56 protein-coding genes, 14 tRNA genes and 4 rRNA genes (1 of these 74 only partly in view) are annotated in these 56,084 nt (G+C 51.4%); 4 read left to right on the top strand and 70 right to left on the bottom strand.

What is annotated here, in order from left to right; genetic code table 11:
- From NSU18_RS23665 to NSU18_RS23525, 29 genes are all read right to left on the bottom strand, one after another.
- Positions 1 to 136: the 5' end (the start) of a CdaR family protein gene (locus NSU18_RS23665; RefSeq protein WP_341016452.1), read on the bottom strand. Its footprint begins 1,322 nt before the window's first position; the window shows 136 of its 1,458 coding nt (coding positions 1-136); its start codon is at positions 134 to 136; its stop codon lies off the left edge, out of view.
- The gene (cdaA, locus tag NSU18_RS23660) at positions 129 to 962 is read right to left on the bottom strand and encodes a diadenylate cyclase CdaA (protein WP_341016450.1); all 834 of its coding nucleotides are present in this window, start codon (positions 960 to 962) and stop codon (positions 129 to 131) included. The genes NSU18_RS23665 and cdaA overlap by 8 nt, the downstream gene beginning before the upstream one ends.
- Before the next feature lie 211 nt (positions 963 to 1,173).
- Positions 1,174 to 1,788, bottom strand: a complete 615-nt coding sequence (locus tag NSU18_RS23655; RefSeq protein ID WP_341016448.1) for an anti-sigma factor family protein — start codon at positions 1,786 to 1,788, stop codon at positions 1,174 to 1,176.
- A 99-nt stretch (positions 1,789 to 1,887) separates the two neighbouring features.
- Positions 1,888 to 2,454, bottom strand: a complete 567-nt coding sequence (gene sigW / locus NSU18_RS23650) for an RNA polymerase sigma factor SigW (RefSeq protein WP_341016446.1) — start codon at positions 2,452 to 2,454, stop codon at positions 1,888 to 1,890.
- Between the two features lie 1,062 nt (positions 2,455 to 3,516).
- Positions 3,517 to 6,309, bottom strand: coding sequence for a phosphoenolpyruvate carboxylase (gene ppc / locus NSU18_RS23645; RefSeq protein WP_341150195.1), 2,793 nt, complete (start codon positions 6,307 to 6,309; stop codon positions 3,517 to 3,519).
- 300 nt (positions 6,310 to 6,609) lie between these two features.
- On the bottom strand, positions 6,610 to 6,888 hold the full coding sequence (locus NSU18_RS23640; RefSeq protein WP_341018570.1) for a holin: 279 nt from the start codon (positions 6,886 to 6,888) through the stop codon (positions 6,610 to 6,612).
- Positions 6,888 to 7,598: a M15 family metallopeptidase gene (locus NSU18_RS23635; protein ID WP_341016444.1), complete on the bottom strand. Its 711-nt coding sequence runs from the start codon at positions 7,596 to 7,598 to the stop codon at positions 6,888 to 6,890. Before NSU18_RS23635 ends, NSU18_RS23640 begins: the two co-directional genes overlap by 1 nt.
- Positions 7,570 to 7,962 (bottom strand): hypothetical protein, encoded by a 393-nt coding sequence (locus NSU18_RS23630; RefSeq protein WP_341150194.1) that lies wholly within the window; start codon positions 7,960 to 7,962, stop codon positions 7,570 to 7,572. Before NSU18_RS23630 ends, NSU18_RS23635 begins: the two co-directional genes overlap by 29 nt.
- Entirely contained in the window at positions 7,949 to 8,170 is a 222-nt protein-coding gene (locus tag NSU18_RS23625; RefSeq protein ID WP_341016441.1) for a hypothetical protein, read from the bottom strand. Before NSU18_RS23625 ends, NSU18_RS23630 begins: the two co-directional genes overlap by 14 nt.
- The gene (locus NSU18_RS23620; RefSeq protein WP_340751553.1) at positions 8,148 to 8,465 is read right to left on the bottom strand and encodes a hypothetical protein; all 318 of its coding nucleotides are present in this window, start codon (positions 8,463 to 8,465) and stop codon (positions 8,148 to 8,150) included. Before NSU18_RS23620 ends, NSU18_RS23625 begins: the two co-directional genes overlap by 23 nt.
- 142 nt (positions 8,466 to 8,607) lie before the next feature.
- A complete protein-coding gene (locus NSU18_RS23615) occupies positions 8,608 to 8,739 on the bottom strand; it encodes a hypothetical protein (RefSeq protein WP_341150193.1) in 132 nt (43 codons plus the stop codon).
- A gap of 55 nt (positions 8,740 to 8,794) precedes the next feature.
- The gene (locus NSU18_RS23610) at positions 8,795 to 9,268 is read right to left on the bottom strand and encodes an XkdW family protein (protein ID WP_341150192.1); all 474 of its coding nucleotides are present in this window, start codon (positions 9,266 to 9,268) and stop codon (positions 8,795 to 8,797) included.
- A 12-nt stretch (positions 9,269 to 9,280) separates the two neighbouring features.
- Complete coding sequence (locus NSU18_RS23605; RefSeq protein ID WP_341150191.1) at positions 9,281 to 11,119, bottom strand: hypothetical protein; 1,839 nt, start codon at positions 11,117 to 11,119, stop codon at positions 9,281 to 9,283.
- Between the two features lie 11 nt (positions 11,120 to 11,130).
- Complete coding sequence (locus NSU18_RS23600) at positions 11,131 to 11,742, bottom strand: putative phage tail protein (RefSeq protein ID WP_341016434.1); 612 nt, start codon at positions 11,740 to 11,742, stop codon at positions 11,131 to 11,133.
- Positions 11,743 to 11,744: 2 nt separating this feature from the next.
- Positions 11,745 to 12,080 carry a hyaluronate lyase N-terminal domain-containing protein gene (locus NSU18_RS23595; protein ID WP_081751111.1) on the bottom strand — a complete coding sequence of 112 codons (336 nt, stop codon included), beginning with the start codon at positions 12,078 to 12,080 and terminating at the stop codon, positions 11,745 to 11,747.
- A 12-nt stretch (positions 12,081 to 12,092) separates the two neighbouring features.
- Positions 12,093 to 13,115, bottom strand: a complete 1,023-nt coding sequence (locus tag NSU18_RS23590) for a DUF2793 domain-containing protein (protein ID WP_341016433.1) — start codon at positions 13,113 to 13,115, stop codon at positions 12,093 to 12,095.
- 1 nt (position 13,116) lies between these two features.
- A complete protein-coding gene (locus NSU18_RS23585) occupies positions 13,117 to 13,530 on the bottom strand; it encodes a phosphoglucomutase (RefSeq protein WP_209879667.1) in 414 nt (137 codons plus the stop codon).
- A gap of 1 nt (position 13,531) precedes the next feature.
- Positions 13,532 to 14,590: a baseplate J/gp47 family protein gene (locus tag NSU18_RS23580; protein WP_341150190.1), complete on the bottom strand. Its 1,059-nt coding sequence runs from the start codon at positions 14,588 to 14,590 to the stop codon at positions 13,532 to 13,534.
- Positions 14,583 to 15,047 carry a DUF2634 domain-containing protein gene (locus tag NSU18_RS23575; protein ID WP_341150189.1) on the bottom strand — a complete coding sequence of 155 codons (465 nt, stop codon included), beginning with the start codon at positions 15,045 to 15,047 and terminating at the stop codon, positions 14,583 to 14,585. The genes NSU18_RS23580 and NSU18_RS23575 overlap by 8 nt, the downstream gene beginning before the upstream one ends.
- Complete coding sequence (locus NSU18_RS23570; protein WP_341016428.1) at positions 15,044 to 15,337, bottom strand: DUF2577 domain-containing protein; 294 nt, start codon at positions 15,335 to 15,337, stop codon at positions 15,044 to 15,046. Before NSU18_RS23570 ends, NSU18_RS23575 begins: the two co-directional genes overlap by 4 nt.
- A gap of 5 nt (positions 15,338 to 15,342) precedes the next feature.
- Positions 15,343 to 16,305: an XkdQ/YqbQ family protein gene (locus NSU18_RS23565; RefSeq protein ID WP_341150188.1), complete on the bottom strand. Its 963-nt coding sequence runs from the start codon at positions 16,303 to 16,305 to the stop codon at positions 15,343 to 15,345.
- Between the two features lie 12 nt (positions 16,306 to 16,317).
- Positions 16,318 to 17,064 (bottom strand): LysM peptidoglycan-binding domain-containing protein, encoded by a 747-nt coding sequence (locus NSU18_RS23560; RefSeq protein ID WP_341150187.1) that lies wholly within the window; start codon positions 17,062 to 17,064, stop codon positions 16,318 to 16,320.
- Between the two features lies 1 nt (position 17,065).
- Positions 17,066 to 18,898 carry a hypothetical protein gene (locus NSU18_RS23555; protein WP_341150186.1) on the bottom strand — a complete coding sequence of 611 codons (1,833 nt, stop codon included), beginning with the start codon at positions 18,896 to 18,898 and terminating at the stop codon, positions 17,066 to 17,068.
- Positions 18,899 to 19,090: 192 nt separating this feature from the next.
- Positions 19,091 to 19,513: a phage tail assembly chaperone gene (locus tag NSU18_RS23550; protein WP_341016423.1), complete on the bottom strand. Its 423-nt coding sequence runs from the start codon at positions 19,511 to 19,513 to the stop codon at positions 19,091 to 19,093.
- A gap of 148 nt (positions 19,514 to 19,661) precedes the next feature.
- Positions 19,662 to 20,132: a phage tail tube protein gene (locus NSU18_RS23545; protein ID WP_340937760.1), complete on the bottom strand. Its 471-nt coding sequence runs from the start codon at positions 20,130 to 20,132 to the stop codon at positions 19,662 to 19,664.
- Position 20,133: 1 nt separating this feature from the next.
- The gene (locus NSU18_RS23540) at positions 20,134 to 21,456 is read right to left on the bottom strand and encodes a phage tail sheath family protein (RefSeq protein ID WP_341150185.1); all 1,323 of its coding nucleotides are present in this window, start codon (positions 21,454 to 21,456) and stop codon (positions 20,134 to 20,136) included.
- On the bottom strand, positions 21,456 to 21,662 hold the full coding sequence (locus NSU18_RS23535; RefSeq protein ID WP_341016421.1) for a hypothetical protein: 207 nt from the start codon (positions 21,660 to 21,662) through the stop codon (positions 21,456 to 21,458). The genes NSU18_RS23540 and NSU18_RS23535 overlap by 1 nt, the downstream gene beginning before the upstream one ends.
- Positions 21,659 to 22,081, bottom strand: coding sequence for a phage tail terminator family protein (locus tag NSU18_RS23530; protein WP_341150184.1), 423 nt, complete (start codon positions 22,079 to 22,081; stop codon positions 21,659 to 21,661). The genes NSU18_RS23535 and NSU18_RS23530 overlap by 4 nt, the downstream gene beginning before the upstream one ends.
- A gap of 467 nt (positions 22,082 to 22,548) precedes the next feature.
- Complete coding sequence (locus tag NSU18_RS23525; RefSeq protein ID WP_445321871.1) at positions 22,549 to 23,037, bottom strand: ArpU family phage packaging/lysis transcriptional regulator; 489 nt, start codon at positions 23,035 to 23,037, stop codon at positions 22,549 to 22,551.
- A 301-nt stretch (positions 23,038 to 23,338) separates the two neighbouring features.
- On the opposite strand from NSU18_RS23525, the gene NSU18_RS23520 reads away from it, so the two are divergent.
- Together NSU18_RS23520 and NSU18_RS23515 are read left to right on the top strand one after the other, a co-directional pair.
- Entirely contained in the window at positions 23,339 to 23,779 is a 441-nt protein-coding gene (locus NSU18_RS23520; RefSeq protein WP_341016418.1) for a helix-turn-helix domain-containing protein, read from the top strand.
- 45 nt (positions 23,780 to 23,824) lie between these two features.
- Positions 23,825 to 24,238, top strand: a complete 414-nt coding sequence (locus NSU18_RS23515) for an ImmA/IrrE family metallo-endopeptidase (protein ID WP_036696270.1) — start codon at positions 23,825 to 23,827, stop codon at positions 24,236 to 24,238.
- A gap of 79 nt (positions 24,239 to 24,317) precedes the next feature.
- Here the strand turns inward: NSU18_RS23515 and NSU18_RS23510 are convergent.
- The 20 genes from NSU18_RS23510 to NSU18_RS23415 all read right to left on the bottom strand — a co-directional run bounded on the left by NSU18_RS23510 (position 24,318) and on the right by NSU18_RS23415 (position 32,342).
- Positions 24,318 to 24,391, bottom strand: a tRNA-Pro gene (locus NSU18_RS23510).
- Positions 24,392 to 24,408: 17 nt separating this feature from the next.
- Positions 24,409 to 24,482: transfer RNA gene (locus NSU18_RS23505), tRNA-Gly, on the bottom strand.
- 17 nt (positions 24,483 to 24,499) lie between these two features.
- Positions 24,500 to 24,573 (bottom strand) — tRNA-Pro (locus NSU18_RS23500).
- A gap of 144 nt (positions 24,574 to 24,717) precedes the next feature.
- Positions 24,718 to 24,794, bottom strand: a tRNA-Arg gene (locus NSU18_RS23495).
- A 9-nt stretch (positions 24,795 to 24,803) separates the two neighbouring features.
- Positions 24,804 to 24,878 (bottom strand) — tRNA-Gly (locus NSU18_RS23490).
- Positions 24,879 to 24,885: 7 nt separating this feature from the next.
- A tRNA-Leu gene (locus NSU18_RS23485) sits at positions 24,886 to 24,969 on the bottom strand.
- 15 nt (positions 24,970 to 24,984) lie between these two features.
- Positions 24,985 to 25,057: transfer RNA gene (locus tag NSU18_RS23480), tRNA-Lys, on the bottom strand.
- 5 nt (positions 25,058 to 25,062) lie between these two features.
- Positions 25,063 to 25,136 (bottom strand) — tRNA-Gln (locus NSU18_RS23475).
- A 53-nt stretch (positions 25,137 to 25,189) separates the two neighbouring features.
- A tRNA-Val gene (locus NSU18_RS23470) sits at positions 25,190 to 25,265 on the bottom strand.
- A 36-nt stretch (positions 25,266 to 25,301) separates the two neighbouring features.
- A tRNA-Glu gene (locus NSU18_RS23465) sits at positions 25,302 to 25,376 on the bottom strand.
- A gap of 12 nt (positions 25,377 to 25,388) precedes the next feature.
- A tRNA-Thr gene (locus NSU18_RS23460) sits at positions 25,389 to 25,464 on the bottom strand.
- Position 25,465: 1 nt separating this feature from the next.
- Positions 25,466 to 25,541 (bottom strand) — tRNA-Asn (locus NSU18_RS23455).
- Positions 25,542 to 25,550: 9 nt separating this feature from the next.
- A 5S ribosomal RNA gene (gene rrf, locus NSU18_RS23450) occupies positions 25,551 to 25,667 on the bottom strand.
- Positions 25,668 to 25,744: 77 nt separating this feature from the next.
- Positions 25,745 to 28,673: ribosomal RNA gene (locus NSU18_RS23445) — 23S ribosomal RNA — on the bottom strand.
- 204 nt (positions 28,674 to 28,877) lie between these two features.
- Positions 28,878 to 28,953: transfer RNA gene (locus tag NSU18_RS23440), tRNA-Ala, on the bottom strand.
- 95 nt (positions 28,954 to 29,048) lie between these two features.
- A tRNA-Ile gene (locus NSU18_RS23435) sits at positions 29,049 to 29,125 on the bottom strand.
- 47 nt (positions 29,126 to 29,172) lie between these two features.
- Positions 29,173 to 29,289: ribosomal RNA gene (gene rrf / locus NSU18_RS23430) — 5S ribosomal RNA — on the bottom strand.
- Between the two features lie 124 nt (positions 29,290 to 29,413).
- Positions 29,414 to 30,974, bottom strand: a 16S ribosomal RNA gene (locus NSU18_RS23425).
- Together the 16S, 23S and 5S rRNA genes with 14 tRNA genes alongside form the textbook arrangement of a ribosomal RNA operon.
- Positions 30,975 to 31,320: 346 nt before the next feature.
- Positions 31,321 to 31,551 carry a hypothetical protein gene (locus NSU18_RS23420; protein ID WP_036692450.1) on the bottom strand — a complete coding sequence of 77 codons (231 nt, stop codon included), beginning with the start codon at positions 31,549 to 31,551 and terminating at the stop codon, positions 31,321 to 31,323.
- Between the two features lie 236 nt (positions 31,552 to 31,787).
- The gene (locus NSU18_RS23415) at positions 31,788 to 32,342 is read right to left on the bottom strand and encodes a stage II sporulation protein M (RefSeq protein ID WP_341150183.1); all 555 of its coding nucleotides are present in this window, start codon (positions 32,340 to 32,342) and stop codon (positions 31,788 to 31,790) included.
- A gap of 190 nt (positions 32,343 to 32,532) precedes the next feature.
- On the opposite strand from NSU18_RS23415, the gene pdaB reads away from it, so the two are divergent.
- Complete coding sequence (gene pdaB, locus NSU18_RS23410; protein ID WP_341150182.1) at positions 32,533 to 33,336, top strand: polysaccharide deacetylase family sporulation protein PdaB; 804 nt, start codon at positions 32,533 to 32,535, stop codon at positions 33,334 to 33,336.
- A gap of 21 nt (positions 33,337 to 33,357) precedes the next feature.
- On the opposite strand, the gene NSU18_RS23405 is transcribed toward pdaB, so the two are convergent.
- Positions 33,358 to 34,179 carry a PPK2 family polyphosphate kinase gene (locus NSU18_RS23405; RefSeq protein ID WP_341150181.1) on the bottom strand — a complete coding sequence of 274 codons (822 nt, stop codon included), beginning with the start codon at positions 34,177 to 34,179 and terminating at the stop codon, positions 33,358 to 33,360.
- 133 nt (positions 34,180 to 34,312) lie between these two features.
- Positions 34,313 to 34,903: a KinB-signaling pathway activation protein gene (locus NSU18_RS23400; RefSeq protein WP_341151089.1), complete on the bottom strand. Its 591-nt coding sequence runs from the start codon at positions 34,901 to 34,903 to the stop codon at positions 34,313 to 34,315.
- A gap of 127 nt (positions 34,904 to 35,030) precedes the next feature.
- Here NSU18_RS23400 and gerD point away from each other — a divergent pair, with 127 nt between their 5' ends.
- Complete coding sequence (gerD, locus tag NSU18_RS23395; RefSeq protein WP_341016409.1) at positions 35,031 to 35,738, top strand: spore germination lipoprotein GerD; 708 nt, start codon at positions 35,031 to 35,033, stop codon at positions 35,736 to 35,738.
- Positions 35,739 to 35,810: 72 nt separating this feature from the next.
- Here the strand turns inward: gerD and NSU18_RS23390 are convergent, their stop codons facing one another.
- The 19 genes from NSU18_RS23390 to NSU18_RS23300 form a co-directional block, all read right to left on the bottom strand.
- A complete protein-coding gene (locus NSU18_RS23390; RefSeq protein WP_341016408.1) occupies positions 35,811 to 36,920 on the bottom strand; it encodes an Mrp/NBP35 family ATP-binding protein in 1,110 nt (369 codons plus the stop codon).
- A 96-nt stretch (positions 36,921 to 37,016) separates the two neighbouring features.
- On the bottom strand, positions 37,017 to 37,763 hold the full coding sequence (cwlD, locus tag NSU18_RS23385) for an N-acetylmuramoyl-L-alanine amidase CwlD (protein WP_341150180.1): 747 nt from the start codon (positions 37,761 to 37,763) through the stop codon (positions 37,017 to 37,019).
- Between the two features lie 85 nt (positions 37,764 to 37,848).
- Positions 37,849 to 39,024 carry a sulfate adenylyltransferase gene (gene sat, locus NSU18_RS23380; protein WP_341150179.1) on the bottom strand — a complete coding sequence of 392 codons (1,176 nt, stop codon included), beginning with the start codon at positions 39,022 to 39,024 and terminating at the stop codon, positions 37,849 to 37,851.
- A 33-nt stretch (positions 39,025 to 39,057) separates the two neighbouring features.
- A complete protein-coding gene (locus NSU18_RS23375; protein WP_340937748.1) occupies positions 39,058 to 39,750 on the bottom strand; it encodes a phosphoadenylyl-sulfate reductase in 693 nt (230 codons plus the stop codon).
- A gap of 220 nt (positions 39,751 to 39,970) precedes the next feature.
- Positions 39,971 to 45,079, bottom strand: coding sequence for a phage tail-collar fiber domain-containing protein (locus tag NSU18_RS23370; protein ID WP_341150178.1), 5,109 nt, complete (start codon positions 45,077 to 45,079; stop codon positions 39,971 to 39,973).
- A 12-nt stretch (positions 45,080 to 45,091) separates the two neighbouring features.
- A complete protein-coding gene (locus tag NSU18_RS23365) occupies positions 45,092 to 45,643 on the bottom strand; it encodes a phage tail protein I (RefSeq protein WP_341150177.1) in 552 nt (183 codons plus the stop codon).
- On the bottom strand, positions 45,636 to 46,763 hold the full coding sequence (locus NSU18_RS23360) for a baseplate assembly protein (protein WP_341150176.1): 1,128 nt from the start codon (positions 46,761 to 46,763) through the stop codon (positions 45,636 to 45,638). Before NSU18_RS23360 ends, NSU18_RS23365 begins: the two co-directional genes overlap by 8 nt.
- 3 nt (positions 46,764 to 46,766) lie before the next feature.
- On the bottom strand, positions 46,767 to 47,096 hold the full coding sequence (locus tag NSU18_RS23355; RefSeq protein WP_341150175.1) for a GPW/gp25 family protein: 330 nt from the start codon (positions 47,094 to 47,096) through the stop codon (positions 46,767 to 46,769).
- Positions 47,093 to 47,533, bottom strand: coding sequence for a phage tail protein (locus NSU18_RS23350; RefSeq protein WP_341150174.1), 441 nt, complete (start codon positions 47,531 to 47,533; stop codon positions 47,093 to 47,095). Before NSU18_RS23350 ends, NSU18_RS23355 begins: the two co-directional genes overlap by 4 nt.
- Entirely contained in the window at positions 47,530 to 47,946 is a 417-nt protein-coding gene (locus NSU18_RS23345; RefSeq protein WP_341150173.1) for a phage baseplate assembly protein V, read from the bottom strand. The genes NSU18_RS23350 and NSU18_RS23345 overlap by 4 nt, the downstream gene beginning before the upstream one ends.
- Complete coding sequence (locus NSU18_RS23340; protein WP_341150172.1) at positions 47,947 to 48,978, bottom strand: phage late control D family protein; 1,032 nt, start codon at positions 48,976 to 48,978, stop codon at positions 47,947 to 47,949. It lies immediately after the preceding gene.
- A 5-nt stretch (positions 48,979 to 48,983) separates the two neighbouring features.
- Positions 48,984 to 49,184: a tail protein X gene (locus NSU18_RS23335; protein WP_341150171.1), complete on the bottom strand. Its 201-nt coding sequence runs from the start codon at positions 49,182 to 49,184 to the stop codon at positions 48,984 to 48,986.
- A complete protein-coding gene (locus tag NSU18_RS23330) occupies positions 49,181 to 52,174 on the bottom strand; it encodes a phage tail tape measure protein (protein WP_341150170.1) in 2,994 nt (997 codons plus the stop codon). The genes NSU18_RS23335 and NSU18_RS23330 overlap by 4 nt, the downstream gene beginning before the upstream one ends.
- Before the next feature lie 149 nt (positions 52,175 to 52,323).
- Positions 52,324 to 52,644, bottom strand: a complete 321-nt coding sequence (locus NSU18_RS23325) for a phage tail assembly protein (protein WP_341150169.1) — start codon at positions 52,642 to 52,644, stop codon at positions 52,324 to 52,326.
- 12 nt (positions 52,645 to 52,656) lie between these two features.
- A complete protein-coding gene (locus tag NSU18_RS23320; RefSeq protein ID WP_340751518.1) occupies positions 52,657 to 53,175 on the bottom strand; it encodes a phage major tail tube protein in 519 nt (172 codons plus the stop codon).
- A gap of 14 nt (positions 53,176 to 53,189) precedes the next feature.
- Positions 53,190 to 54,635 (bottom strand): phage tail sheath family protein, encoded by a 1,446-nt coding sequence (locus NSU18_RS23315; RefSeq protein WP_341150168.1) that lies wholly within the window; start codon positions 54,633 to 54,635, stop codon positions 53,190 to 53,192.
- A gap of 3 nt (positions 54,636 to 54,638) precedes the next feature.
- Positions 54,639 to 54,911 (bottom strand): hypothetical protein, encoded by a 273-nt coding sequence (locus NSU18_RS23310; protein WP_341150167.1) that lies wholly within the window; start codon positions 54,909 to 54,911, stop codon positions 54,639 to 54,641.
- Positions 54,908 to 55,330: a hypothetical protein gene (locus NSU18_RS23305; RefSeq protein ID WP_341150166.1), complete on the bottom strand. Its 423-nt coding sequence runs from the start codon at positions 55,328 to 55,330 to the stop codon at positions 54,908 to 54,910. Before NSU18_RS23305 ends, NSU18_RS23310 begins: the two co-directional genes overlap by 4 nt.
- Positions 55,331 to 55,470: 140 nt before the next feature.
- Positions 55,471 to 55,992, bottom strand: coding sequence for a sigma factor-like helix-turn-helix DNA-binding protein (locus NSU18_RS23300; protein ID WP_341150165.1), 522 nt, complete (start codon positions 55,990 to 55,992; stop codon positions 55,471 to 55,473).
- Positions 55,993 to 56,084: the final 92 nt, after the last annotated feature.

Raw genomic sequence — 56,084 nt, 5'->3', positions numbered from 1 at the left:
CAATCGTCTTCGATTCGGTATTAACCGTAGTCTGGTACGTTGGTGCGGTATCCACATGCACAATGGTCCACAGAATAATCCCCAGAGCCAGGGCAAGGATCTTGTTGAAGTTGTTATTCTTCATCCACTTATCCATTGTTTTTATTCCCCCTCCGTCTCCAGAAAGCGGAGCTCTTCTCCATCAGGGGCGAGCTGCTTGCACTCAGCTCTTCGTGCAGCTTCGAGATCAGGGACTCTTCCTTGATATCCCGGACAATTTGTCCATTAATGGCCAGTGAGATCTGCCCCGTCTCCTCTGAGACGACTACAGACACCGAGTCTGCCACCTCACTGATACCGATGGCGGCACGGTGCCGGGTTCCCAGTTCCTTGCTGATGAACGGATTCTCGGAGAGCGGCAGGTAACAGGCCGCCGCCGCAATCTGGCTTCCCTGCATAATCAGCGCCCCGTCATGCAGCGGTGTATTAGGGATGAAGATATTAATCAGCAGCTCCGAGCTGACCTCAGAACGCATAGCGATCCCGGATTCCGTATATTCATTAAGCCCCGTCGCCCGTTCGAATACGATCAATGCCCCGATTTTGCGGACAGCCAGATAATTCACGGCTTTAATCACTTCGCCGATTAATTTGCTGATCTCTTCATCGCTCTCCGCATTCCGTCCGAAGAATTTGCCCCGTCCCAGCTGTTCCAGTCCCCGCCGCAGCTCCGGCTGAAAAATAATAAAGATCGCAAACACCCCGAACGTAAACATCTGGTTCATCAGCCATTTCAGCGTGTATAAGTCGAGCAGCGTACTGCCGCCCCAGATCACGACCAGCACCAGAATCCCCTTCAGCAGCTGAACCGCCCGCGTCCCGCGCACCATATTGAGCACTTTATAGATAATGTAGCTGACAATTAGAATATCGATTATATCTTTAATGGATTCTTTCCATGTAAGGTCAGTAAAGTAGCTCATGGCCGAAAACCCCCGTCATATCAAATTAGCTGGGTTTATGTAAATTGTCTGTTAAGCTTGAATCTTATTCTAGGTTATAACGTTACGCCTCCGGTTGCAAGTTTGTCGGCTGGTAAATTGAAGAACCTGTCATTTCAGGCAACAAAAAAGCGCCATCTTTCCGGAAAAAGAGGCGCAAATGAGTTATCTGCTACAAGCGACCAACATATAGCTATCGGTAGGCAACTTCAGAGAACATGTTCGTCACTTTATACCAGATCCAGCTTACTGCTTGGTCTATACTTTTGACTTGCCCGGAGATATGGGCGGTTGAAGCCTGATACAGCGAACCGTCGATCACCGTTACGTTCCCGTTGACTTCCCCGTAGACTTGAGTCTTCCCGTTCTCCACCGTCAGATCACCGGAGATAATTTTGCCGGAGGGTACAATCACCGTATTCCCCTTGATCACAACCTGGTCGAGGTCTGCCCCTCTAACCACAAGCTGCCGATCCTGATTCCAAAAGGTTACGGAGCTCATCAGCATCACAAGAATGAACAGGGACGCCGCCGTCAGGGCCGGATGCCGCTTGATCCAGGTGATGAAGGCTCTTTCCTTCTTGGGTTTCGGTAATGAATCCATAATCCGGCCAACCAAATCCTCCGAGGCCACAGGTGTCTGGTGCATCAGGGAAAACATCAGCATATCGGTCTGTTCCAGTTCTTTGAACCTCGCACGGCACTCCGTACAGGATAAAAGATGCTCCTTCAATTCCCTCTGCTGCAGGTCGGGCAAGTCGTCATCCAGGTAGTCGTGCATCATAGAGACGGCCAGTTTGCATTCCATAGGAGCCAATCCTTTCATACGTGCTAATTTAGTGCATAAGACTTGCTTAACTTACATACGTCCCTGCAATGCAGGAGTTTCATAAAAAATAATCTATTTTTACAATTTGGGTCCTAATTTCTTACGTAAAAACTCACGGCCCCGGTGCACCCGGGTCTTAATCGTCGTCACGGGCATATCCAGCACATCGCCGATCTCCTGAAGTGACAAATCCTGCAAATACCGCAGAATCATCACCGACCTGTACTTCACGGGCAGGCTGTCGATGGCTTCATAGATGAGTCTCTGTGTCTCCGAGAGCAGAAGCTCCGTCTCCGGTGTCACATTATCGCTCGGAATCATCGAATACCCGTCAATCCCCTCCTGGTCGTTCATCTCGGCATCCAGGGAATAGGTCGGGCGCCGCTTACGCAGCCGGTCAATGCAGAGGTTCGTGCCAATCCGGTAGATCCATGTCGAGAACTTCTGCTTATCATCATACCTATCCAAATTTCTGTAGACGCGCAAAAAAGTCTCCTGAACAACATCCTCCGCCTCATGGCGGTTATTCAGCATACGGTAAGCCAAATGATAAATTTTATCTTTATATAGATCCACAAGCTCGGCAAATGCCCTTTGGTCACCCTTCAGGGCGAGCTTTGTCAGTCTGCCTTCCAGATTCTCCACCTGTTAATTCCCCCAGACTTGCCGCCCTTGGACTGTCAGCTCTTCGAAGACCACGGTACAAGCATTTAAATCGTAAATCATGTGTGTTCAAAAATCAAGGTTTGTATTGTTACCTTCTATATAATGTGCTGGAAAAGCTGGCTGTCGGGTTGCTGGCGGCCCCCTGGACCCCTGGCGGCTGATTGCAGCGGGAACCCCCTGGCGGCTGATTAGTCGGGGGCTGCGCAGAACATTTGGACTTCCGGCCGCTGTTATTTGCAGATTTCCTGATTGGAACCGCTAGCTGCGGTTGAAATCTGCCAATAAAGGCGAACGCTACCGCTCCTACAGTTCCAAATTTCCGCTTCGCCCCCTCCATCAGCCTGGGTTCCCCCACAGCTTTTCTTGTTGCCCAAGTATATCTCAGGCAACAATGGGGCGGGGCATGGGGCTCGGCCGGGTCTGTGACTCCCGGCCTCGCTGGAAACAACTAAAATATACAGAGAGGGAGAATCGCGCGCAGACTGAAGCCCTCCTTATCCCCCTCTAACTCCCAAACCGTATTTGTACAATCAAAGTAAAGGGTGGTCACTTTGCATGATGGAACATTAGTTGGATAAACGTATCTTAAATTGGAGGTTTTGGAGCGCCAGAGGAAATTAATTGGATAAATGTTATTTAATTATGTTACTTTCTGCTAACGTGATCTATTTACAGCAGATTAAGTGTCCTTTTTCCAACTAACTTCTGTCGAGGGCTTTTCTGCTTATTAGCAAGTGTAGTAAATCCAATTATTCCTGCCTTTCGCCAAAGTTTCATCCATTCCCCTACTGTTTCCAGTTGGTCTATCTGCTTCTTCGGAGATGTCCACCTTGTTGGTATTATTTCCTGAATAACCAAAAAACCGCCCACCTCCAGTTAAGGAGGCGGACGGGTGTTCTGAAGCGGTTTAGGGCCAGCTTCAATGCTGAAACCCCAAAAATCAAAACCCTAAAGCGGCTTCGCCGACTTTTAGATCCAAACCTTAAAGCGGCTTCGCCGTTTTTTTAGATCAAGACCGGCAGAGCGGGTGCCCATAAACCATCAGCCGGTATTCCGAAGACCGGCGGCAATACCATTGATCGTGAGCAGCACTTCACGCAGCAGTTCAGCGTCGTCCCCCTCAGCTTCACGCAGGGCGCGAAGCTCGGCGAGGAGTTGAACCTGCAGGTAGCTGAGCGGATCAACGTACGGATTACGCAGGCGGATGGATTCCTGAATGACCGGGACATTATCCAGAATATCCTGCTGGCCGGTGATCTGAAGGATCAGCTCAGAGGTCAGCTTGAACTCGGCTTCGATCTGGCCGAAGATCCGCGCACGCGCCTCCTCGTTCTTGCCCATGCCGGCGTATTCCTTAGCGATGACAAGATCCGCCTTCGCAATAGCCATCTGCAGCGTATCGATCAGGGTCGTGAAGAATGAGAAGTTCGCATACATATGCTGCATGATCTTCATATTCTCTTCCTTGCCCTCATAGAAGCTCTGCAGACCGGTTCCGGCAGCATACCATGCTGGAAGCAGATAACGGCTCTGCGTCCAAGCGAATACCCAAGGAATTGCACGCAGATCCTCGAAGCGCTCGCTATTCTTCCGCTTCGAAGGGCGTGAGCCGATATTCAGCTCGCCTACCTCCGGTAGCGGCGTGGACTCTTTGAAGTACGTCAGGAAATCCGGATCACGGAAGATCAGATCCTGATATTTATTCAGCGAGACTTCAGAGATGCGGGCAATAATCTCATCCCACTTGGCTTCGTACAGATCCGCCTGTGGCGATCTGGCATGGATGGCCGCTGTAATGAGCGCAGACGTCGCCTGCTCCAGACTGCGGTAAGCAATGCCTTTCATCGAATACCGGGAAGAGATAACCTCACCCTGCTCGGTAATCTTAATCCCGCCGCCGATGGTGGAAGCTGGTTGGGCTAGAATACTCCGGTTAAGCGGCATACCGCCGCGTCCGAGGGCGCCGCCCCGTCCATGGAAGAACTTCAGCTTAATGCCGAACTCATCGGCAGTCGCTGTGATCTCTTTCAGGGCCACACGCAGCTCCCAGTTCGCTGTAACCACACCGCCGTCTTTATTACTGTCAGAATACCCCAGCATGATCTCCTGCAGATCATTCATCGCACTGACGGCATCACGGTAGATCGGCATGCTGAGCAGCGTACGCATAATCTGCGGCGCATCATGCAGGTCGTCAATCGTCTCGAACAGCGGCACCGCCTGCAGAGTACAGACTACCGTCCCGTCGTTGTCTTTGCGGAACAAGCCGACTTCCTTGGAGAAGACCATAACCTCCAGAATATCGCTTGCCGCCTCCGCCATACTGATCAGATAGCTAGTGATGCACTGCACGCCGTATTCTTCCTGCGCTTCATAGATCGCACGGTATACCGCCAGGCATTCCTCTGTCCCTTCACTATAAGACTGGTAAGGGGAAGTTAGCGGACGCGGATCATTCAGCAGCTTCTCCAGCAGCACAATCTTCTCTTGCTCCGACAGCTTGGAGTAATCCGGTGTAACATTCATCTTGGCCAGAACCTCTGTCATTGCATTCTCATGCTCCTGACTGTGCTGGCGGACATCCAGCGTAGAGGTGTGGAAGCCAAACAGCTCCACCTGACGAATCAGCTTCTTAATGTAGGTATCGGCTACATAATCGGCATAGTGATGCCGCAGGCTGCGGTCAATCACGTTCAGGTCGTCGATGAATTGCGCTGGGGATGCATAGCGCTCTGGTGTTCCTTTTTTCTCATCGTCCAGCACATTCTGGGTCTTCGAGATCATATAGCTGAGCTTAATCCGGTAAGGCTCGTTATCATTACGCCAGGCATCAACCCGGTTGAGATTGATAATATTCCGGTCAGTCTCAATGGATTCCAGCAGCTCCGGCGTCACATTCACAATGCTTGTACTAAAGCTGAGATACTGCATCAGCTCGCGCATAATACGCTGGTATTCACGAATAGCCAGCTTACGCTGCAGACGAAGTGTCTGCAAGGTTACTTTTGCCTTCACGGAAGGGTTGCCGTCGCGGTCTCCCCCGATCCATGAACCGAAACGCAGATAGGTCGGCACATGCCAGTTCTGGCCCGGATAATATTTGCTCAAACAGCGCTCCAGCTCCTGATATACATCCGGCAGCACTTCAAAAATCGTCTCATGGAAGTAATACATCCCGTTACGCACTTCATCCAGCACCGTAGGCTTGCGGTCGCGCAGTTCATCGGTCTGCCACAAGGTAATAACCTCATTCAGCAGCTTCTCCCGGAGCTGTTCGCGTTCGCGGAAGGTTAGCGTCGGATTATCAAGGCCCATGACATCGTCGGAGATCCGTTTGTGGATATCGAGAATCGCACGGCGCATAGCTTCAGTTGGGTGAGCGGTCATAACCAGCTCGAGCGACATGCCGCTCATGATCTCAAGAACCTCTTCGTGGGAGAAATCCCGTTCGCGAAGCTCCTGAACCGCGCTCTCAATCGACCCCGGCTGCACCGTCTCCCCGGCAGAACGTTCGTAGTCGCGTTTACGGCGAATACGGTGGTTCTGTTCAGCGATATTCACTAACTGGAAATAAATAGCGAACGCGCGGATTACCTGATGGCGATTCTCCGGGTCCAGTGAGCTGATCAGCTCTTTAAATTCATTGTGCAGTTCAGGCAAAAACAATGAGCGCAGCGATTTGCTGGTCTCCCGGATCTTCTCCACAATATCCAGCAGTTCGTTGCCGCCTTGGTGTACCAAGACTTCGCCCAGTATGTTCCCCAGGAACCGTACGTCCCGCCGCAGCAGATTGTTGGAGTTGCTTTTGCTAACGGTAGTCGTAAGTTCGGTCATGCTGCTCCCCCCATCCTCTTCCGGATCAATGCTCTTAACATTGTCTATTTGAAAAGCTTTCTACATATCATACAATAAAACAGCCCGGAAATCTTCAACTTTATTGCGCGGTAAAGCAGTGCAGTAATTTCGATTATACACCAAACCGGCTATTTATGCAGTCATAAAAAATTATGTATTTCTTGCTATTATATTCTCTCTTTTATAAGTGTTTCATGTGGTTTTCATGTAAAGTTATGTGACGTAAAACGACAAAAAAGGCCAGCTCCGCAGAGCCGACCGTTGATTACAGGTTAACTTTTATTTCATTGTATGGTCTGAGCGGTTGTTGAATGCCAATTCAAATAATCCGGTAGCCGACAACCCGGCCAATCCGCCTGCCCATAGACGCAAGGTCAGCTCCAGCTCTGTAAAAGGATACGCCGCCGCTCCAACCAGTAGCCCGATGCCTAGTCCAATAAAAGGGATGCTGTTACGCGGCAAATGGGTATTATTTTTGATCAGCTGCACTAGGGCAAGAATAAAGACGGACAGAATGGAGGCAAAAGCCAATACATTATCCAGCAGTTCGCGGTTCATCATGAAATCGCTCCTTTCTGCGGTGTGGTGGTGATTTCGACGATGTTGGCAGCCGGATGATAGGCAATCTGAGCGCCCAGCGCCTCCGCAATTTTACGTGCAGGAACATAGGTGACCCCATTCTCCAGCCACCCGTCTGCAATCTTCGTTCCATTCACCTGTACTGCAACTTTCATCTGAGTCTTCACCGCTTGTTCCTCCTTGGGCTTGATTCGTTCTATCGCCGCCTCCACCGCGTCAGCCGCAGGCTTTTTCCCCGTTCGCAGATCTGCCAGACCTAGTCCGAAGCTCATCTGCAGATGCGGGTAATCCTTGAAGCTGGTCCAGTCGCCGCCCCATTCGAATCCAATGGCCTTAGCATGCTGCACCACCTCCAGCCAATCCCGGGTCCCATTCTGGTTCCCGTCCCTGTTCATATCCCAAGAGACGCTAGAGCCATCTTGAAGCAGCAGCGCAAAATCCGCCGCCAATCCATAATTGTGATAGCTGTACCCGCCGCGCGCATTCGTCACGATCGCTCCCGGCCGGGTTCGCCCCTGGGCATAGAGCGCATCCTGTTCGGCAATCGTCCGCAGGCCTTGCGTGATCAGGATGGGAACCCCGCCAGCATAACTGCGTTCAATCAGTGCGGTCGCTGCGGCAAGGACAGCGGGATGAAGCCCAGACAGACGGGCAGCGGATTTATTCAGTACCTGAGCCAGCGTCAGCATGCGACTTCTCCCCTTTCCTGATTTCAGAGAGGACCACGAACAGATCCTTCCGTCTGGTGTACATTAAGAGGGTTAGAATGACTAGCCCTATGGTTGTTCCCGTCTGGGCAATAGCCCAGGCATCCGATTGCAGCGAGCTTCGTATAGCATTCGGGCCCGGCGCGGAGCTGAATCTGATCCAGAAGGCCACCGCCATTTTTACCGTATACGCCCCGAGGAAAAAGAACGCCGCCAGCATAAACAGACTGACTACGCGTACCTGGAATCTCCGGCGGAAATACAAAAAAAGCGCAGCCATCAGCAGCAGCGCACAGATAAAGGATATGGAATAGGCCAGTAACAACACCATATCAATGCTGCTCATCTTCTGCCCCCCGATCATAGATTAGGAACTGGGCGAACCCGTTGTTCCTGATTTCATCCTGAATGTCCTGAGAGACATTCTTGTACCTTCGGATAGAGAGCGACACCTTATGTCCTGCCAGCGCCAGCCTCCGCTCTCTGTCCCGGTGCAGGGGCGATAGACGCTTGATCCACGCACTCAGCACGTTATCCCCCCCTGTCTTCTTCATTAATACTATTACTACCTGTATGATTGCCTGCGGAATGGTCTATCTTCAATCGCTGTAAGACTTCAAGCGTAGGTGCCATGAAGTCTGACCGCTCTTTGTCAAGTATATTCTGCAGCCTGTCCCGGTCTTCCTCAGCACGCTCCAGCAGTTCACGCGGCACCAGATTCCCCTTCACAATTGACCGCAAAAGCACAAGCATAATCATGAGCAGAATCAGAGCGATGATATAAGCCAGTCCATACTTATCCGCAAGCGGCAGCAGCTTCTCCAGATTCGCAACATCGTTGCTGTCCATTGCTTCACTCCCTTCTGTGTGGTTATAAAAATAGTTATATAAGACGCACTTAAGATTTAAACTTGAAGCTTCATCGTCATATATAGCCCCCGGACGGGTCCGAGGGCAAAATAAAAACGCCCTCAGCGGCGCCTGCGGCAATCTACTCTTCAGTAACAAGGAACGTAAGTCCATTCTCCACCAGAATCTCCTTGACGGCAGGCTTCAGCGTAGAGGGAACCTCGCTATACTCCGTCTTCCCCAGCGTAACGCGTTGTGCAAAAAACAATGCCATTGCTCTCACCACCTTTCTATTAATATGTGAAACCTTAGGCAAGCCAACCGAACGTTTAAGAGTAGACTTGGCTTGCCATTTCAGCAATAATATCCTCGATAAAATCCGCACGCTCGGTGAGCGCGTTATTCTGCGCCTTCAGCAGCAGATTCTCATGCTGCAACTGCTCCATCTCCGTCAGCACCGGCGGCTTGTTCGCCTCAGCTTCCTGGTACGCTTCCCAGGCTGCCTGCAACTCAGCCTCGGTCGGCTGCGGTGCATCCAGCTTCCAGACCGCAATATACGGCCCGCGTTCCACCAGATCATAATCCTCGCCTTCGGTCAGTAGATTGTAGTCGATGCCATAGCGGTAGTGGATGCCTTCTACTGATTGTTCGATAATTTCTGGCGGCTTGATCTCGTAGCGTACCCGGCCTTTGGCTTCGGCCCCTGGCCGCAGAACGGGTTCTGGGCCGTTGTCCTGGACGATGAAATCGTGTAGGGGGTTGGCGGTTGGGTATAGATACATAATTGCTTGTGATATATTCACGGTCATACCTCCTTATGCAATTTGTGTAACTGAAAAGTCGTTAAAAACACCGACGCCGCCTTGTGTGACCATATATGCATCTGCGTAAGCGTACATCTCTACATAATCCCCAGCACTTAGATATACAGTTCTTGTGCCTTGTGTGTATATGTTTCCAGTCGCTCCAGATTTATTATAGGAACCCATGTCTAACTGTCTCGTTCCGTTGATCCATGCGCTTAGAACAAGAGAGGCGGAGGCAGGGGCGAAAGAGTCTGTAATTACGCCGCCTGTGATTAAATACAGTCCGGACTTCTTCGCGGTAAATCTATTCAGCCCGACACTAAAATTGCTCTGGTAATCATAGTACGTAGCATTAAATTGTAGTTTAGTAAATGCCCCCCCTGTTAACCCGTGTCCAGTCCCTATATATGCTCTCGTGACGGGCCTACTTGCAAGTGTATTATCTCCCCATGGGTTGAGCACCTCTGAATTTACAATCCCTCCCGCTCCGGCATAATTTCCATTTATAGAAGTTGCCTGAGTGCCTGCATACGATATGTGACCAGCCAAATCTGCTACATACCCGTGTGTATTCCCTGTGCCACTGAAATTTTCAGCATAGGCTTTCCCGCCATTAACGGCGCTCACAACCCTCCCTTTATTAGAAATCACACAAGCTGTTAATCGTGCAGTTGCTAAATTTAGCACAATACCAGATTGATTCGTCGCGCTTACAGTAGATATTACTTGATTCACGACTGCTGCAGTAGAAGAACGAATGCTCACCGCTTCAACCGTTGTTGCAGTACAAGTAAAACCGTCAATCGTCGTGACAATCGTACAGTTAACAATCTCAACCCTCTGCACAAATCTGCTTGCAGCGATCCCGATAACACTCAGTGCACCTTCTCCGCCAAATCCTTTTAGTGAAATTGTTTCTGGGTATGTTCCCGGTCCTACATAAACATTAACTGTATGATTGATTGTTTTCGGCAGGACGCTATAAGCTTTTGCCCATGTCTTAAACGCTCCGCCCGCCGTATCTGCCGTTCCCGTATTCCCATCATTCCCATCCGTCCGGACATAGTAGGTAATATCAGCCGTAGTCTGATTCGGGACGTTTGGAGATTTCACACCACCCGGGATCGTCCATACCTTAGAAGCAGCGTCAACTTGAGCTACGGCGTATGCATCCGTTTCATTTACGATGGCGAAATCTCCGCCGTTATATGAATACAAGGAATATCTTTTCCCGGTCGATGGGGTCGTGTTCTTGATTTGCAATGCAGCATTAAATGTAACCCCCTCAATAGAAAGAGCTGGGGATGTGTTCATACCAGCCGTAGAAATGATTTTTTGGTTATTTGTGAACGTGTTATTACTATTCAGTTGGGGGCGGTTATCTAGCTGAGCCTGTACATTACCAGTCACCCCATCCAAATACCCAAACTCCGCATTCGACACCACACCCGTTCCGATCTTGCTGGCATCAATCCCGGCGGCTGCATTAACATCCGCATTAACAATCACTCCAGGAGAAATTGCCGTTACACCATCCGAAGAACTGGTTACATCCCCGGTATGATTGGGATGCACATAATTATTAGCCCCCTGCGCCACCCCATCCAGCTTCGACTTATCCGCTGCGGCCATCAATCCCGCTGCGGTCGTGGTGGCAACCGCCGTAGACGCCTTCGCATTCCATGCGCTGCGCTCAGCCGCCGTAATATGCTTAACCGTATCAGCGGCATGATCCTGCGCGGCCTTGACGGCGGTATCCAGAATATCCATATTGCCGTTCAGGTCGGTGATATCTACAATGTCTGTACCATCGGGCTTTTTCAGCCCCAGATTACCCGTTGTTTTCATCGCTCACACTCCTATTCATATACTCTTAGTTCGTTCCAGGTCTTGCTGTGCGCAGCGTTCCAGGTGAGGGACTTCAAGGAGTCCCACCAGGTGTAGCTGTATACGAAGCTATAGTCCAGATGAGCCGGCTTAATCTCTTCCATGATCTGAATCAGACCCGCCATATTGGCCGGGATACCCAGCGTGCCGACGAAGCGCACCTCGAAGCTATACGCTCCGGGCACCTCGACTACCTCCACATCTCCCCCTGAAAAAGCAGACGCCGTCCGCCGGATCATCTCCGGTGTCGTCGTGCCGCTGCCCCGCAGCTTGGCCTTGATCATCTCGCGGCGGGTCGCGTAGGACTTGTTTGTATCTGTGTTCAACCCCAGCATCCGCTCCCAGCGGGCCAGCCCCCATGTCGCCGACTCCAGCGTCTTCTGATCGTCACTGTCTGCCATGGCGTAAGCCACTTCACCGCAGGCTCTACCTGCGCTGCCCTGTACTGCCTCCATCTCAGGCACGCCCTGATAATAATCAGGCAGGTATTTCATCAGATCGGGAGCGGTAATCTCCGGCCCTTCCCCTGTCACACCATCTGCCGAATACGCCGCAAGACCATAGATACTGTCTCCATAAGCCACAGCTACACCCCCTTCAGCTGATTCCAGGTCAGCGGACCCTTCGGCATATAATCATGGGTATGTGCAGCTGCCGGATAGACCGAAGGCTTGCCGTCCACCCCTGACCACGGAACCGTATCCGCAGCCTGGGCATAATCGACCTTGCCGTTGTTATTCGTGTCGTAGATGCTTTTTAGCATATCGCCTGTGCTTTGGCCTGCCGCCAGCAGCATATTGCTGCTGCCGCTGCCGATGAACAGCTTGCCGCTATCCGTGCAGTAGCCCAGCTCGCCTGCGGCCAGCGTACCCAGCGCACTTTCCAGGCCGCGGCGGATTTGAATCAATGTCTTCCGTGCCATGGTCACCGCCTCCTAGAATGTTCCGCCGTCGATAGTGCCTACCGTGAGCTGGTTGCCATTGGCCGAATCGTAAATGATGCTTGAGCCGTCGATATTGACCTCGATGCCCGTGGAGTTTACCAGAACTCCCTTACCCGGCTTGGCTGCAACACTCGTTGAGCCGACAATGATCCCGTTGCCTGCCCCGACGGTCAGCGTGACACTGTCCGCCTGCCCGCCGCCGGTAAGCCCATTCCCCGCCGTGATCGTCTGCAGCGCACCGCCCGTCCGCACCCAGGCGCTCCCGTTCCAGCTGTAGATTTTCTGCTCGTCGTCCACATAAGCCGTCCAGCCGACAGCCGGAACATAATAGGCCCAGCTACCTGAGGCATACTCCGCAATCTGGTTCGTTTTGCCTGCCCAGACGCCGGTTGCGCCGGAAGGAATGATATACCGGTCCGCTTCCGCGGGACTGGAGGGCGGAGCCGTCAGATGCTGATCCTTCACCGAAGCCTGCGGCTCAATATTATGCTTGGCCAGCTCGATTTCGTTTTTGATTTTTTGTGCGGACCACAGATCTGTAATCGTCGACCCGCCATCGTTGATCACCCTGTGCTTCGCGGCATCGTTAAGATGCGTTGCAATTTCTGCGGCGGTCTTCGTATTCGTGCCGTCCGACACTTTATTGGGATGCCCTGCTGTAAGATCTGCCTTAAGCACCTTGGCATACGTGGAGCCGTCAGCGATATCGTCCACCGTTCCGCTCACATCTGTTAATTTCTGCGCGTTAACCCGCCGCCAGGCGGTCCCGTCATCGAAATACAAATACCCGTTGTTATTCCCGCTGCTCACCACATACAGACGCCCCGCCGAGGCTGCCGCAGGACGCGAAGCTTCGGGACCGGATAAGGCCCGGCCCACCATGGAGTTAGACGAACCGTCTCCGATATAGACCTCCTTCGTATCTGTACAAAAGCCCATTTCGCCTGCCTTCAGCATCCCGTAAGTGGACAGCTCGGCCCGGGTACCGCGTTTGACCTGAATGGTCTGTGCCATATTACACCTCTCTTCTAAAAGATCCGCCGTCAATCAGACCGGCCTGTTTATAACGCTCCAGCTCACGCTGCGTAGCCGTAAGTCCGCCCTGCAACTGGTTCACATCATCCGCTTCGACGGTATCCCCCGGAGTCTCGTAAGTCACATAGACTTCGGGCACATCTGCATAGATGTTGATGAGCCGCCGCCAAGGGGCCTCGTCCGGGAAAGAGACCGAGTAATTCCGCACCTCTGTCCCGCTGAAGCGTGAGCCTGTGTACACGGCCAGCGTCTGATTGTTAATATTGTCGTGGGCCAGCAGTCCGCTGAATGCACCACCTGTAAGCCGAAGCTTCTCCTCTACAACATGACTGCCGCCATTTGCCTTTTTGTTCAGCTTATCCTGAAAGACATCAATCTGCTCCGGATATCCCATGCTACACCTCCAGTACGACATTGCCGAACAGCGGCACTTCTGTCTCCAACAGAGGAATGTTTGCCGTCCCGCCGTTCAGCTTCAGCCCGCTATAGTCCACTACGCCCTCCGTATTCAGCAGCAATGCGCCAATGACCGATTGACTGATATAGGTAGCGGCAAAAGCCTTCTCCTTACGATACTTCTCCAGGAGCGCGGTAAAAGCCTGAACAACCGGCTGCAGCGCATAGCCGGCCGCCAGCGTGACCTTCGCGGTCACGCTAATCGTCCGGCCTGTGGCCGATTCCACGGTCACCACCGCCCCCACCGGAGCCTGGCCCTCGCCAAGACCCGGCGCAGGATCAATGAACTGCTGCACCTGGGAGACCAGCAGCGGGGAGGCGGGCTGATGCTCCGCGTTCACAATGACCACCTTGACCGTCTTCGGGCCGGCCCACAGCGGGAAGACCCGCGCTCCCCCTACGCCCTGAATCTGCTGCGCCCACTCCATATAATGATATTTATTGCCGCTCGTTGCAGGCCGACGGGCCGAATCGAAGTACCGCTGCCGCAGCGCTTCATCCGTCTCCGCATCCGTGCCGGGAACCAGCAGGCCCGTAATCTCCCCCCGGGCCAGCCCCGGGATATAATCGACCGGCAGCAGCGCGCCTGAATACTGATTCCCCTCAGCCCCGGCCGTCTCGCTATCCAGGCGGTACGTCCCGGGAGCCAGCTTCTCCGCTGCACTATAATGAAGCAGTCCCAGGGAGAAACGGCTGCCCAGCGGAATGTCCAGAGGCTGTTCGCCGCTGGTATAGAACCTCGCGCCCAGCTGCGCTTTGCCTGCCGGATGACGCTTCAGTCCCGTCCAGGCAATGGCTCGTTCCAGATATTCGCCGTCCGCCGTATCCGGGAAGAACAGATTATTGCTGACCTCAAGCTCAAGATACATCTGGGCCATCTCAGCCGCTGCCGGCGCAAGCGCATCATAGATAATACTTCCCTCGCGCTTGTCCAGCCCCTCTGGAACCCGGTCCAGCATACGTTCCAGCAGAGCCTCGTACGTCTGATCCTCATACACTGGCCATCCCCTCCTTTCTAAGCTCCAAATCACCGTATATTGTGACAGCCGTACAGCTGAAGCTAACCTTATCTCCGTCAAAAAGAATCTCCACATCCTCAAGCGCCTGAATCCGCTCATCCTGGAGCAACGCATCGCTGATCAGGCGGCGCAGCTCAGGCCGGGCCAGCAGCCTGTCCTGACCCAGCACCAGCTTCCACTCCGTTCCGTAGTCAGTGCTATAGATCAGGTGCTCATAACGGTTGGTCTGCAGCACCTTGATTGCTGCCTGCTTCACCGCTTCAAGCCCGTCTACCCGCCCGCAGATCCGCCCGCGCTCCCAGTCCATCCGGTACGTCAGGCTCGGGGCATTCCCCGGAGCGGTCACATTTCCCTCCAGAGCTCCCGTCACCGGAGCGGTCACATTTCCCTCCAGAGCTCCCGTCACCGGACCGGATCTGCCTATCACCGGAATCATAGGTCCACCAGCCGATCGAGGACAATATAGCTCTGCCCGCCTTGCATCCGCACGAGCAGCACGCGGTCTCCCGCTTCAAGTCCACGGCGCAGCAGGATCTCCCGGCCTTCGATCTCGGCCTTGCTCTCCATCACGGATTCAACCACAACCAGTGCGGCTCCCGTCAGCAGCAGCCGCTGCTCCACCTGAATCTGGAGCGGCTGTGCCAGAACCACCGTCCCATAAGAAAAAGCCACCGGATTCGTATTCGATACGGCCCCGAGGCTTGCCTGTTTAATAATATCGAGCATGTTGTCTACACCACCTTAATGTCTAGGGACATCGTATGCTCCCCTCCGGAAATTTTATGGCTGCATTGATCCACCAGGAACAGCTGGGTCTGGAATTCATCCAGCAGCACATAAATGAAGTTCCCCGCCCTCACCCGTATATCGCCAATAGCCTGCACGGAGAGACTGACCTTCTCGCGGTTATGCTGCTTGAGCAGATTGCCTGCCTTTTCCTGAATCTGCGCAGCATTTGCATTATCGTCCGCCTTCTGGTAGAGATGCAGGATCCCCCAGCGCTTTACATTTTCTTTATCTGTGACCGGATAGAACTCGCGTTTGCCGGTCTTTTCGTTGTCCTGATAGAGCAGAATCGTATTGTACGTATTATCGTCGATGCTTTTTTTCAGCGAATAATCATACAGGTAATGGCCTGCCCCCAGAATCACCTTCAGCAGCATGGACTGCGGACTGCGCAGCGTCAGCTTGCCGAAATCATCATAGAACGCCATCAGCTGGCCCTTATACTGCAGCTCACTGCCGACCGCACCCATAATAATATCGAGCAGCTTCTTGCCGTCTTCGATCAGCGAGGGAATCTTGTACTCCGCCGGTTCCAGTAATCCAAGCCGCAAGCCGCGGTCTTTGGCAATGGTGCTGATGACCTCAGCCGCAGTAACATCCTGAAGCACATAACTGCCATTGCCCAGCAGATAGCGGATCTGATCGTACGCCGTCAGCTTGATCTCCTGATTTGCACCCGTGTCGATGCTGAAAACGAAGCCGTAGAATACATCGACCCCGTCTCTGCGGAACTGCACTATATCCCCGTTGCTGATCGCGAATTTCTTATGCTGATATATCCCGCTGTCCACCAGCGTAAGCTCAAGCGTCGCAGGCTTGCCGGTCCGGGTTGTTTTCCACGTGATATCTGTAACGATTCCGGCAATATTCCAGATGGCGCCTTCCTTATTAATTATGATTAATTCCATCGCCATGGCCTCCTAAGACAGCTTGATCACTCGGCCAATTTTGAGCTTCTTCAGTTCGCTGTCCGAGATATTGTTCAGCTTTTGCAGCGTTTTGAATTTACTGCCGTCACCGAGCAGCTTTTGGGCCACCGACCAGAGCGTATCCCCGGTTTTGAGCGTATAGGTAGCAGGCACTGCCTTCTCGCTTGCCCGTTTCTGCTGCTTCTTCACTTCACCGGTGCTGCCAACCTTCACGGCTAACGCCTGATAGAACACATACTTTTTGAGTCCAAGTGTATAATCGATATCCCCCGAGGACCCCGCACTGAGCTTCCAGGAGAAGTTCTCAATGCTGACCGCCATATTAATGCCAATATCCCCGGTAAAAGTCTGCTGCGCCTGCGCCCTGGCCTGCTTCAGCCAATCTGGAGTCTGCGTATTCTGCACGTTCGCCGACTTCAGCCCTGAGAAAACAAACCGGACCGGCCTGCGGCTGAGCATCCATTTGCGGATCAGCTCTACATATTCATAGGGCTTCAGCAGCTTACCGGCATTCTCGCCGGAATACACCACGAACGGATAATACTGTGCCGGGAACATACTCTCAATCGTAATCTCCGTCAGCTTCGGATAAGCAATCGCATTAATTTCACCAAAATCCACAATCGTATAGCTTTTGCCATCGCTGTTCTCCTTGATCTCCAGCGTCTCAGGATTCACCGGAAGCCGGATCACCTCTTCATAATTATTGAAGCTAAGATAGAATCCATACTCCTCCATGTTACGTGTACACCCCCTGCGCCGTAGAGACGAACTCCTCTTTCAGCTTTTGCCCGATCTTCGTGATGATGGAGTCGATATCGCCGGAATTATTAATATTTCCTGTTGTTACCTGAACCGTTGGCGTCAACTCGACAAAATTCTGAATCGACTGAATCTCCGCCAGCTCCCGCAGCATATCCAGATCATCGCTGGAGATATCGACCTTTTCATTGATCTTGCCTACCTCGCCTACCTTGTTGACGTTGTTCATGTTTGTGGCAGCGGCCTGGGCAGGATTTGAAGAAGGAGCATCCTTGGGCTTGACCGGCTCCAGCTTGGTATCAAATTTATTAAGGAGATTTTTTGTTTTCCCAGCATATTCCACCACACTCTTGGAGGTATCTACGAATTCCTTCTTCGGAGTATTGTATACATCCTTAGTCGATTTAGGTTCTACCAGCGTCCCTTGAACATTCTTGATCATATCACTGAAGACATGCGGGTTCTCCGGATCCAGGAAGTTAGGCTTGAAATCGGCCAAGAATTCAAAGCCCGGAACTTTGCTTAACCACCCTGCCAGCATTTGAACTCCTCTAAGCACGAAGTTAATACCCTCGGCTATGGCTTTGACGAACCCGCCTGCAAAGCTTTCAACGCCTAATGCCATTTGATACATGAAGCCAAGGAAGTTCGTAGCCAGGTCATAAAACAGCTTTTGCACCGCATACGTCGGATCAACAAACAAGTTACGGAAGAAGTCTGCAAAGGAAACAAAGTTATTGTACAGACCGATCACAAAATTCTCTATCGTTGCCCTCAGCCAGCCAAACGCTCCCCCGATAAAAGCCACTACCGCGTCTACGGATACCCCCGCTTGCTGCAAAATATAAATAAGCAGGGCTACAGCAGCAACAATTAAAAGGATCGGCCACATGCCTACAAGCCACGCAGCAGCAAGACTATACAACTGCACAATCATCGCAGCTATGAAGACAATGGCAATGGCTGCAAGGATCGGCCCTACAACATCCCAGTTCTCCTGAAAGGCTGTGAACATATACATGATACCGTCCACCACTTCGCTAATCACCGTAGCAATGACCAAAAAGCCGTTCGCGATCAGATTTAGCGCCGTAGTCATTCCTTCAGACTGAAACGCATTGTTCAAGGTATCCAGAATCGGACGCAGCGCAACGATCGCTTTTTGCCCCATCATTTCAACTGCGTTATCCATGTTGCCCTGCAGCTTGCCCCATTTCGCCTTATCTTCGTCAGAAGCATTGGCTACTACTGCCTTGGTGCCCAGTTCTTTGACCTTATCAAATACGCTCCCAAGGTCCAGTGCTCCTAAGGAGTCCTTTGCTTTAGAGAGAAATCCGGGCTCCGCTGCCTTTTTCTCCTTCTCAGCCTTTTCTTTTTCCTTGTCTTCCGCCTTTTCCTTCTTCTTGTCCAAAATATACCCTACTGCTTTTTCACCCACGTAGGTGATTAACTCAAATCCGCTGACATCCAGAGCCTTCATTATTTTTTGGACTTTACCCATGAACCCGTTTTTGGCATCACGGACCTCGCCGTCATCTGGACCGTTATCATCCGCCCCTCCAGCAGAGTGGCGGAATCGTGACGAATCACCTTCCTCCGACAGTCGTCTGGCCGTATCCTGAGACTGCATGAACCCTTCCATGAAAGACTTGTTCTTCTCTTCATACACCCGCTCCAGGATCTGCTGCAGACCACTAAGCGAGTGGCTGGCCCGGTTAAAATTCTGGTTCAGCCTATCCCACTGTGAGTTTACATTTTGCCAGACGGTTAGTGCAGTTACGGGAACCAGCGTTGTACTTGTAATTTCCATTCTTTCACCCCCTTCATCTCTTCTTCCCCTTGCTCCGCGCGCGCTCCCGCTTCTCCTTGTCCACGCGTACGGAGATCATGGCATAGATCGCCGCGCGTTCGCGGACGGAGAGCTTCATCAGCTCATGCGGGAGAATATGCAGCTCATGGAGGGCGTAGTAGGCCAGATTAGCCTCACCATCGCCCTCGTTGATTAGTTTTTTACTTCATCCACCAGCTCGTTCATATCAGTGGCGAAGCCGTTCAGGGCCTGTACCCGTTCCCCAAGCGCAGCGAATTCTCCGGGCAGCAGCATTTTGCGCAGCAGCGATTCGGCACCCATCACCCCGTAGGAGCGTTGAAGCTCAGTGTTCTTCAGATCCGGGTGCACAATGCTTGCCGTCATCAGCTTCGCCATATATTCATTGGGATCGATGTCCGTAGTGTAGGTGCCGTTCTTTCCTTTGACCTTGCGGGTAGCTGCCTTACGGCATTCCTGGTTCTCTTCCTCATTCATACTGCGCAGCTTCCAGACGGCAGGGTTACCATCCTTGTCCTTGAACCGCAGCGAGACCGCGAATTCCTCTGTTGTATCACAAGCCGCATTTTGCGCAAAAAACAAACTTAATTCACTCATGTCGTACCTCCCGGATTATTATTATATTAGGGCAGCGAAGAGGCCCGCCGCAGCATACCGCCGCTCAGCGGCAATGGCTTCATGCGGGAGCCCCGGAGCCTATTCAGTCATCTATTCTTTTACAGCATGCGGATAGCCCGCTTATGCTTTATTGGCCGGAATTCGCCGGTGCCGCGAAGGGCTGCACCAGTTCCACATCCTCGAAGGTAAAAGCAACCTCTTCCTCCAGCGCATCTGACTCCGTATCCAGCGAAGCCATAATGACGCTGTCGAGATTGACATCCTTCAGCATGATGCGCTGGGCGCCCACAGTTGAGGAAGGATCTTCATTGGTCACGATAATGCTGAAGTATTGGTCAATCCCTGTCTTCATGTACTCCAGCATCATCTGGCGGAAACGGCTCGTCATATAGAAAATTGTCATCGTACCGCTGCCCGACCAGCCGGTCGCCTTATGCTGCACCCCGCGGCGTCCCAGCGTCTTCACTTCCGCCTTCTGCTTCTCAACCGTGGCTTCCAGGGTTTTCACATAGAACATCTCTTCCGTCTGTCCGTTAATCGTGGCATACGCCCGGCCTTCCTGGCCGGACAGCGTATCGCTGGCTCTCAAGAATGTCATCTTAGACCACCTTCACTTTCATATATACTTTTTCTACCGAATCTACCGGCTTCACTGCTACCTCCAGCACTACGCTGTCACTGTCCGCTCCAGGAGTCACCACAATGTCGCTCTGCGCATTGAAGTTTTCAATCGCCCCGAGGTTCTGCAGATCATTCATATAAGTGACGCACTGCGACCAGAAGAGCGCGCGCCCGTCCTCATTATTCGGCAATTTGCCAATGAAGTAGCTCTCAAAAATCCGCTTCAAATCTCCAGCGATCCCATCCAGCACACGCAGCACGCGGTTCTTGGAGAAGGCCTTGCCTTTGTCTGTAGAGAAAGAGGTGAACGTGTTAATGTCCTGCTCCACTACTGCCCGGCCTCCGCTATAGGTGAACAGCAGCTCTCCGTGTGTAAGTGCTTCTACAGTCTCGGAATGGCTGAAACGCACATCTGCGTCTACAGCATCGTCATAGGCCTGATAAGTCAGGGATTCGTTCACCGCAGCAGCGGCAGTAGCACCGGCAACCCAAGCCACGGCATGAGCCTTATCCACTACCGTTCCATCACTCAAAATGACGCCGTTCGCCACACTGATGATGCCTTCATGATCAGCCGTAGCGTAATCGGACAAGACCGCCTGCACCTTCTTGCCTTCCGTGTTACGCAGACGCTTCACATAGGCGCTATACAGCGACTTCAGCGTGTTATCCTGCGATACCAGACCTACCGTCTGGAAATCCTGAACCTCCAGTGCCGACAAGAACGCACTATGCTCCGCATTCGTGACCGTACCATTTGCCCCTCCTGCCAGCGGCAGTCCAGCACTCACTGTCAGCGCACCGGAATCATTCGGCTTAAATTCCACATAAGCGTTCGCAGCCAGACCGGCAGCAGCACTTACCGTTTGCTTGTCCACCTCACTACCATCAAGCAGCGTCCGGACATCGAACTTAGTAGCGTCATCGATATTTTTCTCAATCACTACCTTAAGCGCATTCCCGCGTTCCCCGCCATATAGCGCAGTCGCCTGAACTCCGTTATTGGTCACCGCAGCCTTCACACCCTGATTTAGACGGTAGAGCAGCAGTGTGCCCGCCCGCTTCAGCACCTCTCTCACCGGCAACAGCTCCGCAGCCGTCAGATCGTAGCCCAGCTTTTGCTGGAAATCATCCTGAGCCGTAAGCTTCAGAATGACACCCGCAGGCCCCCAAGGCAGTGCAAGCGCCAAAGCAGCCGTACCGCGTTCCCCCATTTTACCTGCCACAATGCCGTTCGAGGCCACATTTACGTATACCCCCGGACGCACCTTGTTTTGTGTTGTCCATGTTCCTCCAGCCATTAGATAACCTCCTTATTTAGATACAGCTCCATTAGATGCTTAGCCTCTTCCAAGGTATAGCTTCCGTCCTCTTGCAGAACTACCTCAAGTACATCCTTTTCCCGCGGTGCAAACAGAGCCGACTTCATCAGCTGCTTCTTTCCAAAAGCATCCGCTCCCCCGCTCCTGCGTCCCTGCTCACTTACTGTCATTTCCTTAGAACTCATTTCAGCCGCGCCCCTTCTGTGAAGTGTCCCATCAGCTCTGCTTCTTCCTCCGGCAGCTTCTGCTTCTGGAGATAGAGCATATAGTCCACGGTGAACAGCGCCCCCCGTCCCTCTGCTCCGGCCACCCAGGACTGGCGCACCACCCGATAAGCGGGATTCACACTTTCTCTTGCGTCCAGCGCCTCACAGAGCCCATCAGCTATAGCCTCTGCGTCCAGCAGACTTCCTTGCTCATAGCGGATACCGAAGCGGTAGACCGCCATGTATCTGCCTTCTCGCTGCCTGTCGTAGGTTGCCGAGAGCAGCTCCAGCCTGAAGTAGGCTGACTGCGGCTTATCCCCTTCCACATAGACAGGAATATCCGGGAAAAACTGCACCAGCGCAGCAGTAATATTTCCCCGTAGTTGCTCTACTGTCATGATTTCATTCCTCTCATGAATAGATGTGGTAATCCCTCCTGCCTTTCTTGAAGTCACCCGCGGATTCGATTCAGGAAGAATGGGACCCGTCTTGTACCCGGCAATGACCGAAGGAGCTTTCACCGCGCTGGTCTGTCAGCCTGTCTTAGGCTTCGAGGATGTGGAGCATTCATGCTCCTGCGGTGTCCTTCTGCTTCATTTGCCATGTTATAATCATAGCCCCCCTGAGACCTTACGCAGGCGCTATTACAGATGAGTTAACGATAACTTCCGGTGGTAAAAGGGATGGTAAATGGTGCTCCCCGCCTTAGCCCCGTCTCTCCTGCACGGCCTGCTTCAATGGAAGGATTCAATATGCGGGGGTCTGCCAGAACATATAAGCTCATGCAAAAAAGCCGCATCACCCCGGTGGGCAATACGGCCATGTTGATTACATATGGAAGCTGCATTTTGTGTACAAAGGATTTCTATCCCTTAGGCAGGTTCCCTACGGCCGGAGTCTTCCTGAGCGTAGCCAGAGACAACAGCTGCAGATCAGCGAGCGCCAGCGCCATCTTATAGAACGCCTTGGACCTGATTTTCACATAAGTATCCTTGCTCACCGGAGGATCGAACACATGATTGTAGATCGTGTAGTCATAGCTCTCCTCTCTGCGCATGTATCTCTCCCGTACCAGCTGCTGTTCCCTCTGGGTAAGCCGCTCTACAACTGAATCGATTAGCGCACAGTATGCCCGTCTTGCAGCAGGCACATCTACATTATGCGTGGCAATTGCTGCTGTCTGATCGGTAACCGTATGGGTCGCGCCATGGAAGCGTTCTGTGTAGGAATAAGTAATCCCAGCCTCCTTAGCCTCGAACGTTACAGATTTGAAAATCCGGTACTTCTCCAGCATATTCTCTATAGTGACCTGAGTCCGGCGGCGGTCAAGCTCAGGCAGCGAAGATAGAATCATCATCATTTATACCACTCCTTAGATGTTATACAGATTTAAGAACTTTGTTGCGGACCTTTCCAGCCAAATGTGTTAAAATTCTACTTGTTCGTATAGTGTTCGCTTTTTTTGATAATATACCACTTAACTCCCAATTCAGTAAAACCTCATTTTAGCCCGTTTTGGAGCATAAACAAGCTATATGCATGCCTATTCTTACCTTTTGGCAAGAATAGACTCTTTATTGTTTACCTATTGGCATAAATAGCTTATAGTAAGTACAACAGCTTTTTAGGTAATTAGGGATAAGGAGTGGTTATCGATGGCAGAGGAATTCGGATACTATCTGAGACAGCTTCGGGAAGGAAAGGGACTGACCATTAATCAGCTGGCAGCGCTTGCCGGTATCAGTGGAGCCCAAATCTCACGGATTGAGAATGGATTACGGGGTGTCCCCAAGCCGGCTACCCTGCGTAAGATTGCTGAAGCAACCGATGTGTCTTATGAGGAGCTGATGGCCCATGCCGGTTATTTAACCGAGACTGAGAGCACTACAGAGGGGGCTGTGCCTGCCTGGGCGACCAGCAAGGATAAGCGGGACTTCCGCCAAATGCTGGAGGATGACGGTGAGCTGATGTTTGACGGGATTCCCCTGAACAAGGAAGACAAACAGCGGATCAAGGACGTATTAACCGGCTTGTTCTGGGAGGCGAAGCAGATGAATAAGCGGACCAAGCCCAAGCCCCATCCAGGCAAAGAGTAAATACCAGGCAATCCAACTACTATTAACATGCTGCGGGTGAAGAATATGGATGAGCTAATCAAGCGTTTGGTCAAAAAATACAATACCAGCAGCCCCTTCGAACTGGCTGAAGCACTCGGGATTCACATCCGGTTCATGCATCTGGGTGACGGCACCAAGGGCCTCTATTACCGTAAGTTAAGAAGAAGGTTCATCGTCATTCATAATCAGCTACCGCTGGAGTGGCAACGGTTCGTATGCGCCCATGAACTCGCACATGACCGTCTGCACAAAGGGGTCAACCGTTTCTTTCTGGAGGAGAATTCTTACTTCTCGCCAGGCAAGCTGGAGCGGCAGGCTAACTTATTTGCGGTTAAGCTGCTATCGGTCGGTACTGCCATTGAGCAGGATGAATCCCTACAGAGCTATTATGCAAGGATCGGCATCCCGGCTGAGGTTGTCTTTTTTTTAGACGATTAGAGGAACATACGTTCCTTTAATGACATAACAAAAAACTCTTACCGCAGTAAGAGTTCATTGCCAGCCATAAGCTGTTCGATCGGGATGACACGATTTGAACATGCGACCCCCTGGTCCCAAACCAGGTGCTCTACCAAGCTGAGCTACATCCCGAAACTATTAGATTATTATGGAGCGGGTGATGGGAATCGAACCCACGCTATCAGCTTGGAAGGCTGAAGTTCTACCATTGAACTACACCCGCACAGGTGAAATGAAATATCGGGATGACACGATTTGAACATGCGACCCCCTGGTCCCAAACCAGGTGCTCTACCAAGCTGAGCTACATCCCGTTAATAATTAATGAAGTAGTAATGGCGCGCCCTGAGAGATACGGATGCTACGCATCCGATTGCGAAGTAATCCTATCGAAGCATATGCTCCAACGAACTCGTTCGAATCTGACGGACACTTAGATAATTCAAGGAAGCAATATATGGCGCGCCCTGAGAGATTCGAACTCCCGACCTTTTGATTCGTAGTCAAACGCTCTATCCAGCTGAGCTAAGGGCGCAAAAAATTTTGGAGCGGACGACGGGAATCGAACCCGCGACCCTCGCCTTGGCAAGGCGATGCTCTACCGCTGAGCCACGTCCGCAAATAAGTGGTGCGCGTGAAGGGACTTGAACCCCCACGTCTTACGACGCCAGATCCTAAGTCTGGTGCGTCTGCCATTCCGCCACACGCGCATAAATCAATAAAAGTGAGCCATGAAGGACTCGAACCTTCGACACCCTGATTAAAAGTCAGGTGCTCTACCAACTGAGCTAATGGCTCATATTTGGCAGGGGATATAGGATTCGAACCTATGATGACGGAGTCAGAGTCCGTTGCCTTACCACTTGGCGAATCCCCTACAATAGATACCTATATAATGCCCACAATCTCCCTCAAATATCAAGAACATTATGGTGGAGGCTGAGGGGTTCGAACCCCCGACCCTCTGCTTGTAAGGCAGATGCTCTCCCAGCTGAGCTAAGCCTCCATATGTATGGTGACTAATAAGGGTACTGATAAAAAATGGTGACCCGTATGGGATTCGAACCCATGTTACCTCCGTGAAAGGGAGGTGTCTTAACCCCTTGACCAACGGGCCTTAGTAAATTTGTGGAGCTCTCAACCGGATTCGAACCGGTGACCTCTTCCTTACCATGGAAGCACTCTACCTGCTGAGCTATGAGAGCATGGCTCCCCGAACAGGACTCGAACCTGTGACAACTCGATTAACAGTCGAGTGCTCTACCAACTGAGCTATCAGGGAATATTGTCCGCTTGGCAACGTCCTACTCTCCCAGGACCCTTCGGTCCAAGTACCATCGGCGCTGGAGGGCTTAACGGTCGTGTTCGGGATGGGTACGTGTGGAACCCCTCCGCTATCGCCACCAAACGGGCATTTACAACGTAAATGCTTCAGGAATTTGATTCCTGAAAACTGAATCCGAAACGAATTTGTGTGTTAGTCTTTTGGATAAGCCCTCGACCGATTAGTATTGGTCAGCTCCATGCATTGCTGCACTTCCACCTCCAACCTATCTACCTCGTCGTCTTCAAGGGGTCTTACATGTTGGGAAATCTCATCTTGAGGGGGGCTTCACGCTTAGATGCTTTCAGCGCTTATCCCGTCCGTACGTAGCTACTCAGCCATGCTCCTGGCGGAACAACTGATGCACCAGCGGTACGTCCATCCCGGTCCTCTCGTACTAAGGACAGCTCCTCTCAAATTTCCTGCGCCCACGACAGATAGGGACCGAACTGTCTCACGACGTTCTGAACCCAGCTCGCGTACCGCTTTAATGGGCGAACAGCCCAACCCTTGGGACCTACTTCAGCCCCAGGATGCGATGAGCCGACATCGAGGTGCCAAACCTCCCCGTCGATGTGGACTCTTGGGGGAGATAAGCCTGTTATCCCCAGGGTAGCTTTTATCCGTTGAGCGATGGCCCTTCCATGCGGTACCACCGGATCACTAAGTCCGACTTTCGTCCCTGCTCGACTTGTAGGTCTCGCAGTCAAGCTCCCTTATGCCTTTGCACTCTGCGAATGATTTCCAACCATTCTGAGGGAACCTTTGAACGCCTCCGTTACTCTTTAGGAGGCGACCGCCCCAGTCAAACTGCCCGCCTGACACGGTCCCCGTACCGGGTTACGGTACCAGGTTAGAACCTAGATACGATCAGGGTGGTATCCCAACGGCGCCTCCACAGAAGCTTGCGCTCCTGCTTCAACGGCTCCCACCTATCCTGTACAGATCGTACCCAAATTCAATATCAAGCTGCAGTAAAGCTCCATGGGGTCTTTCCGTCTTGTCGCGGGTAACCTGCATCTTCACAGGTATTAAAATTTCACCGGATCTCTCGTTGAGACAGCGCCCAAGTCGTTACGCCATTCGTGCGGGTCAGAATTTACCTGACAAGGAATTTCGCTACCTTAGGACCGTTATAGTTACGGCCGCCGTTTACTGGGGCTTCGGTTCACAGCTTCGGACTTGCGTCCTAACCGCTCCCCTTAACCTTCCAGCACCGGGCAGGCGTCAGCCCGTATACTTCGCCTTACGGCTTCGCACAGACCTGTGTTTTTGCTAAACAGTCGCTTGGGCCTTTTCACTGCGGCCCCCTCGGGCTATTCACCCTACCGAGGCACCCCTTCTCCCGAAGTTACGGGGTCATTTTGCCGAGTTCCTTAACGAGAGTTCTTCCGCGCGCCTTAGAATTCTCTTCTCGCCTACCTGTGTCGGTTTGCGGTACGGGCACCTTCTCCTGACTAGAGGCTTTTCTTGGCAGTGTGAGATCATGACCTTCGCTACTGTAATTTTCGCTCCCCATCACAGCCCAGCCTTCACGGTGTGCGGATTTGCCTGCACACCAGCCTCACTGCTTAGACGGACATCCATCAGTCCGCGTCACTACCCTCCTGCGTCACCCCATCGCTCATAGCGGATTACGGTGGTACAGTAATTTCAAACTGTTGTCCTTCGACTACGCCTGTCGGCCTCGCCTTAGGTCCCGACTTACCCTGAGCGGACGAGCCTTCCTCAGGAAACCTTGGGCTTTCGGCGGATCAGATTCTCACTGATCTTTTCGTTACTCATACCGGCATTCTCACTTGTATGCTGTCCAGCGCTCCTTACGGTACACCTTCAACCCACATACAACGCTCCCCTACCCCAGATGCAAAGCATCTAGCCATAGCTTCGGTGGTGTGTTTAGCCCCGTTACATTTTCGGCGCAGAGTCACTCGACCAGTGAGCTATTACGCACTCTTTCAATGGTGGCTGCTTCTAAGCCAACATCCTGGTTGTCTGTGCAACTCCACATCCTTTCCCACTTAACACACACTTGGGGACCTTAGCTGATGGTCTGGGCTGTTTCCCTTTTGACAATGGATCTTAGCACTCACTGTCTGACTCCCGGCAAGAAGTAAATGGCATTCGGAGTTTGACTGAGCTTGGTAACCCTTGCGGGCCCCGCACCCAATCAGTGCTCTACCTCCACCACTCCATTCACCGAGGCTAGCCCTAAAGCTATTTCGGGGAGAACCAGCTATCTCCGAGTTCGATTGGAATTTCTCCGCTACCCCCACCTCATCCCCGCATTTTTCAACATGCGTGGGTTCGGGCCTCCAGTGCGTGTTACCGCACCTTCACCCTGGACAGGGGTAGATCACACGGTTTCGGGTCTACGTCCACATACTCATTCGCCCTATTCAGACTCGCTTTCGCTGCGGCTCCGGCTTCTCACCTTAACCTTGCATGTTAAACGTAACTCGCCGGTTCATTCTACAAAAGGCACGCCATCATCCATAAAGAGGACTCTGACTTTTTGTAAGCACACGGTTTCAGGTTCTATTTCACTCCCCTTCCGGGGTGCTTTTCACCTTTCCCTCACGGTACTGTTTCACTATCGGTCGCCAGGTAGTATTTAGCCTTAGCAGATGGTCCTGCTGGATTCATACGGGGTTTCACGTGCCCCGCACTACTCGGGATCCGTCTCGGAGAGAATACCATTTCGGCTACAGGGCTTTTACCTCTATCGCGGGCCTTTCCAGACCTCTTCGCCTACCGTATTCCTTTGTAACTCCATGTGAGACGTCCCACAACCCCAAGAGGCAAGCCTCTTGGTTTAGGCTGTTCCGCGTTCGCTCGCCGCTACTGACGGAATCACTATTGTTTTCTCTTCCTCAGGGTACTTAGATGTTTCAGTTCCCCTGGTCTGCCTCTGCGTATCCTATGTATTCAGATACGAGTAACTGCGAATTACCACAGCTGGGTTTCCCCATTCGGACACCCCCGGATCAAAGCTTGCTTACAGCTCCCCGAGGCAGTTTCGTTGTTCGCCACGTCCTTCGTCGGCTCCTGGCGCCTAGGCATCCTCCGTGTGCTCTTAGTAGCTTAACCAATGTGTTTTCCGTTAGGAAAATCACGGTAGCAACTAATAACTATTTCAACTTGCTTCCACAAGTTTCAGCTAAAAGATGTTCTAAAACGCAAATTCGTTTCGGTATCCAGTTTTCAAGGATCAAGATGCTGTTATTATGAAACATTCACGACTGTGATGTTCGGAATAACAGACAATGTGCATATACTTTTGTAAAGAAGTTTTGGTGGAGCCAAGCGGGATCGAACCGCTGACCTCCTGCTTGCAAGGCAGGCGCTCTCCCAGCTGAGCTATGGCCCCATATAATACCCCAAAAAGTGAGGTGCAGCTTCGAGGTTAATTCCGATTACTTTTCGGGGACCCCGGTACTTGCTATTCAATTCCAAATTGTTATATGGTGGGCCTTGGTGGACTCGAACCACCGACCTCACCCTTATCAGAGGTGCGCTCTAACCAACTGAGCTAAAAGCCCATATAACAAAACTTACAGTAGTGAAGCAATCAATGAATTGATTGTTCGCTTGGCGGCGTCCTACTCTCCCAGGACCCTTCGGTCCAAGTACCATCGGCGCTGGAGGGCTTAACGGTCGTGTTCGGGATGGGTACGTGTGGAACCCCTCCGCTATCGCCACCAAACGCATACGAAAGAGACTTGCTCTTTCAAAACTGAACACGAGTGAGTGTCCGAACCCGAAGGTTCTATTGTGGAAGCTGAGCTTCCGATTTGAATGTTTCCGTTGCAGGAAACGATTCTCCATAGAAAGGAGGTGATCCAGCCGCACCTTCCGATACGGCTACCTTGTTACGACTTCACCCCAATCATCTACCCCACCTTCGGCGGCTGGCTCCCTTGCGGGTTACCCCACCGACTTCGGGTGTTGTAAACTCTCGTGGTGTGACGGGCGGTGTGTACAAGACCCGGGAACGTATTCACCGCGGCATGCTGATCCGCGATTACTAGCAATTCCGACTTCATGCAGGCGAGTTGCAGCCTGCAATCCGAACTGAGACCGGCTTTGCTGGGATTGGCTCCACCTCGCGGCTTCGCTTCCCGTTGTACCGGCCATTGTAGTACGTGTGTAGCCCAGGTCATAAGGGGCATGATGATTTGACGTCATCCCCACCTTCCTCCGGTTTGTCACCGGCAGTCACTCTAGAGTGCCCAGCTCAACCTGCTGGCAACTAAAGTCAAGGGTTGCGCTCGTTGCGGGACTTAACCCAACATCTCACGACACGAGCTGACGACAACCATGCACCACCTGTCTCAACTTTCCCCGAAGGGCACCTGATGCATCTCTGCTTCGTTAGTTGGATGTCAAGACCTGGTAAGGTTCTTCGCGTTGCTTCGAATTAAACCACATACTCCACTGCTTGTGCGGGTCCCCGTCAATTCCTTTGAGTTTCAGTCTTGCGACCGTACTCCCCAGGCGGAGTGCTTACTGTGTTAACTTCGGCACCAAGGGTATCGAAACCCCTAACACCTAGCACTCATCGTTTACGGCGTGGACTACCAGGGTATCTAATCCTGTTTGCTCCCCACGCTTTCGCGCCTCAGCGTCAGTTACAGCCCAGAAAGTCGCCTTCGCCACTGGTGTTCCTCCACATATCTACGCATTTCACCGCTACACGTGGAATTCCACTTTCCTCTTCTGTACTCAAGTCACCCAGTTTCCAGTGCGACCTCAGGTTGAGCCCAAGGTTTAAACACCAGACTTAAATAACCGCCTGCGCGCGCTTTACGCCCAATAATTCCGGACAACGCTTGCCCCCTACGTATTACCGCGGCTGCTGGCACGTAGTTAGCCGGGGCTTTCTTCTCAGGTACCGTCACTCCGGCAGCAGTTACTCTACCGGACGTTCTTCCCTGGCAACAGAGCTTTACGATCCGAAAACCTTCATCACTCACGCGGCGTTGCTCCGTCAGGCTTGCGCCCATTGCGGAAGATTCCCTACTGCTGCCTCCCGTAGGAGTCTGGGCCGTGTCTCAGTCCCAGTGTGGCCGTTCACCCTCTCAGGTCGGCTACGCATCGTCGCCTTGGTGGGCCGTTACCCCACCAACTAGCTAATGCGCCGCAGGCCCATCCCCAAGCAGCAGATTGCTCCGCCTTTCATTCTCTCCTCAGGAGAAGAAAGAAATTATCCGGTATTAGCTACCGTTTCCGGTAGTTATCCCAGCCTTGAGGGCAGGTTGCCTACGTGTTACTCACCCGTCCGCCGCTAAGTCTAAGAGGAAGCAAGCTCCCTCTCAAACTCCGCTCGACTTGCATGTATTAGGCACGCCGCCAGCGTTCGTCCTGAGCCAGGATCAAACTCTCCAAATTGGTATTTAGAAAGAGCGATTGCTCATTTTGAAACATCTGACGAGAATTTACATTCTCATTCTTGGATCTCACCGAGGTGATTTCCCACTCACTCGTTGTTCAGTTTTCAAAGATCAATGTCTCATTTTAGCTCTTCACCGCATCTCAGCGGCGACCTTCATAATATATCATAGTGTTTCGTTGTTTGGCAAGCTTTTTTTGAAAAAGTTATTTTTCATTATTTCTTGCCTGCGTCTTCTCTATAAACATTCAAAAGGAGCGCGAGATATAATGTATCATGTCGGCTCCCTTTTCGTCAAGCTATTTCATTCATTTTATTTATTCCGGTTAACATCCCACTCCAAACCTAGTGTTTGAACTGAGAAGAACGTCCGCCCCACGCGTACTTAGACAGCTCTTTCTGTGGAGCAAATCGTGCATACATACGGAAAACTGTTTTATATCGATTGGCAATTGCATGCCTAATGTTCTGATCTAAACGCTGGTCACTCATATCCAGAAGCATCTCATCCAGCTCTTTGCGCAACACATAGTCCAGCTCCTTGCATTCCTTCTCATTGAATAACATTCCGAGCATATGCTTGGCCTCCTTCATGAAATTCATAGTTATCCTAAACCATCAAACGCCGTTTCATTTCATTCAAAAAGCCATTTGATGCGGGAAGCTCTATTGAAGTGCTTACACTAAATTAACCGGAGTATTGAACCTATAACCATTATCATAAGAAAATTCCATTACTGGACTCTCTTTATTCAACCTGGCAGCAGATCCAAATGTTTCGGCTTTACTGTTATGCACAATTCCCCAGGATTTTATGATAAAAGCCAAAATGTAATTGTGCTCTCGATGATTGCTGCAACAAATAACAGAATCACGATCCAGATTGAGGCGGTGAAGGTCTGCCGCATAAAGGCCTGCCAGTTCACCGGCTCTCCCCCGCTCCGCTTCATCGCTCCAAAGAGTGCAGAGAGCACCTTACTGCCGAACTTCAGTCCAAAGGCGCAGGCAATGATGATGGCCGGAATCTCAATGATGCCGTGCGGCAGCAGTCCTTTTACAATCAGCGTGAACAGATCCTGTCCCTGTATCGCAGACAAATGAATCAGATAGCCGATAACTGCACCGTTGATGAGCAGGAAGAATGCCGGCAAGAGACCGAATAGGGCTCCCAGATAAATGATGACTACGCTTTTGATACTATTGTTCAGAAAAATGAATACAAAAAAGCTCCACTGCGGATTGGACGACTCTCTAAGATTCCCGCTAATCTTACTGATTCCCTTCAATTGCTCATTCAGCAGCTGCTGAAGACTTCCTGTACCGATCCAGCCCAAGATTCCCCCCGCTATGAATAGAATTGTGGCCATTAGGAGCGAGGTGCGAATCGTCCTTAGATCCTTGATAAATGTATTAAAAGATAACATGCCTACCTCCTGATTTAATTTCTGCCGGATTGCAATTCGTATGGATTGATTCATATCTGAGGTCATAAGCGCCCTGTACGAGCATACATTTAGAACAAACAAGCATTTCGCATGGGAGAGGAGCGCTGACATTATGAATTCTTTTTATGTATTTAGCGGCAAAAAGATCAAACGGTTCCTGTACATTTTTGCTGCTGCGCTTCTTACCGCCGGCGTTGTCTATGTGGAGAGGGGCAATATCACCGTATTCTCTGAAGCTGCCCCTTCTGCCATTTACAGTGTGCCGACGGAAAAGAAGCTGATCGCCTTAACCTTCGATATCAGTTGGGGAGAGAAACGGCCTGAGCCGATTCTGAAGGTGCTGGAAGACAAAAAGGTGGATAAAGCGACATTCTTCCTGTCCTCACCTTGGAGTAAAACCCATCCCGAAATCGTGACCAGCATCAAAGACGCCGGGTTCGAGATTGGCAGCCACGGTCACAAGCATGTGAACTACAGTACGTTAAGCAACGATGAAATTCGCACGCAGATTAGTACGGCCCATACAGTATTGACGGAGCTAACCGGTTCGCAGCCTAACCTGATTAGAATGCCTAACGGTGATTTTGACAAAAGAGTCCTGCAGGTGGCGACCGATCTAGGCTACAAAGTCATTCAATGGGACACGGACTCACTGGACTGGAAGAACATCGGTGTGGATAACATCGTTAACCGTGTTACGAGCAAAGCCCATCCCGGAGATATTGTGCTGCTGCATGCCAGCGACTCCTGCAAACAAACGCATGAAGCCCTGCCACAGATTATTGATAAGCTGCGCAGCCAGGGATATGAATTCGTAACCGTCTCGGAGCTGATCAGCCAAAGCAGTGCAAACGGCAAGGAAGTCCGCGATTCCGCCCTGCTGGATAATAGCCTGGAAGACGCTGCAGGAATGTAATTCCCTTACCTCTGCATGGCATCAGTGACGCGGTGAGATCAGCTGTGAGATATCAGGCGTCGGTGTATTCAGCTTCGGGTAGCTCAGGTCAAGCCCCTCCAGCGTTTTGACTACAATCTTGAGGGCCAGATAGTTGCGGTACCAGCGGTGATTCGCCGGAATCCAGTACCACGGAGCCTTATCTATACTGCTCTCCTGAAAAACATCCTCATATGCCTTTTGATAATCGTCCCAGTATTCGCGTTCCTGCAGATCACTGGCATCGAATTTCCAGTGCTTCGCCGGATCTTCAAGCCGCTCCTTAATCTTCTCCAGCTGCTTCTCCTTGGAGATATGCAGAAAGAGCTTAATGACCGTCGTTCCCTCTTCCGCCAGCATCTCCTCGAACTGGCGGATGTAGCGGAACCGCCGCTTGGCATCCTCCTTGCTAAGAGCGCCATGCACGCGGGGCACCAGCACATCCTCATAGTGCGAACGGTTGAAGGCGGCGATATAGCCTTTGGGCGGGGTCTTCATATGGACTCTCCACAGGAAATCGTGCGCTTCCTCCTCCAGTGAGGGCTTCTTGAAGCTGGTTACGATGAACCCTTGCGGATTGATGCCGGAGAAGATGTGTTTGACGGTTCCGTCCTTACCGCTTGAATCCATTCCTTGAAGGATAACCAGCAGCGAATGCTTTTTCTGTGCAAAAAGGATATCCTGCAACTTAACCAGCCGTTCCTTCAGCTTCTCCATTTTGGCTTCGGCTTCTTCTTTGGATTTGAAGTCTCCACGTTCATCAGGATCGAGGTCCTTCAGGCGTGTTTCACTTGTGTCTTTTATCATATAGCGCTTGATGTTCATATATTCCCTCCTCCACTCTGTTCTTTAAGATTAACCTCTTCATCTTCATTCTAACCGCTCTCTAAAGGCAATGCCAAAACCCCGTCTCCCTGGTTGTATACAGAGGGCGGGGTTGTGAGCATGAGTGCTATAGTCAGATTGCGGCAGGCTTCAGTACACGGTGCAGCATCAGAATCTGGAAGGCATTACAGGCGACCAGCGGTACAAGAATAAAGATGGTGGCGCTATCCACGCCGATCCGCAGCACGCCGATAATCTCCACTATAGTGATGGCTGTCATGAAGAAAAAGGTCGGGACCCAGGCCGACGCGTTCGTGCTGCGTATTTTGAGCCAGGATACAATAAGCGCAGTGAACAGAATAGCTACGCCCAGCGTCAAATCCGTCCGGGCGCTCTGGTCTCCGCCGACAAAGGTGCGCAGAAACATCAGCTCAAACAGCGCCAGCACGGCCAGCACCAGTTGTATGTAACGCCACGCCTTGCGCGGAAACACCCCGATGCCCGTGTAGTTGAGGATCAGATAAGCAAAAAATCCGAGCTGGGCGTATACGCTTACAAGCACTCCGTAGCCCAAAAGAATCAGGGAGTACAGGAGAAGATCGGCAGTGCCTTTAAACTCTATACCGCCATTCCCTATCTGCAGAGCAAGTCCAGCAATAACAGCCCCGCCCGCACCGATCAAAAGCGTGGTCCAGAACAAATAAAACCATTTTCTCAAGCTCAGCGCTTTCACCTCCCCGTGTCAGATTTATTTTACCAAGGTTACCGTCAAAAAACCATTCCGCTTCAACATAAATGTTCCCTCGCGCGGCATACTACAAGCAGTAATTCTATAAAGGAGGGCAGCGCCAATGAAATGGAGGGCTATCTGGTCTGGAGGCTTGGCACTTGGCTTGATGATCACCTTGACGGCCTGCGGGGGCGAACAGAGCAGTTCTTCTTCGGGGCAAGGCGGATATAAGGAAATGAAGACGATGGTTGTCGATATATTAAAAAGCGATGAAGGGAAAAAGGCTGTAGAGGAGGCCTTGTCTACTCCAAGCTCAGAGGGAGGCAGCGCCGCCAGCGGCTTAAGCATGAAGATGATGCCTATGCAGACCACGGAACAGATTCGGATCGCTGTTAAGGATACCCTCACCGCACCCGAGTATCAGAAGGAAATCGAAAAGATTATGACCGACCCGCAATTTGCCGGGGATTTTGCCAAAGCGATTAATAAAGAGAGCAAGGAACTTCATCTTCAATTGATCAAGGACCCCACTTATCAAAAGTCGGTTGGAGAAATTATGAAGTCGCCCGAAATGACGAAAATGTTCCTCGATCTTACGAAGACACCGGATTACCGCAAGCAGTCCATGACCATTATGCAGGAGGCCATGCAGAACCCGCTATTCCGTATGGAAGTACTTACGCTTCTCAAATCCGTGGTTCAGGATGAATTGCAGCCCAAGGTTGAGAAAAAGGATGGGGGTAAAGGCGAAAGCGGCGGCGGCGAGGACAAGCAGGGCGGTGACAGTCAGAAGCAGGAAGGCGGAGACGATTCCGGTTCGGGCTCTTAACCGCAATAAGGCCATGCCCCGTAGAAGGGACATGGCCTTATTTGTTTATGTGCATGGCAGAGCCAAAGGTAATTACTGCTCGTACTTGGCGATCAGCTTGTCTGCAATGTCTGCGAACAATACTCCGGTAGCCGTATCCGCCTTATATACTGACGGTGAGAAGTCCGGCTCGGAGATGTGGTTGTCCGGGGCACCCAGCGGCACCTGAGCCAGCAGCTCTGTATGCAGTGTCTCTGCCAGACGGGCTCCGCCCCCTCTGCCGAAGATGTAATCCTTTTTGCCGCAGGAGGAGCATTCGTAGTACGCCATATTCTCAATGACGCCAAGAATCTCATGCTCGGTCTGCAGAGCCATAGAGCCCGCTCTCGCCGCCACAAAGGCAGCCGTAGCATGCGGGGTAGTGACAATGATCTCCTTGCTGTGCGGCAGCATCTGGTGGACATCAAGAGCCACATCGCCCGTACCTGGAGGCAAATCCAGCAGCAGGTAATCCAGCTCACCCCAGCCGACATCACTGAAGAACTGGCGCAGCATTTTGCCAAGCATTGGTCCTCTCCAGATGACTGGACTATTCTCCCTTATGAAGAAGCCCATCGACATGACCTTCACACCGAAGCGCTCTACCGGGATAATCGTTCCTTCTTCCACAATCGGCCCTTCTTCAATTCCCATCATGTCCGGGATACTGAAGCCGTAAATATCTGCATCGATCAGACCGACTCTCTTGCCCTTGCGGGCCAGTGCCACCGCCAGATTAACGGTTACGGTTGATTTCCCCACCCCGCCCTTGCCGCTGGCGATTGCGATGAAGTTCACCCCTGAGTTCTCATTAATCAGCTCATGCTCCTCAAGGCCCGCTGCGTGTCCTTTGAGCTTCTCCCCTTCATCTGAATCCGGCTCATCTCCGCTGCCTTCTCCGCGAAGCATAGCCCGTTCATAATCGGTGGCATCACGCAGGCGGATGTGAATCTGTTCTCCCCCGCCCTCCGTAAGCAGGTCACGCACCTGCTGCTCCAGCTCCATCCGCTTCTTCTCATCCGAATCCAGACATACGATGGATAACGAAATACGGTCCTCCTTGATCATGATATCGCGGATTAACTGTAGTTCGATCAGGCTTTTTCCGGATTCCGGGTCTGTAAGCGGCTGTAAAAGTTCCTGAATTTGTTCCCTGGTCTGCATGGAAAAGCACCTCTGTTCCTATCCGGCGGTAAGCCCCGGTATTTGTACCCATTATAGCATTACCCCCGGAGGGAAGAGTAGTCCCACCCTACACCGCTATGGCTGCTCGGAGCTGTACCGCAGGATGCCCCTGTAGATGCTGGTTGCCACCTTCCGCTGGTACAGATCATCCCCTAGGAGCAAGGACTCCTGAGGATGTGACAGGAAGCCTACCTCAACGAGCACGGATGGCATCTTTAACACTTTTAACAAATAAATAGTACTTGCTGTCTTCGCCACACGGTCCGTATTCTCAAGGGTAGCTCTCAATTCATCCTGTACCAGCCCGGCCAGGGCCTTATTTCCCTCGTTGCTTGGATAATAGAAGGTCTGCGCCCCGCTCCAGCGGTTGGAAGGAATGCTGTTCATATGTACGCTGACAAACAGATCGGCCCCCTTCTCCTCAATGCTCCGCACCCGCTGCTTAAGATCCTCCGTCTTGCGCCTGGCGTACCCCTTGGTGCTGTCCTGAGCCAGATCATAATCCCCTTCACGGGTCATCACCACAATTGCCCCAGCCTGCTGCAGATAATCGCGCAAGTACAGCGACACGGAGAGATTGATATCCTTCTCAATCAGGCCTGAGCGGCTCACTGCCCCCCCGTCCGGTCCCCCGTGACCTGCATCAATGGCAATCACCTTGCCCGAGAGCGGCAGGCTCCAATAATTGACCGTCCTCGCAGTGGGCATGTCGTAGGCGATGATTCCGATCATTATAGTGAGCAGCACTGCGCCCAGGATACTTTTTTTGATGCCGCGCCAAGAGATCCAGACCGAGACTTTATGCTTCTGCCCTCCAGACATAACAAAGACCCCCTCGTCCCGATAGATTCTACTCATCTATATGGGACAAGAGGGCCAAATAGTACTGGCTGTGCTCCCTATTCGTTTAGGACTTCACAGCGGCTTCCGGTGACATACCTTCAATCAGGATTTGCGCCACCTCAGGGCGGGTGAACTCAGGAGGCGGACATTGTCCGTCACGCAGCAGGGCCCGTACCTTCGTACCCGATAGCGTCAAGTGCTGGTCGGCCGGGTGCGGACAGGTTTTGCTGGAGGCCATGTTGCCACATTTCACACAAAAGAAGCTGTGTTCGAAAAATAGCGGTGTAATCCCAAGCTCCTCTGCGGTGAAATTAGCAAAGATTTCCTGCGCTTCGTACGTACCATAGTAATCTCCCACACCTGCATGATCACGCCCGACAATAAAGTGTGTACAGCCGTAATTCTTACGCACCATGGCATGGAAGATGGCTTCACGCGGACCCGCATAACGCATTGCTGCCGGGAAGACGCCCAGGAAGGTACGGTCCTCCGGATAATAATTCTCCAGTAAGGCCAGATAACTCTTCATCCGCACATTGGCCGGAACATCATCCGACTTGGTCTCACCTACCAGGGGATTGAGGAACAGGGCGTCTACAACCTCCATAGCGCATTTCTGGATATACTCATGCGCCCGATGTACCGGGTTACGCGTCTGAAAGCCTACAACCGTTGTCCAGCCCTTATCTGCGAAGATCCGGCGGGTCTCGGCGGGGTCAAAATAGAATTCAGCAAATTTCTCCGGCTGCGGGCGGTTCAGTACCGTTATGGGTCCGCCTACATAGGTCGCTGGCCGGGACAGCAGCTTGCTGACTCCGGGATGCGCGGGGTCGGTTGTTTTGAATACATTCTGCGCTTCAACCTGCTGATCGACCGTATAAATACTCTCAATATCCAGCAAACCGTAGATAACACCGTCGTCTTCACCGATTAGAGAAACCCTGTCGCCTGTCTTAAGAGTTGCTGCAAGCTCGTCACCGACAGCCAGTGTAACTGGTATACTCCATACCGTACCGTTAGCCAGCCGCATATTGCTTACTACCGAGTGATAATCCTCTTCGTTAAGAAATCCGGTGAGCGGCGAGAAGGCGCCTACCCCAATTAAATCCAAATCAGATAAAGTCCAAGTATTAAGGGAAATCGATTGATGTGCTGAAGCTTGCTTCAGCAGTTCTTCTCTCTCTTCTCCGTCTGCTATGCGCCGGATCAGCGTTCCTCCGTGAGGAAGTATTGAAGTCATCCCTGTTCTCTCCTCCTGTGTAATGCTAGCATCTTATTTGTGCAAACCGCATTCTGTCTTGTCCGAACCGGACCATCTGCCGGCACGCGGATCTTCACCAGGCATAACAGCCCGGGTGCATTGCTCACAGCCAATACTCGGGAAATTACGGTCATGCAGCGGATTGTAGACTACATCGTTCTCGCGGATATAATTCCACACATCCTCCGTAGTCCAGTTCGCAATCGGATTGAACTTGACCAGCCCGAACTTATTATCATATTCTATCTTCTTCGCATTGGCCCGGGTAGGGGCCTGATCCCGGCGAATCCCGGTAATCCATGCGTCGTATTGTGAGAGAATACGGGTCAAAGGTTCCACCTTACGGATCGCACAGCACTGGTTAGGATCAGTATTCCATAGCGCCTCCCCATACTGTAAGGCCTGTTCCTCCACCGTAATCTGCGGAGACACCCGGACGAATTCCATCCCGTACTTGTCAGCCATAATATCTCTAGTCTCATAGGTTTCCTTGAAATGATAATCCGTATCTAGATAGAACACATCTGTCGAAGGACTCACCTTCTGGATCATATCCACCAGCACTACATCCTCCGCCCCGAAGCTGCAGGCAAAGGTTATATTCGGAAAGGTCTCCACCGCCCAGCGGATAATCTCTTCTGGAGCCGCATGCTCCAGCTCTTCCGCTTTCACTTTGATTAAATCCTCTTTCTCGAGCAGGTTCATCTAAGTTTCCTCCATCCGGATATCGTCAAGATCGAAACCTACGAGGTTAATCCCGACTAATTCTATAAGATATAGTATAGCCGTTTATCCGGCGAAGTCAATGGGTTTTGTTCAATTTGGAATAAAGTATTGGAGTGGAAATTAATTTTGATCAACATTAACTTTAACTTGGTTTAGAACAAAAAAAGGCCTCTCCGTTTCTGGAGAGGCCGTTACGATATTAGAAACTAAAATATTTCATGCAAAGATTAGCATAGCAAAGGCATCGCTTAACCCAATTTTGATTATAGATATACACATATTCAATGTTTAATCCCATAGCTCCGTTTACTAAGCTAATCGTTCCAACACCAGAAGTAATATAAGAATAGGATATAGTAAGAACCCCAGTGCTAGAGTTGTAATTCCCCCCACAGTTTACCATGACCTGTCCCCCAGCTGTGGAGCTAATAATGGATGATCTGCTTGGTGCCCCGGCAATCCAAGTTGCAGATTGGTGAAGTCTAAGTCCAGAGAATAAGCTTGTAGCAACATAGTAAGTGGTGCTCGCTTGGCAATATACAGTAGCCGCGATAATAGTTTTCCCAGCTCCGATATTAGGTGTCATGGACCATGATATTCCGTTTGCAGTTGCACTTGTTGGAGCTATGTTTCCAAGGTTTATTACTCCCGTAGCTGTTGAAGGACTTAGATTTCCAGTAACTCCATAGATGCTTACTCCCGCTTTTATATTGGCTGGAATAAATGCGGGGTCTGCTGACTGGAGTTGGGCAGGCGAGACCTTAATCTCACCCGCTCCTACCCCTCCTTTGCGGTACCCTTCACGCGGATATACGGCGAGTGCTCCGTCCCCCCACTTGCCTACGCCCTGCGCGGGATCAGCCCCATCGGTGATAAGAGGCATAGTCCCTTGAAGCCCAAACATATTGACATCAGCTCTAAAGTAAGCAGGGTTAAATCCTGGATCATCCTTGTATACACCAACTAGTCCGCCCTGATCTGATGTACCAGTCAAGTACGCTCCCTTTGGTATAGCCAAGTGTATCCGACCAACCCCAGACGGTATTTCCACCGTTGCCTCTCGCCATCCGGGGTAATTCTCGCCTCCTCTTAATGGGATCTCTCCACTTACAAGTCCACTTTCAGTTTCCAGCGTTTTACCCGCCAGAACGTCCGCCGCCCCCGCTGTTCCATACTCACCCCCTTCACCCTGTAAGATAAAAGCCGCGCCGTCATAAATGACCGTGTACACCCCGCCCTGCACCAACAGCGGGTTGTTGCCGTTTGGCTTTTTAATGGACTTGGCTCCCAGGCCGTTGACGTTGAGCGTGATTGGGCCGGAGGTGGATTGTAACGCTTTAAAGGATATCCGCTGCCCAGGTGCAAGCGCCGCAATTGGTGGAGTTGTGGTGCCGGTGAAATTAGGCGAGCTGCCTGCGAGGGTGCCAAGATAGGACAAAGAGCCCTGAACCACTTCGGCCAAGGTTTTGCCTGCGTGAAGGTCAGCATCAATACCACCGCCAGCACCAAACATAAGGCTAGTTACAAGTTTTCCCCATGCTTTCCATGCCCCAGTATTAACTTTTTGACGAACCCAAATATCCCCCTCTGTACTGAAGAACATTTGAGTGATCCAGTTCGTTGCATTATCGTGCGCTTCTCCAGCATTTAATATATTCATCACATAACCATAGGTTGATGTTGGCTTTCCTGTCGCCGTGTTATTAACGCTGAATACTCCTGCTGCAAACAATGTATCTAAGTTTGAGACAAAACCCTGACTCTGGCCGGTAAACTGGCTGTACATCTTATCTCTCGAAATTTTTGCATTGGCATCAAGACCGGCATAACCAGAGGCGACATTCTTTCTGTTGTAGTTCTCATTCTCCACCCATGCATTCCACACACCGCCGTATATTCGCCGTGACCATGAGCGCATCGTAGGAACTTCGGTAAACCTCTGCACAAGGCCAATAACTTCAAGAATCCCGGTGGATGCTACAGGCAGATCCGTCACGTTCCCTGTCACAATTTGATACAACCGAGTAGCTGTAGTCAGATCATTAACGCTACCTGAGATTACTGAAAAAAGCACCCCATCGCTCTGTGTGAGTCGATGCTTCTGAATGATATCTGGCAGTGCCGAAGCGTCAGCGATACCAAGCCGCAGGTTATCAACCTTGGCCTCGATATAGTCGTCTGCGAAGTCCTGTCGGTCATTATCCTGCCGCAGCTCCGCGACACTCTGGACCACATCAGAGACCACGCCACCCAGGCCCGTCCGCCATGTGGCTGCTGTCTCGGTGAGATTGGCAGTAAGGGCGTATTTGTCCAGGGAAATGTATGTGACGTAGTAGGTTGCATTGGCATCGTAGTCTGATGCAGCAATATAAGCCTGCCCGCCACCATAACCCGACCCATGGTTTGATAGCAGTCCCCATCTAGGATCTAAATCCGCCCCTTTATTAACACCTAAAATTTTATTTGTCCGCTGCCCTAAAAAAGTGGAACTCCCAACAACGGTGTTATTTATATAGACACTTCCGTTACTGTGTAACTTCGGGCTGGCCTTTTCACGCTGAATCACCCCAGTTTCAACAGTGATTTGATTACCACCAGGGTGTAGGGTGATGCTACCTTCAGCATTGGGTACAGTCACAGGAACAGATACCTGAGTCAACGCATAGTCCACGGTACCCCATACTGTCCAGTTTGGTGCTTTGTTAGCCGCAACATAGGTTGAGTTGTTGGTAGCTGGAGCACTGCCATCAAGAATTGATGACCAAGATGTGTAGGCCGACCCATCATTTGCTGTAGCCTTCCAGCCATTCATTAGGGCCTTTATCGCATTTGTACTTGGGTTTACTGCCTCAACCCACCCGGCTTCTGAATTGGATATGTTAAGTAGTAACTGTCCCCCACTTGACACTTGGCTACCGTTAGCACTTCCTGTTGCGGTTGACTCTGTATTTTTTAGCTGCAACCCATCATACCTAAGTACCCGTGCTGTGGAAAACCCATCCTGTGCAATGGTATTGGGTACCATGGAGTACAGCACCACCCTTTTGACGCCCGTAAACAAGGTGTTATACGCCCAGGCTAATGAACCATCTAGCACAAAATTCTTTTTCACTGTCTCTACATACATCCACGCATTACCAAAAGAATACATCCTATCTCGTGTATCCCCAACCTGTCCAAGCGTAACCGGAAGGATAACAGATTGAGGTTCCGCTGGTGTGAACGGAGTAGCCACGCTGCCGAGTTCAAGCTGCCAGCTCTTGAAATTATAGGTTCCGGCTGTGGAGGCCGTTGGAATAATTCGTAATTGAGCAGTCCCCGCCCAAGTGGTGAAGGTCAAGCTTCGGCCAGTGACCAGTACAAGAGACGTCGATATTTTAGCCCCCGAAGAGTCTAAGCAATCTACCACTACCTGCTGGGAGGTTACAAGGTTGTCGGCAACCGAAAGTGTATATTGTGTGCTGCTCATAGCAGGCGCGTATAAATACGAATTTGGGAATGCTGCCGTTGCCACCAGCGTCATATCATAAGGTCCGTTCATCCGTGCATTGGCGTGCAGGCTGTCCGGCATTCCCGGCAGCAGGTTACGGCCCTGCTTGGTCACTGCAACACCCTGGACATGTTGCTTGCCGTCAACATAGGGCCAATAGCTGTCTATTACCGCTCCAGTGATCGTGGAGCCAATGGCAGCGTACTCTGCGGCTGATACTTCGTACATTCGAATTTCGTCGATGTACGCTACGTAGGACCCTAAACCTCCGCAGCCTGTCAACAACCTGAATCCACTGGTTGTTACGGCGTTTCCTATAGGAACTTTTACAGTTACAACTTGCCACCCAAGTACAGGAGTGATGGCGGTTGTATAACGATAGGTGTACGTCCCCTTATCAAGCACGGCAAGAACCATGGTATTCGCTGTATGAGACGCAACGTATACCCACATGCATACAAAATAGGCTTTAGCGGGATCAAGTGGGTGGTTGAAATCTCTAAGCAGGTATGAGGTAGTATTCACGGGGGCGACAGCAAATGAGGAGGTCCCTGAACGCTTCTGTACTGTTGATACGGTGACGGGTGTCGTGCCCCCATTCGTCCAGCCCGTCAAACTTTCCCCATTTCCGGCGTTATCCAAGATATTGACCAACGTCCGCCCCTGAATACTCAGCTCCAGCTCGCTTCCGTTGCTATCTGCCGTCACCACCGATGTGCCCGGCCCCAAGGTTTGGGTCAGGTCTACCCGTCCAACCTTTGTATCGGTGTAAGCAATGGCCGCAGCCTGCGCTGTGTCAACGGTGTCTTTACGGGCAATATCATCGGCAGCAGCAGGAGCCGCAACCTTGGCCCGGCCGCTGTCGTCCCGGTGCATGAGTTTGCGCGGCGTTGCAGCTGCGGTTGAGCCATGAATGCCCGGTCCCGCCTCCCCAGCATGGCTGGTTAGGTTGCTCTGCACCGCATCCGCCTTCGCCTGCGCTCCCGCGGTTGTCTCCTTAGCATTCCAAGCGGTACGCTCCGCCGCCGTAAGATGCCGGGTGGCATCATCCGCATGCGCCTTAGCAGCCTCCAGTGTTGTGGCCGGTGCAGTCCGCCAAGAAGACTTGCCTGTAATGGATTTGACCGTGTTCGCCAGCCAACCCAGCAGATTGGTAATGGTGCCACTGTCTCCTGTTGGTGCTGTAGTATCTGAGATCGTCCGGCTGCCGATAACCGTGTCTGTGGCAGAGCCGGCCCCGCCTGCTCCCGCAGTGATCCCGGCCAGTTTAGTCTTTTCGGCTGTGGTGTAGTCATTAGCGGACAAGCCCTTGCCAGAGACTTTATCCACCTTAGCAGCTTCAACGGCGTCCAGCTCGGTCTTCTTCGCAAACACCAGCGACTCATCAATAACCGCTGTAATATTGGCAGCTGTGCCTACCACTACGACACAATCGAACGTCTTCTCGATGATGTCTGATCCGCCGCCTGGCGGAATGTAATCCGCGGTTACTCCGGCATTAGCGTAGGCGTAGAGGATTTCTCCCGCATCCGGGTCTTGTGCGAAGACTCCTACTTCCCGCCAGTAAAATCCCGTAGAGACATCAGCGTTCCGCAGCACCGAACCAATAATCGCCTTATTCGGCGGCTGTGTAGTTATTCGTGTAATCGGCAAACTGATCTTCTGCGAAATCAGTCCATTCATCGCCGGAACAGCCTGTCCTGTAAGTGAACCGTCGCCTACAGCAATGCGGGTATAACTCAACTTGCCCCCCGCTTGGGCCTTCCCCTGCAGCACAAGACCTTTGTTGGTCAGTGTCATGCCTCCAAATACTGCCACATGATTCCCTCCCTAAATCTGAATATGTTCCCCGAAATGTAAAAAGCCGCCCATATAAAGAGGCAACCGCTCCGCTTGTGAAATAGTGACGCTATCGAGTACAGCAGACAACCGCTTAACCGCATCAACAGCGGCAATGAACTCCTGCGCCCGTGCAGCAGTCACATCCGCATTGTTGGTGACCACCCGGAAATGATAGGGGTCTCCTCCATATTGCCACCATTCTTCGACGGCCCCCTGGCCAAACAGGATGGCGATCAGATCTTCCACTGCACCGGCAGTCCCTTTGTGTCTGTGAAAAGGAATTGCATTTTGAATCAGCAGCCGCTTCTGTTCCACAGGCAGAGCCGGATCATAATACGGCGGCTTGAATTGCCAGGCCAGCTCATCCGTTTCAGCATCTGTCCACTCCGCTGACCGGCTGAAAATATTCAGACCGGCAATCATAGCGCTTGTCTCTAGCAACTGAAAATCTAACGCTGCCGCAGCAGCGGCCATGGCAGGGTCCTTACGAATGGAAGGCGGGAGCAGATCCTTCAGGCTTAAGGTCTGGATATTAATCATCTGCCAGCCCCCCGTAAGTCAGTGCCGTTGTGCCGGCCAGAGCCACTTGAGTTGCGGACATAGTTTTATACACGGGCTCTGTCACCGTGACCCGCAGCGCCCCGGTAGCCATAACACGGGATATTAACTCTGACGGGTTGATATCCCGGCCAAGCTTGGAGCGCTGCCATAGCTGATAAGCAGCAACAGCTGCCGATACTGCCGCCTGGATACCCGGAACCTCAGCAGCCCGGCTCCGGCTAATGTAATAGGTCAGCGCCGTATTATAACTGATAGGCTGCGGCGCACTCACAGTTACCAGATCGGTCAGCGGCCGGATTCCCCGGTCTTCCAAAGTCTCAGCAATAGAATTCAGCACATCCTCGTTTGGAATCTCCCCCTCTGCCAGTAACGGAACCACGGTTACACGTCCGGGCGCTGTAGAGAAGGCATGAACATCCTTAATGGCCGAGGAAGCGGACTTGGCCCAGAATTCATATGCTCCCTGAGGCCCGGCTGTCGAGTACGATTCCGGCGCATGGCGGATGCGTTCCTTGAAGGCTTCATCCGTCTCAGCAGCAGCGCCGCCAGAGCTGGTGGTCAGATTCGTTACCGACTGGACAAAAGGCAGCGGGTCCATTTGAACATTAATCTGCCCCGGCAAGAACCCGTTCCCTGTTGTCCCCGATTCCGAGCATTTTGCCTTAATCATCCCCGCAGTCTCTCCCGGAGGAATCTCCAAGTACTCCATAGTTATAAAATATATCGAACCTTTACCGCCCTGTACTCCGACGCGTGTTCCTGCCGGTATCGGGGCCGCTGAAGCCAGCGGGATGGACAAAGCAAACTCGAGTGTAACGATTGCCGCCGATGCCTCTAACCGCTTCGATCCTTGAAAAGCCCCCATGTGATCCAATAACGTTCCGGAGGCATACCGCAGCAGATTTCCTTTAGCTGTCTGATTGATCAGCACCTTTTGCTGGGTAATGACCGCTGCGAGCGAAGACAAAAAAAGCCGCACCGGATCGGCAGGCTGTAGCGTGCGTCCGGCAAGGCCTTCATATACAGTGATTACATTTTGCTGTACGGCTGCTGCATCCTCCTCCGAAAAGCGGATATCCGGTAATTCAGCATATTCCAATTCCTACTCCTCCTCTGCCAGGCTATATTTCAATACAACGGCCAAGCTGCCTGTAAGCTGTTCTTCTATATCCTTGTGAAAAGAAATATCGGCCACGATTGCGCGCGGCTCCTGCTCTGTAATGGCTGTGATGATCTCTGCTGTCAAGCGGGATTCCGCGATATATGAAGGTTCATCTATAATAGAGTAATCCAAACCAAGTGTCCGGTTTAACGCTGCACTCCCAAGTGGCGTGGCCAGAATCATCCTTATATTCTGAGCGACTTCCTCTGCTACCGTTGCCGGGCTAAAATTGATCTGGGAGGGCTGAGTCATGTCTACGGTATATATCATTTTACATACTCCTCAAGTGAAATCGTGACCTGTGCGTCCAGCACATTGCCTATGCTATCCAGCCTGTTCCAATCCTGTGACAAACTGCTGATGACCCAGAGCCCAACTCCCACATTCTTGCGTCCTATGATTAACGGCATCGCCTTGCCGGCACGGTCCAGCTCAGTAAGCCTGTCCAGCTCTTTGCGCGGATTAAGGCCAAGCGCAGCCGAGAACTGAACCGAGAATGAAACTGAATCGGCCCCCGGTCCAAGGAATTCCTTCTTGGGCTTCTTGCCGATAATATCATGCTGCGCCCAACGGCTGGAGCTGCTGCGCTTGAATTCATCTATGGTACGAATGGCGCCCTCTGCAACGACAAACACTACCGGCCCCAGACTGCCAATCTTATTCATTTTATAGTCTTGTTTCTGCTCTTTTCTGCCCTTATTGCTCATCCCGTTCTGCCTCCTCCATCATGAATTGAGCTGGCAGACAGCTTGCCGGTAACCGTCAGGTCTCCCTCGATCCGCACCCCGCCGGTTGCCTTAACGTTCAGCTTCTGGGCTGTTCGGTCATAATAGACATAGCTGCCATCCTCGAACCATACCCCCCGCTGATCCTGGGTGCCGGAAGGCTGACCGTCATCTGCAAAATAGGTTCCCAAACAGATGCCAGCGGAACGCGCATGATCCAAAAAAGCGCATACGACCCGCTCTCCCGGCAACGGTACTGCATTGCCTTTTCCCCAGCCGCCCGGTGTTAGAACCGGTAACTCGCCGGAAACCATATCATCACGGTCTGCAAAAGTAACCCTGACACTTCCGGCTGCCGGATTAGCTGTGGATACCCTGCCAATAAGTATCACCATTCACCACCCCAATACTTTACGAATGTCCAGACTGGTTGTGTATCCGCTGCTTCCAATTGAGTGTCTTGCTGATTCAATAATGTATTTGCCGTCAAACCGTTTCCAGCCTTTGATATTAATCGTGAGTCCTGCGGCCATTCTTAGATCTCCCATAAGGGAGAGAGTGCCTTTGCCGCCCTCTTTATTTTTTTCACGGAGCCTTTTACGGGCCAGACGCATCGCATCTGCTTGTGAGTCAACCTGTTCATTAATCTTAAGAATTGGGCCGCTCTTAGGCGCGCCTTGAGGGGTATAGGTGGCCTTCAAGGAGTCTTTGCCCTGAGAGGGAGTATACGTCACAGTACATGCCCGAAAAGCTGCATAAGCCGTATTGTAAGCGAAGCTGTAATCCGTCACATTGGCCTCCCCGCGTACAATCGTGGCCACCGCTTCTTTCTGTTCATATTCCTGTTCATCAAAAAGCACCAGGCTTCCTGAAGATACTTTAATCGCGATACCTTCTTGTGTAGCTGTGTTCAGTAAAAAGGCCAAGTCCGACACCTCCGACTGCTCCAGCCGGTCGTAAGAGGGGTTGTCCTGTGCCTCGTAGATTAATTTGAGCTTCGCGCGTTTGGCCACTTGGGCAGCTACTGTTTTCAGATTGGTTGTCTCCCAGCTCCGTGAGCTGCGTTGCATCCGAACCTCGGAGGTCACGGGAAGCGAGACCGCCTTAATCGAGATCTTGTCAGGGGGGCCGCTAAAATCAATACTGTCTACCTCAAAGGTGCCCAGCGGCAGCTTCTTGATTTCCCCCGGCTTGTCCCAGTTGACCGTCCGGATCGCAGCAACCAATTGATCGCCTTCAACCGGTGACCAAGGCCCCTGCCAATTGCGCTCCCTGTCCTCAAGCGTGACTGTAAGATCATCTAATGAACCTGAAGCAGCATCATTATACTGAAAGTCTGTCAGCGATTTAGTGATATCCTGCGTAACATCTTTTCCGTTATAGCGCAGTTCCAGTACCGCTCTGCGTGCGTCCTGCATAAGTTCCATTCGCTTCACTCCCTTCGCCAAGGAGGTAATGAGCTGGATATGTCGGAAGGCAGCTCCGGTACATTCAGTACAATATTGCCTGAGAATACACTGACAGCAGCATGCGCCGGATTAGCATTCAGGAGCAGCGTCATGAATTTGGCGTCTCCATATACTTTAAAAGCAATCCCATCCCACATATCGCCTTGTACAGTTCTATAGATCATTGGAAGCTCACCCGCCTCTGTTGCACTAGCATCGACTTGAACCGGCGTTCGAATCCATCCTCTGTCTGCCTTAAAGCCTCCCGCACCTGTTCAGCTACAGATTTATCGCCACCCTGAAGGGTTACACTAGGCGCCCAGGTTACATGAATATCCCCATTGTTAACGGAATTATTATTATACCCCATTAAATCATTGGCCTTCTCAAGCAAAGACCTCGACCGGGGCTTGCGGTTTAAGGGAATGGCGATCTCAGGGCCAGCCTCACCAAAAATAGAGGGAACGTATGCGATACCGCCTTCAGCATAACCCTCAAAACCTGGATCATGTTGCGCCAAGTAATTCGCTTTTCGGCCAGCTTTAGTGCGGGAATTGGGTGTACCATTGGTTTCAATGGACTTATGGACTTCGCCCCACTCTTCGTCCGTAAGTTTCCAGTTTGGAACCTGTCCGGTTTGCTGCCATAAGACCATAATATTAACCATCTTTTCGGCAGGTACTTTGTCCAGCTCACTGGTGAGATTCCCCACTTTATATATTGCTTGATCAATCTGTTCTTTTTGAACAACGGACATATCCTTGTACTTTGCTACTTGTTCTTCCAAGGTTCCGCCGAGATTAAGCTCAATTAATTTTTTTTGGGAATTGTAATAAGTTAACATGCTATTTTCTGCTTTGTCTAAGTCACCCTCGGTTTCTTTGATTTTAGCGTTTTGGTCATCGAAGGAATTCATGTAATCTTTAAAATCATTTTTAATTTGCTCCGTAACCACCGCGCCAGGTCCACTATAAGTTGTATTCTGAGCTTTATTGATCTTTTCTATCAGTTCATTTATTTGTCCCTGTTTTTGTTCATCATTTCCCTTTCCTGCCCAAATCTCCTCGAGTTGATTGTTATATTGACGATAATCTTGAAATTTAACCTTATTAGTCTCATATTCAACTTTCTGCTTGGCGAGTTTTTCGGTCGATGCTGTATATTCATCCTCCAAGTCAGGCAATTTCGCCTGTGCTGAAAGTGCATCATGCTCTAACTCTCGTCTGCCTATCTCCTCACGGGCTTTGGCCAGATTACCGACAAGCCCAAGCTGATCGCTAAATCTTCCACTTTTCAAATCTTCAGCCGACAAAATACCAGGATTCATATCGATTAACTTTTGCTCTACATCCTTCTGTTTTCGTCTGGCTTCTAACAATTCTGCAGCGGGTGTATTTGCATCCTTAATTTTCTTATCCAACCGGTCTTGTTCAGTAATTAGATCCTTGGTTCTAGCAGTGGCCTCCTCAATCCCAGCATAATTGGCATAGGACTCATCCAGCGCATCCCCCATATTCAAAAGCTCCTGGCGCGCATCCTCCTGATGCTTTTTGAAGGCGATGACACCGGCTGTGACCAGCCCCACACCGGCAACAGCGAGACCTACGGGATTCGTCAGCAATCCCAGTGCCCCCGCAAATCCTCCAGCCGCTCCACTGGCCGCGCTGGCCGCCTTAATGATCGTGGAGAACTCCTGAACAATCTTCACTGTTTTTGTGGCCAGCATCGCAGCAGGAACAGCGAGACCGATAACCATCAGCACTTCTTTGTTGTCTGACGCCCAGCTGGTCAGCCCCTGAAGTGCAGGCATCACGCTCTCTCCCAAAGGAACCACAAGACCAGACATCAACTCCTGCCCTATGGCTGCAAACTGCTCGGTTAGCGTATTATCCTTAATCGCAGACACTTCATCCATCGTCTGCCGGGTCATATCAAACTGATGCCGCGTCTGGCTCAGCGACAACACCGCTTTATTTCCGATTTCCTCAAACTGAGCCCCGAATATAGCGCTGGCAAGGGCCGCTTGATGAACCGGATCTTTAACTGCTTTTAACTTCGCAATCACCTGATTCATGGCATCCTTGCCGGTCATGGACCCGTCTGCCAGCCCTTTGAAGATTTCATCCCCGCTGCCCATTGTCTTGCGCAGTTGAAGCATGGCCTTGCTCGCCGAGTCTCCGCCCGCCTTCAAATCCTTGACCAGGGCAACAGCTCCTGTCTTCCCCGCTACTTTCACCAATTCGCCGAATTCCTTCGACTTCGTTCCGCCACTGACAAGTGCAGCACTGAACTGGTTCAGCTGCTCAGGTGCAAACAGCTCATAGACGGCAGTCTTTGTGGAATCCGAGCCCTCTTTCACCGTTGAACTGAATTTCTTCACAAGCCCGGCAAGACCCTCAAGGGAATCCCCCCCATTGTCCATGCCAGAGCTCAACAACTCAAACATCTCGTCAGCAGAATATCCCATTTTCTTGAAGTCTTCACTGTGTTTCTCTACGGCACTTAGAAGCTCACCGGATGTATTCAGCCCCTTCTGTGCGCCTTGGGCCATCAGATTGTACGCCTGTTCTGAAGAAATGCCGAATTTCTGCATCATCGCATCAACAGCTTGTACTGAGTCTGATATATCCCCCTTAAACACATCACGATACGTCATAGCCTTCTGGGTAGTCGTCTCCAGTTCATCTCCGGTTTGGCCGAGAACTTGGTTCACCATCCCAACCGCGTCACCGATATCCTCAAAGTTTTTACCGTAATTCTGACTGTACAGGTTATCGGAGATCTCTTTCATTCCGCTCATTTCAGCTGCGGTTAATCCGGTTGATGCCTGAAGCTGCGCCATTGCCCCGGCAGAATCATTTACAGCCGCCCATACGGCTTTTAGGGGTTCAACCGCTTTAGTCAGCATGGAGAAATCCACTTTTTCGAAAGCAGCCTTAAGTTTGTCACCGAGTTGTTCGGCTTCGTCGCCAGCGTCTTCAGCATCTCCGCGCAGTTGATCGAAGTAGCCCGCCCTGGCCAGCTGCTTAAGCACGTCTTCCAAATCCTTAATTTGCTGTTCCACCTCCTCTACAGAGCGGGGAACATTTGGATTCACCAATACATTCAGCCGGACAATAAGCTCACTGATACTGCTTGGATTACCTGCACCTGAACCTGAACTTGAACCTGCCATAGGTTACCTCCCTCCTTTAAGTCTCGCCACCCGCTCTGCCCAATCCCCCAGTTCCTGAGCAGGCAGGCCGAGAAAATAGGGGATTGGAGTGTGGGTAAGCATGGCCAAAGAGACGGCGATGTCTTTGATCCCATCGCCGTCTCCGCAGCCTACAGCAGCAAAAAACTTTGTGCCTGTAAGGTCAGTTTTGTGAAATCCTTAGCGGGCAGAGCCCGGATGAGTCCAACATGAACACCGGCTGCTTTTGCTACAATATAAGCCTGATAGGCTTTATTAGTCTCTTTAATCAATTCCCCGCCGGATTGACGGGCAGATTCCATCTGATATTGCCGGTCACAGGTAAGGATATCCTCGCCGGTTAACTTGTCAAAATCAATACTCAGGCTTTCAAACGTATCGCCCTCAAAGTTGACGGGCCGCGCGAAAGTATATACTTCCGCTCCGGTCTCCTCCAATTCTTTTGTTCCCATCGTGCACTCTCCTTATAGACCAAGATTCTGTTTGGTAGCCGCAAGGTAATCCACATCGTATACTTTATGAATATAGTTGTACTTATCAATTTCCAGTACCTGGACACCATCCAGGGTGACCTTCAAATAGTTAACCGAGAAGTTGTTGGTAGTATCCATTGCTGCTCCAGTCTCCAGATTACCGAGTGTCAGGCCGAGCGGTCTCGCCCGGACGGTAACCTTAAACGGCACCTCGCGGTATTCACTTGTCGCGGTATCAAACGTCTGAATGGAAGCACGCAGGTCCAACGTGTGGACCTTCGGTGCCAGCAGAGAGGCTGCCGCCTTCTCGATCGTGCGCCATTTAAGCGCCAGACTCATTGCTCCTGTGTACCCTGGGGAAGGCGCCGCCATTTCTCCGGCAATCCCGCCCCCTTTGATGGTATCTACCAGGTAAGTAATTTCCGGCAAGGTCGCGGTTGCTGTTCCCAAGTAATCGACGGCATTCAAATACACCGAATAATCAATAACCCGTTCTGATCTGTTTGGCATGATTGCTCCTCCTTCTACGCTACCAGCGCAGCCAAGTATGTTGTGTCGTATTCAAGCAGGAATGAAATTTCCTGTGCCGGTCCAGGCGGCGTAAGATGCAGGTGGAATGTAATTTTACCCGCCATCAGATCTGTCACCGGGTTCTCGGATTCATTGAACTCTACACGTCCGCCCAGCAGTGCTCCTGATGCCGTGAGGCCATTCAGCCAAATGTTAACGGAATCCGTAACCGCTGCTACCAGCCGCTTGTTCATCGGGTCATCCACCTTCTGCATGTAGGTCAGAATCAGACTGTTGCCAATCCAGTTGAACATCCTGCGTACCGGAATAAAGCTGTCTTTAGGATCGGTTACGCCCGGATATGCAGCGGTGTTGTTCCCCCAGCTTTTCCAGCCGCTTGTTCCCAGGTTAAGTGCGGTTACAATGCCTGCACTGTTCAGGAAGCTGGCCTGGTCAATTCCGAGGAATTGGCTTGTCCCGTCAGATAGTGCAGTGCCATCCGCCTGTAAAGGCTTATTAGAAGGCGATACAAAAGGGATACCGCCATTAGCGGCATCCGCCGCGGCAATAAGGCCGGCAAGCTGAGTGGAGTAATGATATTTTTTATCCCCAAGCGTCAGCATCGGATAGGCGGCAATTTGCAGAGCACCCGTGTAGCTATTATTGGCTTTCCAAGTACCGGCATCTGTATAAGATCGGGTTGGATCAATATCCGTCAGGGCCATCGCCTTGAAATTCCCGTTAATATTTCCGGCCTTCGCCTTCATCACTGCAGCAACCGCAGGCAAATGCGACCAGCCCGGGGCCAGCAGCAGATCCGGAAGGATACCGAAACGCGGGTAAGCCTGATGAACCAGTTCAAAACCGGTGTATTCACCCGAGGCGGTTACGCCCCCAATGATATCCTCAGCTTCTACAGCACCGGGATTCAGCTTGTCATATCCGACGGAGAGCTGATCTGCACTTGCTGCAATGGCTCCAGAAGACTTCGTAGTAATCAGCACATGTCCCCTCTCATCAAATGCAGCCGTGTAATCCGTACCGGACACATAAGTGGAAGTACCATCTGAAGATTTAACAATCAGTGTAGGCAGTAGTACCCCCTCAGCCTGCAAAGTTGCCAACCGGTTACTGACAACTACCGCTGCTGGAGCAACCGTTGTTTTGTGGATAGCCGGGTCAAGCACATTAACCAGAATCATGGGGGCTCTTTCGTACAAGGCAAAATGAGAATACACTAACTCGCTCAGCGTATATTTTGACCAGTCGTCACTATATCCCAGAGCCGCCACGGCTTCTGCGTAGTTATTCACAAGCACAGGAGTATTAACAGGTACAGCTGCTGTTGCCATATGGAGGGGAGCTGTACCTACTGCAAAGGGAATACCGCTTGTTGCTTTTGCCGGAGCCAGAACCGAAGTTGATTGTTCAATAATACTTACACCATGTTTAAATGACATTGATTAGATCCCCTTCCCTAGAAGCCTTTGATAGACTGTATATTCTGCGGTTCCTGCTTGAAGAATTCGCTCCTGCACTGCGGTCATTTCCTCAACCGGAACAATCAGTTCAGCCACATCCGGCTGTTCAATCATCAGGGGCGTTAAATAAGATGGAATGCCCGACCGGAATACGGTCGCTTGCAGCAGTTGGCCGCCACGCAAGTTAGGACCCAGATAAATTTGTATGGGCTCCTGCCCGGTTTGAGGGTGGTCATTATTTTCAATAGAATTCACAATACTACCTCCTGTCGAATTTGGGGCAATGCCCAGGTTGTTGTAAGTTCACCCCTCCACACTGCTGAAAGGTGCTCTTCGTCAAGCTTCCATGTCCAACTGGCGTCCAAACTGAATCTCTGTTCAAGAACTCTCTGGCGCAATAGCAGGATACGTACCCGCTCCATCAGATTTAGCAGCATAATCAAGCCTGTTTCCTCTTCGGAATGGGTTCCAAATTGAATTTTAATTTTAATTTTACCTTGGCCGGAATCTCCTTCTCCTTCAGCAGGCCGAATCATGATTACCGGATAGACCAGATCTATAATGGTATCCGGCAAAAGATAACCCAGCAGTACTGGGGGAACAGGCTGCGTATCATCAGCTAACTCCTTTTGCAGAAATTTCTGGATTGCCATAAGTAACAGCGTAATAGTCACTTTCCCCTCCTTGTATTTAGAACTCATTTCTGAACCGCGCGGGTTGCACGTAACGGATTCATGATGATTAACCTCCCTTCTATTTATTAGGGGCTTTCACTAGACAAACCCATTATTTATATTTCGAGCAGCATGCTTCATCAGAGAAGTGAACCAAATTCGTCCATTACGGAACTGATCTTTTTTTGTGCCCGCTGGATGTACTCACTTACACTGCCAGCCGAAATCATGAGCATCCCGGCGATAGCCACATGCGAGAATCCTTCACCACTAGCGAGCACATAGCACTCCCGTTCCCTTCTGCTCAATAGCCCAAGGACATACTCCAGTTGAAAACGCCGATCCTCCGATATTCCTTCCGAAGGAATCGCTTTGAATCGACCAGCAAAATTTTGCATACGAATAGGCTCTAAAAGAATTTCCCGTTCGTATCCTGCACGGCGTTCAATTCCCCGTTTGTTCCCCGGCCGGCGTCCGCTGCTCAGCCATTCAATCACATATTTGCAGTCACTGACCATGCCGGCAATTACCTTCTTATCATCCTCATCCGCACTTTTGTACAACTGTTCCACACTCTTTAAAGAAATTTGATATTCTGGCAGCATTCCTTGCCCATAATCAAAACATTCAAAGCCCAGATCCCCCTGTTCCATAGCGCTCATGTTGATTCTCCTCTCTCCTAAAATAAACAAAATACTCAATTTCGTATTTTTTATTCATACTATGCTCAATTTCGCATTTAGTCAAGCCCTTT

Source organism: Paenibacillus sp. FSL H8-0048 (assembly GCF_038002825.1).
GTDB lineage: Bacteria > Bacillota > Bacilli > Paenibacillales > Paenibacillaceae > Paenibacillus_AQ.
The sequence above is the reverse complement of the archived record's forward strand: the minus strand, read 5'-3'. Positions and strand labels throughout refer to the sequence as shown.

Excerpts from the sequence above, each read along its gene's own strand:
- NSU18_RS23300 (WP_341150165.1), bottom strand. The coding sequence starts at position 55,992 with ATGAGCGCTATGGAACAGGGGGATCTGGGCTTTGAATGTTTTGATTAT.
- NSU18_RS23615 (WP_341150193.1), bottom strand. The coding sequence starts at position 8,739 with ATGGCATTGTTTTTTGCACAACGCGTTACGCTGGGGAAGACGGAGTAT.
- NSU18_RS23655 (WP_341016448.1), bottom strand. The coding sequence starts at position 1,788 with ATGGAATGCAAACTGGCCGTCTCTATGATGCACGACTACCTGGATGAC.
- cdaA (WP_341016450.1), bottom strand. The coding sequence starts at position 962 with ATGAGCTACTTTACTGACCTTACATGGAAAGAATCCATTAAAGATATA.
- NSU18_RS23545 (WP_340937760.1), bottom strand. The coding sequence starts at position 20,132 with ATGACATTCTTGAGAGCCAGCGATACGCTGTCCGGCCAGGAAGGCCGG.
- NSU18_RS23315 (WP_341150168.1), bottom strand. The coding sequence starts at position 54,635 with ATGTCATTTAAACATGGTGTAAGTATTATTGAACAATCAACTTCGGTT.
- NSU18_RS23625 (WP_341016441.1), bottom strand. The coding sequence starts at position 8,170 with ATGAAGAAGACAGGGGGGGATAACGTGCTGAGTGCGTGGATCAAGCGT.
- NSU18_RS23365 (WP_341150177.1), bottom strand. The coding sequence starts at position 45,643 with ATGATTAATATCCAGACCTTAAGCCTGAAGGATCTGCTCCCGCCTTCC.
- NSU18_RS23355 (WP_341150175.1), bottom strand. The coding sequence starts at position 47,096 with ATGATATATACCGTAGACATGACTCAGCCCTCCCAGATCAATTTTAGC.
- NSU18_RS23345 (WP_341150173.1), bottom strand. The coding sequence starts at position 47,946 with ATGGTGATACTTATTGGCAGGGTATCCACAGCTAATCCGGCAGCCGGA.
- NSU18_RS23325 (WP_341150169.1), bottom strand. The coding sequence starts at position 52,644 with ATGGGAACAAAAGAATTGGAGGAGACCGGAGCGGAAGTATATACTTTC.
- NSU18_RS23320 (WP_340751518.1), bottom strand. The coding sequence starts at position 53,175 with ATGCCAAACAGATCAGAACGGGTTATTGATTATTCGGTGTATTTGAAT.
- gerD (WP_341016409.1), top strand. The coding sequence starts at position 35,031 with ATGAAATGGAGGGCTATCTGGTCTGGAGGCTTGGCACTTGGCTTGATG.
- NSU18_RS23530 (WP_341150184.1), bottom strand. The coding sequence starts at position 22,081 with ATGACAGTAGAGCAACTACGGGGAAATATTACTGCTGCGCTGGTGCAG.
- NSU18_RS23630 (WP_341150194.1), bottom strand. The coding sequence starts at position 7,962 with ATGAGCAGCATTGATATGGTGTTGTTACTGGCCTATTCCATATCCTTT.
- NSU18_RS23585 (WP_209879667.1), bottom strand. The coding sequence starts at position 13,530 with ATGGGATATCCGGAGCAGATTGATGTCTTTCAGGATAAGCTGAACAAA.
- NSU18_RS23520 (WP_341016418.1), top strand. The coding sequence starts at position 23,339 with ATGGCAGAGGAATTCGGATACTATCTGAGACAGCTTCGGGAAGGAAAG.
- NSU18_RS23570 (WP_341016428.1), bottom strand. The coding sequence starts at position 15,337 with ATGCTCGATATTATTAAACAGGCAAGCCTCGGGGCCGTATCGAATACG.
- NSU18_RS23420 (WP_036692450.1), bottom strand. The coding sequence starts at position 31,551 with ATGCTCGGAATGTTATTCAATGAGAAGGAATGCAAGGAGCTGGACTAT.
- NSU18_RS23560 (WP_341150187.1), bottom strand. The coding sequence starts at position 17,064 with ATGGAGGAGTATGGATTCTATCTTAGCTTCAATAATTATGAAGAGGTG.
- cwlD (WP_341150180.1), bottom strand. The coding sequence starts at position 37,763 with ATGTCTGGAGGGCAGAAGCATAAAGTCTCGGTCTGGATCTCTTGGCGC.
- NSU18_RS23540 (WP_341150185.1), bottom strand. The coding sequence starts at position 21,456 with ATGGCTGGAGGAACATGGACAACACAAAACAAGGTGCGTCCGGGGGTA.
- NSU18_RS23555 (WP_341150186.1), bottom strand. The coding sequence starts at position 18,898 with ATGGAAATTACAAGTACAACGCTGGTTCCCGTAACTGCACTAACCGTC.
- NSU18_RS23635 (WP_341016444.1), bottom strand. The coding sequence starts at position 7,598 with ATGCTGACGCTGGCTCAGGTACTGAATAAATCCGCTGCCCGTCTGTCT.
- NSU18_RS23590 (WP_341016433.1), bottom strand. The coding sequence starts at position 13,115 with ATGGCACAGACCATTCAGGTCAAACGCGGTACCCGGGCCGAGCTGTCC.
- NSU18_RS23605 (WP_341150191.1), bottom strand. The coding sequence starts at position 11,119 with ATGAAAACAACGGGTAATCTGGGGCTGAAAAAGCCCGATGGTACAGAC.
- pdaB (WP_341150182.1), top strand. The coding sequence starts at position 32,533 with ATGAATTCTTTTTATGTATTTAGCGGCAAAAAGATCAAACGGTTCCTG.
- NSU18_RS23515 (WP_036696270.1), top strand. The coding sequence starts at position 23,825 with ATGGATGAGCTAATCAAGCGTTTGGTCAAAAAATACAATACCAGCAGC.
- NSU18_RS23335 (WP_341150171.1), bottom strand. The coding sequence starts at position 49,184 with ATGATCTATAGAACTGTACAAGGCGATATGTGGGATGGGATTGCTTTT.
- NSU18_RS23415 (WP_341150183.1), bottom strand. The coding sequence starts at position 32,342 with ATGGCCACAATTCTATTCATAGCGGGGGGAATCTTGGGCTGGATCGGT.
- NSU18_RS23565 (WP_341150188.1), bottom strand. The coding sequence starts at position 16,305 with ATGGAATTAATCATAATTAATAAGGAAGGCGCCATCTGGAATATTGCC.
- NSU18_RS23620 (WP_340751553.1), bottom strand. The coding sequence starts at position 8,465 with ATGGACAGCAACGATGTTGCGAATCTGGAGAAGCTGCTGCCGCTTGCG.
- NSU18_RS23330 (WP_341150170.1), bottom strand. The coding sequence starts at position 52,174 with ATGGCAGGTTCAAGTTCAGGTTCAGGTGCAGGTAATCCAAGCAGTATC.
- NSU18_RS23550 (WP_341016423.1), bottom strand. The coding sequence starts at position 19,513 with ATGAGTGAATTAAGTTTGTTTTTTGCGCAAAATGCGGCTTGTGATACA.
- NSU18_RS23595 (WP_081751111.1), bottom strand. The coding sequence starts at position 12,080 with ATGGCACGGAAGACATTGATTCAAATCCGCCGCGGCCTGGAAAGTGCG.
- NSU18_RS23375 (WP_340937748.1), bottom strand. The coding sequence starts at position 39,750 with ATGAACCTGCTCGAGAAAGAGGATTTAATCAAAGTGAAAGCGGAAGAG.
- NSU18_RS23525 (WP_445321871.1), bottom strand. The coding sequence starts at position 23,037 with ATGATTCTATCTTCGCTGCCTGAGCTTGACCGCCGCCGGACTCAGGTC.
- NSU18_RS23575 (WP_341150189.1), bottom strand. The coding sequence starts at position 15,047 with ATGATTCCGGTGATAGGCAGATCCGGTCCGGTGACGGGAGCTCTGGAG.
- NSU18_RS23405 (WP_341150181.1), bottom strand. The coding sequence starts at position 34,179 with ATGAACATCAAGCGCTATATGATAAAAGACACAAGTGAAACACGCCTG.
- NSU18_RS23350 (WP_341150174.1), bottom strand. The coding sequence starts at position 47,533 with ATGAGCAATAAGGGCAGAAAAGAGCAGAAACAAGACTATAAAATGAAT.
- ppc (WP_341150195.1), bottom strand. The coding sequence starts at position 6,309 with ATGACCGAACTTACGACTACCGTTAGCAAAAGCAACTCCAACAATCTG.
- sat (WP_341150179.1), bottom strand. The coding sequence starts at position 39,024 with ATGACTTCAATACTTCCTCACGGAGGAACGCTGATCCGGCGCATAGCA.
- NSU18_RS23535 (WP_341016421.1), bottom strand. The coding sequence starts at position 21,662 with ATGAGTTCTAAGGAAATGACAGTAAGTGAGCAGGGACGCAGGAGCGGG.
- NSU18_RS23340 (WP_341150172.1), bottom strand. The coding sequence starts at position 48,978 with ATGGAACTTATGCAGGACGCACGCAGAGCGGTACTGGAACTGCGCTAT.
- NSU18_RS23390 (WP_341016408.1), bottom strand. The coding sequence starts at position 36,920 with ATGCAGACCAGGGAACAAATTCAGGAACTTTTACAGCCGCTTACAGAC.
- NSU18_RS23640 (WP_341018570.1), bottom strand. The coding sequence starts at position 6,888 with ATGAACCGCGAACTGCTGGATAATGTATTGGCTTTTGCCTCCATTCTG.